Genomic DNA, 44,896 nt, shown 5'->3' on the forward strand with positions numbered 1-44,896 from the left:
CCCGTCGTAGACGCCTTCGTCGCTGGTCTTGGTCAGGATCGTCAGTTCAACTGAGTTGATCTTTTGCGCGGCCTCGTGCTCACGATAGATGTTCAGCCGCAATTCCTTGCCGTCGAGCCAGTACTGCGTCAGGTTGGAATCCTCGAACACGGTCTTGCGCAGGCTGTCGCCGGCAGGCCGGCTCAGAATTTCGAGGTTGCCGCGAAAGTTGAAGGTCGGCCCGCCCATGCCTCTGGTGACGCCTGCCTCGACCTCGAATATCGCCGCCGTGTCCTCGGTGGAGCACCAGATGCCACCCGACGCGAAGGCAGCGCCAGCCGACGACAGAAGCATTGCCACACACATGATCGTTCTCATTTTGCCCCTCCACCTCAAATCCCGCTCATATTGGCGCTGACTTCGGCAGCACGGTCAAGCGCCGCTGCCAAAGGCTGAGCCAACGCAGGACAGATGCGCGGCCAATTGCGGATGCGGACACGGATTGGCTAAGAGGGATCGACCAGAGGGGTTTTCATGCACAGCGATATGTCCAAGACGTCCATCGGCGGCATCGGCCGCGACCGCATTGCCGATTTGCGCGAAACCGAGGGGGCAGCCTTCCGCAAGGCGCGGCCAAAATCGCAAGCCAAGATCGGCAACGGCCTGCCCGGCTTCTTCGGCGGCGTGCCTATGCACTGGATGAACGATTGGCCGACGCCGTTCCCGATCCTGGTCGACAGCGCCAGGGGTGCCACGATCACCGATATCGACGGAAACAAGCTCGACGATTTCTGCCTTGGAGACACCGGCTCGATGTTCGGCCATTCGCCGCCACCGGTGGCACGCGCCATCCGCCGCCAGGCTGGACGCGGCCTGACCTATATGCTGCCTTCGGAAGATGCGCTGGCCATAGGGTCGCTGCTGCAGCAGCGCTTCGGCATGCCGTTCTGGCAGATCGCGACGACGGCGACCGACGCCAACCGCTTTGCATTGCGCGTCGCCCGCGCAATCACCGGCCGCGAAAAAATCCTGGTCTTCAACGGTTGCTATCATGGCTCGGTCGACGAGACGATGGTGCGGCTGATCGACGGCAAGCCCGTCAACCGGCCGGGATTGGCCGGCGAGTTCCGCGACCTGACCCGCACGGCCAAGGTCATCGAGTTCAACGATGTTTCAGCACTCGAAGCCGCGCTCAGGGATAAGGATGTGGCCTGCGTCATTGCCGAACCGGTGCTGACCAACTCCTGTATGGTGCTGGCCGATCCGGGTTACCATGACGCCCTGCGCAAACTGACACGCCAAGCCGGCACGCTGCTTCTGATCGACGAGACGCACACGATCTCGACCGGCCCCGGCGGCTATACGAGGAAGTATGGCCTCGACCCGGACCTCTTCGTGCTGGGCAAGCCGATTGCCGGAGGTGTGCCGGCCAGTGTCTGGGGCATGAGCGACGACGTTGCCTCACGCTACGCGGATTACAACAGGACCAAGGAGCCGGGCTATTCCGGCATGGGCACGACGCTGTCGGCCAACCCGCTGCAGTTCGCGGCGATGCGCGCCACGCTCGAAGAGGTGATGACCGAGGGGAATTACGACCGGATGGATCATCTGGCGCGGCGGCTCGATGCCGGGCTGATCGGCGTGATCGATCGCTATCGTCTGCCCTGGCATGTTTCCCGCGTCGGCGCCCGCGTCGAGTTCATCTGTGCGCCCGGTCCGCTGCGCAATGGCGCCGAGGCGGAAATGGCGCATGCACCGGAACTGGAGGCCGCCATCCATGTCGCGCTGGTCAATCGCGGCGTGCTGATCGCACCCTTCCACAACATGATGCTGATCTCGCCGGCGACCTCGGCTGCCCAGGTCAACCGGCTGATCACCGCCTTCGGCGCGGTTGCGGCGAAGCTTGCGGCATGAGACAAGCGGCGATGGACCACCCCAATGCCATGATAACCTCACCTTCGGGCTCGACACCTGCCGAGGCGCAAGCCTTTCTCGACGCCCATCCCGAGATCGAGGCCTTCGATATCGTCCTGACCGATGCCAATGGCGTCGGCCGTGGCAAGATCGTGCGCCGGCATGAGCTGAAGAGCATCTTCGAGGGCGGCCGCCACATGCCGATCTCGATCCTCGGCCTCGATATCACAGGCGAGGATGTACACGAGACCGGGCTGATCTGGACCACCGGCGACGGCGACCTCAGGGCCTGGCCGATCCCCGGCACGCTGGTGCCGCTCTATGGCACGAGCCCGCCGCGCGGCCAGTTGCTGATGGCGATGTACATGCTCGACGGCCGGCCGATGTCGTCGGATCCGCGGCTGGCGCTGGCTCGGCAGGTGGAGATCCTGGCGGCCAAGGGTCTCTATCCGGCCGGCGCCTTCGAACTTGAATTCTTCCTGCTGGCCAACGAACGCGACGCCGACGGCAAGGTGCAGCCCGCGCGCGCCGTGCTCGACGGCCGCGTCTCGGGCAAGACTGAAGTCTATTCGGTCGATCATCTGCACGGCATGGAGCCGCTGTTCTCCGACATCTATGCCGCGGCCAAGGCGCAAGGCATTCCGGCCGAGACGGTGATTTCCGAATATGCGCCCGGCCAGTACGAACTGACGCTGAACTACCGCAAGGATGTGATGCGGGCGGCCGACGATCTGGTCATGCTGAAGCGGCTTGTGCGGGCGCAGGCGCGCCGCCATGGCGTCACCGCCTGTTTCATGGCCAAGCCGATCGAGAAATATGCCGGCTCGGGCATGCATTTCCACGTCTCGCTGCAGGACAAGGCCGGCCGAAACGTCTTTGCCGAAGCCGGCGGCGAGAGCTGGTCGCTGCCGCTGCTGCAGGGGCTTGGTGGCCTCATCCAGACGATGGCGGAATCGATGCTGGTGTTTGCGCCGCACGCCAATTCCTGGCGGCGTTTCGTCTCGCAATCCTATGCGCCGGTGGCGCCGACCTGGGGCGTCAACAACCGCTCGGTGGCGCTACGCGTGCCGGCAGGCGACGCGAAGAACCGGCGCATCGAGCACCGCCCGTCCGGCGTCGACGCCAACCCTTATCTGATCGCCGCGACCGTGCTCGCCGGCATCATCAAGGGCATGGATGAAGGCCTCGATCCGGGCCCCGAAACGACCGGCAACGGCTATGAGGCAGCGGTCACGCGCACGACCATGCCTGTCGACTGGCGCGCCGCGATAGAAGCGGCGCGGACGTCCAGCTTCCTGAAGAACGCGCTCGGCGAGGACCTGCACCGGACGTTCGTGGCGATCAAACAGTCCGAGTATCTGCGGGTGGCACGCACGGTCAGCGAACTGGATTACCACCTCTATCTGCACGAGGTTTGATGGATTCATGATGGGCGGCGATCACTTTTTCGCCGCCTCCATCAAATGAGGTAGCGGATCTCCTGTTCAGAACATATCATGAACATATGAGCGCACTTACCGTCCGTGAAAAGCTGGCGATCCTCTCCGACGCCGCCAAATACGATGCCTCCTGCGCCTCTTCCGGTGCTGCAAAAAAGGATTCCTTGAAATCCGGCGGCATCGGCTCCACCGAAGGCATGGGCATCTGTCATTCCTACGCGCCGGATGGCCGCTGCATTTCCCTTCTCAAGATCCTGCTGACCAATTTCTGCATCTACGATTGCAGCTATTGCATCAACCGCTCGTCGTCCAATGTGCGGCGCGCCCGTTTCACCATCGAAGAGGTGGTGAAACTGACCATGGATTTCTACAGGCGCAACTATATCGAAGGCCTGTTCCTGTCCTCCGGCGTCGTCCGCTCACCGGACGAGACCATGGGCGAGATGGTCGAGGTGGCACGCCGGCTGCGCTTGGAGGAGAAGTTCTCCGGCTACATCCATCTGAAGACGATCCCGGAAAGTTCGGCGGAACTGGTCGAGAAGGCAGGGCTTTATGCCGACCGGCTGTCGATCAACGTTGAACTGCCGACCGATGAGGGCGTGAAGCGGCTGGCGCCCGAGAAGAAGCCGGAGACAATCCGGCTTTCCATGGCCAGGCTGCGCCAGAAGATGGAGGAGAAGGCTGAGCCGACTTTGAAGACCAAGAAGCGCGAACGCTTTGTGCCGGGCGGTCAGTCGACGCAGATGATCATCGGCGCCGACAAGACATCCGACGACGGCATCCTTCACACCAGCGCGCGGCTCTATGGCAGCTATCATCTGCGGCGCGTCTATTACTCGGCTTTCAGCCCCATTCCGGATTCGTCATCGTCGCTGCCCTTGCTGAAACCACCGCTGATGCGCGAGCACCGGCTCTATCAGGCCGACTGGCTGATGCGGTTCTATGGGTTTTCACAGCCGGAAATCCTTGCCGGGAGCAGCGACGGCATGCTCGATCTCGCCATAGACCCGAAGCTCGCCTGGGCGCTGCGCAACCGGGGACAGTTTCCGGTCGACATCAACCGCGCCGACCGCGAAGCGCTGCTGCGGGTGCCGGGTCTCGGCACCAAGGTGGTGGCGAAGATTTTGGAGACGCGCCGGCACCGGCGCATGCGGCTCGAGGACGTCGGACGGATCTGCCAGTCGGTCGCCAAGCTCAGGCCCTTCATCATCGCCGAAGGCTGGTCACCTGGTGCGCTGACCGACAAGGCCGGCCTGCGCGACAGGATCGCCTACTCCTGCGAACAATTATCGTTGTTTTGATCATGCGGCCGGCGCAACTCGATCTCGCCAGATACAGAGTTCGGCTCGACAGCGAGACGGATTTTGCCGGCTGGCGTGACGCGGCACGGCGGCTCGCCCTGAATGAGGTCAGGCCCGAGGACGTCGGCTGGCATGTCGCGCCGGGCTCTGATCAGGCAGAATTGCCTGAAGTGCCTGCGGGCGCGCAGCTCGTCGTGCCGCGCGACTTCATCGGGCATGCCGAAACGGCGTTCTGCCATTCCGATTCCGGCCGGTTTGCCTTTATCTACAGAGTGCTTTGGCGATTGCGCGACGAGCCTAAACTGCTGGAAATCGCGTCGGATCCCGACACCAGGCGGCTTGAGACCATGGAAAAGGCGGTGCGGCGCGACAGCCACAAGATGCACGCCTTCGTGCGCTTCCGAAAAATCGGCGACGGTGCCGATGAGCGCTATGTCGCCTGGTTCGAGCCGGATCATTTCATCGTCGAGCGCAACGCCGATTTCTTCGTCAGGCGTTTCACCGGCATGCGCTGGACGATCCTGACGCCCTATGCCTCCGCCGATTGGGATGGCGAAAGGCTGGCGATGGGGCCGGGTGCTGCCAAGGGCGATGCGCCTGATCAAGACGACACCGAGGCGCTCTGGCGGACTTATTTCGAGAACATCTTCAACCCGGCGCGGCTGAAGGTGAAGGCGATGCAAAGGGAGATGCCAAAGAAATATTGGCGGAACCTTCCCGAGGCCTCGCTCATTCCAGACATGATCGCAGGAGCGGACAAGGCCGCCAAGGACATGATTGCGAAGATGCCGACAACACCCGCGCCGCACCACGCAAAGGTGCAGGCACGGCATTGGCCGAAGCAACAGCCTGCCGAGACGGCGGAGGACGATGCCGCAAGCACGATTTCCGAGTTGCGTGAGGTAGCGAAAGGCTGCCGTCGCTGCCCGCTTTGGCGCGACGCGACGCAGACCGTCTTCGGTGAGGGCCCCGACAATGCCAAAGTGATCTTCGTCGGCGAACAGCCGGGGGATCAGGAGGATCTCGCCGGCAAACCTTTCGTTGGTCCGGCCGGCAAGGTGTTCGATGCGATCCTGGACGATGCCGGTGTCGATCGGCAAAAGGTCTATGTCACCAACGCAGTCAAGCACTTCAAGTTCGAGCCGCGCGGCAAGCGCCGCATCCACTCCAAGCCGAATTCCGGTGAGATTCAGGCCTGCCGCTGGTGGATCGACCAAGAATTCGAGCTGATCAAGCCTAACCTCGCCGTGGCACTCGGCGCGACAGCGGCGATGTCGCTGCTCGGCAAGGCGATCCCGGTGACAAAGATGCGCGGACAAGTGATCGAGCGCGAGGACGGATTGCGCGTGTTCATCACCATCCATCCCTCCTTCATCCTGCGCATCCACGATCGGGCGGACAAGGAAGCCGAACGCGAACGGTTCCTGCAGGATATGAAGCTGGTGAAGCGGCTGATGGCCGCCTGATCAGTTTTGTTTTTGCGCGATTCCAGACGGAAAACCGCTTCACACTTCCTGGAATTGCTTCAGCTACCTGATCAGAATTGCCCTGAGATCGTTGACATTCGTACCGGTCGGGCCGGGTACGAAAAGATCGCCAACCGCGTTGAAGGCCGTCCAGGCATTGTTGCCGGCAAGCATAGCCTTGGCGTCCACCCCGGCTGCGCGCATGCGCGATACGGTCGAGCCATCGGCGAAGGCGCCGGCATTGTCTTCCGAACCGTCGATGCCGTCGGTGTCGGCGGCCAGCGCGTGAATGCCGTCGACGCCATTGATGCCGATGGCGAAGGCCAGCAGGAATTCCGAATTGCGGCCGCCCTTGCCTTTTGCGCGCAGCGTCACGGTTGTCTCGCCGCCCGACAGGATCAGCACCGGCTTTTGAAATGGCCGGTTGCGCGTCGCCACTTCGCGCGCGATCGCGGCATGGACGCCGCCGACTTCGCGCGCTTCGCCCTCGATCGCATCGGAGAGGATGATGGCTTCAACGCCTTGCCGTTTCGCTTCCGCAACAGCCGCTTCGAGCGACACCCCGGCCGAAGCGATCAAATGCACCTCGTTGCGCGAAAAGCGCTCGTCATCCGGGCTTGGCGCATCGGCGGCCGGCGAATTGATATGCGCCATCACCGAGGCCGGCAGTTTCATGCCATAGGCCGATATCGAGGCCAGCGCGTCTGCGCGGCTGCCTGTATCCGGTACGGTTGGGCCGGAGGCGACCATTGCCGGATTGTCGCCGGGAATATCGGAGACGATCAGCGACACCACCCTGGCCGGCCATGCGGCCGCTGCCAGCCTGCCGCCCTTGATGGTGGAAAGGTGCTTGCGGATGGTGTTCATCGCCGCGATCGGCGCACCCGAGGCGAGCAGCGCCTCATTGACGGCGATCTCGTCGGCCAGCGTCAAGCCGCCGGCGGGCGACGGCAACAGCGCCGATCCGCCGCCGGAAATCAGCGCCACCACTAGGTCATCCTCAGTCAGCCCCTGGACCTTGGCGAGCAGGCGCCGCGAGGCTTCCAGACCGGCAGCGTCCGGCACCGGATGAGCCGCCTCGATGATCTCGATGCGCTCGCAGGTCGCGCCATAGCCATAGCGGGTGACGACCAGCCCTTCGATCGGGCCGGCCCACACTTTCTCGAACGCTGCCGCCATCTGCGCCGAGCCTTTGCCCGCGCCGATGACGATGGTACGGCCCTTTGGCTTGGCCGGCAGATGATCCCGGATGGTTCGTTCCGGATCGGCGGCGGCAACGGCGGCGTTGAAGATGGAGGTCAGGAAGGCCTTGGGATCGAGCACGGTCATTCGGCGTCCCGAGGCAATGCCAGCCCGCGCTTGTCGACGCCCAAATGATCGCACAGCGCATCGACGACGACGCCATGATCCTCCCGCTCCGGCAGTCCGGAGACGGCGATCACACCAATGACGCCGGCGCATTTGACGGTCACCGGAAAGCCACCGCCGGCCAGCACGTAGTCGGCAATATCCAGCCCTTCGCCGATCTTGAAGCTGCGGTCCGGGCGCTGCTGTTCCAGCACCATGCGGTAGGTGCTTCTCAGGAACCGCTTGACCACATTGGTCTTGCGCCGCGCCCAGTCGGGGTTCGAGGCGTTCGAACCCGGCATCGCGGCGTAGAACAGCGGCCGGTCCCACAGCCTGATGTCGACTATGATGGGCAGGTTCTCGGCAATTGCACGATCGCGAATGGCGGAGCCGATTTTGAAAGCGACGGCCTCGTCGAAGGTGGCGAAGACAAGGGTCTCTTCCTGTCTCTTGATCAGAGCGATGTCGTCAGCAACGGCCATTTTCTTTCTCCGAAATCGTCACACGTCGTGTGTACGACAAGCTCCGCTCGGTCAAGCTTCCGTGGAGCGGCCCCTCATCCGGCCGCTTCGCGGCCACCTTCTCCCCGGTGGGGAGAAGAGGAAAGCGTCGGCACTGGCGATCTCCTCTCCCCTCGGGGAGAGGTCGGATTGCCCCGAATTGCCCTTGCAATTTGGTTGGCAATCCGGGTGAGGGTTCTTACCCCGCGATCATATCCGCCTTGGCTGGCCGCCCCGCCACATAAACCTCGCGGACAGTGCGGTCGTCACCCAGCGTTTGCAGGAGAAACAGTTCCTGCGCCAGCGTCTCGACCGTTTCCATCCTGAGCCGCATCGCCGGCGTTGCCCTGGCGTCCAGCACGACGATGTCGGCATCGCTGCCTTCATCCAGCGTGCCGATCTTGTCAGCCACCGACAGCGCCTCGGCATTGCCGCGCGTCATCTGCCAGAAGGACTGGAGCGGGTTGAGCTTCTCTCCGTTCAGCGCGATCACCTTGTAGCCCTCGTCCATGGTGCGCAGCATGGAGTAGTTGGTGCCGCCGCCGACATCGGTGGCAGCGGCGATCCGGACCGGCTTGTCGCGGCGCCGGAAGCGCTGGTAGTCGAACAGGCCGGAACCGAGGAACAGGTTGGAGGTCGGGCAGAACACCGCTACCGAGCCCGAGTCCGAAAGCGCATCCGCTTCGCGCTCCGACAGATGGATGCAATGTCCAAACAGGCTCTTTTTGCCCAACAGCCCGTAGTGCTCGTAAACGTCGGTATAGTCGCGCGACCACGGGTAGAGTTCCTGCGTGAAAGCGATTTCGGCGTGGTTTTCCGACAGATGCGTCTGCATGTGCAGGTCGGGATATTCCCGACACAGCGCGCCCGCCATCTCCATCTGCTCCGGCGACGAGGTGATGGCGAAGCGCGGCGTGATGGCGTAGTGCTGCCGTCCCTTGCCATGCCATTCCTTGATCAGCGCCTTCGTGTCGTCGTAACCCGATTGCGGTGTGTCGAGCACGCCGTCGGGCGCATTGCGATCCATCATCACCTTGCCGGCAATGTTGAGCATGTTGCGGTCATGCGACTCGGCGAAAAAGGCTTCGGCTGAAGCCTTGTGCACCGAGCAGTAGGCGGCGACCGTCGTTGTACCGTGGCGCACCATTTCGTCGAGGAACAGCCGCACGATGCGGCGGCCGTGCTGGGCGTTGGCGAACTTCGTTTCCTCCGGAAAGGTGTAGGTTTTCAACCAGTCGAGCAGTTCTGCGCCATAGGAGGCGATGACCTGCATCTGCGGAAAATGCACATGGGCATCTATAAAGCCGGGCAGCAGCAGATGCGGCCGGTGGTCGATTTTCTTCGCCGTCTCGCCGGCCTGCTTTTCAACATCGGCATAGGTGCCCGCAGCGACGATCCGGCGGTCGCGGATCAGCAGGCCGCCATCCTCCTCGTAGCGCCAGGCGGAATGATCGTCGATGGTCTGCGGCCAGCGCACGAAGGACAGCGTGCGGCCGCGCAGAAGTGTCGAGTTCATGCTATCTCCCTGCGCCTTCGAACCAAGCCACCAGCAGTGCCCTTTCCTTGTCGGTAATCTGGCTGACGTTGGCGGGCGGCATGGCGTGGCTGCGACCGGCCTGCAGATAGATCTCGCGGGCGTGGTTGGCGATATCCGCATCGGTGTCGAGCATCACGCCCTTCGGTGCATGATAGATGCCCTCATAGACCGGCTCCGCCGCATGGCACATCGAGCAGCGGCCGAGCACGGTGTCGCGCACGGCCGGGAAATGCGCTGAAGCGACATAGATTTGCGCCGACGCGGATTCCTTGGGTTCGCCGGTCAGCACTTTCGGCGCAGTCGACAGCCAGATGATGACGATGAACAGGACGAGTGCCGCCATCCAGGTCCAGGTCGGATTGCCTTTGCGGGCATGGATCGAGTTGAAATAGTGCCGGATCAGCACGCCGATGATGAACACCAGCGAGGCGATGACCCAGTTGAACTCAGTGCCGAACGCCAGGGGATAATGGTTCGACAGCATCAGAAACAGCACCGGCAGCGTCAAATAGTTGTTGTGCAGCGAGCGCTGCTTGGCGATCTTGCCGTATTTCGGATCGGGCTTGCGGCCAGCGATGAGGTCGGCGACAACGATCTTCTGGTTGGGGATGATAACCATGAAGACGTTGGCCGACATGATCGTGGCGGTGATGGCGCCCAGATGCAGGAAGGCGGCGCGGCCGGTGAAGAGATGCGTCAGCCCCCAGGCGATGAACACCAGCACACAGTAGAGCACCAGCATCAGGCCGGTGTCGCTTTTGCCGAGCGGCGAGCGGCACAGCAGATCATAGACCACCCAGCCGACGCCGATCGTTGCCAACGACAGCAGGATGCCGACCGGGACGGACATTGGGAGCACGTTGGGATCGATCAGGAACAGATCGGCCCCGGCATAATAGACGACGCACAGCATGGCGAAGCCGGACAGCCAGGTGGCGTAGGATTCCCATTTGAACCAGGTCAGATGCTCGGGCATTTCGGCCGGCGCCACCAGATATTTCTGGATGTGGTAAAAGCCGCCGCCATGCACCTGCCATTCCTCGCCGAAGGCGCCGACGGGCATGCCGGGACGCTGGCGCAGGCCGAGGTCGAGCGCGACGAAGTAGAAGGACGAGCCGATCCAGGCGATGCCGGTGATGACGTGCAGCCAGCGCACGGCAAAACTTAGCCAGTCCCAGAAAATCGCGAAATCCATCATTGAAATCGTCCCTGCCGATTGGGCGACTTTACGGGTTGGAGCGCAAACGGAAAGAGGCGAGGCGCACGATGACTTTCAAAAAAAAATGGAAAATACTAGGGTAGTCACACGCAGCAGGATGGGAGCCGCCCGAAGGCGGCCTCAGGAAAGCCACGAAACCGCATGGCCTATCTGGACAACATTGCCGTCTTCGTTCGCGTGGTCGAACTCGGCAATCTGTCGGCGGCCGGTCGCGACATGCGGATTTCGCCGGCGGTCGCCTCCAACCGCATCAAGGAGTTGGAGAAGCACCTGGGCGTGCGTCTGTTCAACCGCACGACGCGGCAATTGATGCCGACCGAGCATGGCACGGTTTTTTACGGGGGCGCCAAGCAGGTCTTGGAGGCGATCACCGAGGCGGAAGCCGCGGTCTCGGCGCTTTCCGGCCAGCCGCGCGGCACCATCCGCGTTACGGCACCCTTGGGCCTCGGCCGCCGGCTGGTCGCCTCGGGCATTCCCGATTTTCACGACAAATACCCAGACATCGAGGTGAGGCTGAGGCTTTCGGACCACAATGTCGACATCATGAAGGAAGGCATCGATGTCGCCTTCCGGCTCGGCATCATCGAAGATTCCAGCCTCAGGATGCGCGGCATCATGGAATGCGAGCGCGTGCTGGTGGCGGCGCCGAAATATCTCGAGGCCCGCGGCGAACCGTTGGAGCCGCAGGAGCTGATCGGCAAGAAGCACGACTGCCTGATGCTGCGTTATTCCGGCGCGCGCGAATATGTGTGGACGCTGCAGACCCCCACAGGCCCGCAGAAATTCGAGGTGCACGGGCCCTACGACACCGACGATGGCGACGTGCTGACCGGCTGGGCGCTTTCGGGGCGCGGCATCATCAACAAGCCGCGCTTCGAGGTCGAGCCATTCATCCGCGACCGGCGGCTGAAGGTGATCCTGAGCAGCACGCCACCGACACCGGTGCAGTTCGCCGCCGTCTATCCGCACAAGAAGCTGCAGGATCCAAAAGTACGGCTGCTGCTCGACTTCATGGCCGAGCGCTGCCAGCGACTGATCAACGATCTGCTAGCTGGGAAATAATGCTGGCCGGCACGTGACCGGCGCTTGGCCCAGCGCCAGCGGTTGCCATCCCTGGATGTGGCGAACATAGTTCGGGTGGTATTTCGTCTCGCAGGGACCATCGATGGACAACGGCGCCACAATGCATCTTGCCGTTTCGCTGTTTCCGGGAACCATCGATCCATCACCGGGGCGGGAATTCAGCCGCCTGGCCGGTTTAGTGCAAAAGGCCGAAGCGGCGGGCCTGGACATGGTGCTGCTTGCCGATTCAGCGCCGGCTTCCGGCGGCGGTGCCGCGAACAGTCCGATGCCCTTCGAAGCGACCACTTTGCTGGCCGCATTGGCAACTGTCACAAGCAGGATCGGCCTGGTTGCCGCTGCCTCGACAATTGCCCACCAACCCTACAATCTGGCGCGCCGTTTCGCTTCGCTCGACATCATCAGCCATGGCCGCAGTGGCTGGAACGCGACCATGGCGCAGGCGCCACGGGAAACAGCCAATTTCAGCCGGCCCGAAGGATTTTCGCCTGACGATTTCCGCCGTCGCAGTGAGGAATATATCGGCATCGTGCAAGGTCTGTGGCAGGGCTGGGATGCGGACGCGCTGCTGTTCGACCAGAGCGGCGGCCGCTTCCACGACCCCGAAAAAATGCACCTGCTCGAGCACAAGGGCGCGTCCTTTTCCGTGCGCGGACCGCTGAACGTCGCCCGGTCGCCGCAGGATACGCCAGTGCTCGTCTTGTCGGGCCTGCAGGAATCCGACTTCGATATTGCCGCTCGCACCGCCGATATCATCCTGCTGGACGGCGGACCGGTGGAGGGCACGACAGAACGCTATGACGATATCCGGCGCCGTGTCACGGCGTGCGGACGCGATCCGGACGCTGTGAAAGTGCTGACGAACGTCGCGCCTACCGCCGATAGTAAGCCGGCTGCCCTCGCCGAGAGGCTGGAAAAGGAATTCCGGGCGAGAGGCTGCGACGGGTTCAACATCCTGATGCCGGCACAGCTTTCAGCGCTCGACGATTTCGTCGATCTGGTTTTGCCGGAACTGAGGCAGCGCGGCCTGTTTCGAGAGAACTATCGCGGCACGACGTTGCGCTCGCATCTCGGGCTTGCCGGCGGAGGTGACCGATGACCGCTCGCCAGATGAAACTCGGCGCCTTCCTGTGGGCGACAGGCCACCACATCGCCGCCTGGCGCCATGCCAAGGCGCACGTCACCGCCGGCACTGACATCGACCACTACATCGCGCTGGCGCGCACGGCAGAGGCGGCGAAATTCGACATGATCTTCTGCGAAGATGCCGCGGGCCTGCGGGAAGCCAATGTCGGCATTGCCAGCCAGACCTCGCGCTCGATCGGCTTCGAGCCGATCAGCCTGCTTTCGGCGCTTGCCGTCCAGACCAGCCGCATCGGCCTCGTCTCAACAGCCTCGACGAGCTACAACGAGCCCTATGGGCTGGCACGAACCTTCCTGTCGCTCGACCATCTGAGCGGCGGCCGCGCCGGCTGGAACCTGGTCACCTCGGCCAGCCCCATCGAGGCCGCCAATTTCGGCTCGACCGGCCTCAAGCCCCATGCCGATCGCTATGAGCGCGCGCGTGAATTCGCCGAAGTCGTCACCGGGCTCTGGAACGGCAAGCTCGGCGCCTCCGGTCACGACGGCCAGAGCTTTTCGGTTCGCGACCCGCTCGATCTGCCACGCTCGCCGCAGGGCGCCCCGGTCATGGTTCAGGCCGGCGCCTCGGATGTCGGCCGCGACCTTGCCGCCCGCACCGCCAATGTGGTGTTCACCGCGGCGCAGACCTTCGAGGAAGCGAAGGCCTTTTACGACGATCTCAAGGGACGTCTGGCGGCCTATGGGCGCGAGCCTGACGACATCAAGATCATGCCCGGCGTCGCGCCGGTGTGGCGGAGACCGAAGCGGAGGCCCTTGAAAAATATGAGGAATTGCAGGCGCTGATCCCCGACGATGTCGGCGTTGCGCTGCTGTCCAGCTATCTCAGCATCTCCGATCTGTGGTGCTACCCGATCGACGGGCCGCTGCCGGATCTGCCGGAGAGCGAGGGGATGAAAAGCCGGCAGGCGCTGGTCATCGAGCAATCGCGCCGCGACGGCCTCTCCATCCGCCAGCTTGCCCGGCATTTCGCCGGCGCGCGTGGCCATTGGCGCATCGTCGGCACTGCGGCCCAAGTCGCCGACGAACTGCAGGCTCGGTTCGAGGGTGGCGCGGCCGACGGTTTTAACGTCATGCCGTCATATTTCCCAGGCGAACTGGATGCCTTTGCCACGCTCGTCGTGCCGGAACTGCAGCGACGCGGCCTGTTCCGCAAGGAGTACGAGGGCCGCACATTGCGCGACCAACTGGGTTTGAAACAGCCGGTTAACTGCGGCGCAGCTTAGCCCGCCATCACCCTGTCATGCGGAACATGGCGGTCGGGATTTGACACTGCGGTGTGAACGACCAGCGCCGTCATGATTTCGGCGGCCGCCAGCGCCGCAATGACTTGCGGGCGCTTGTCCTTGACGGTGTCGCCGCCGATCGGCGAGACGAGGCGGGCAAACTCAGCTTGGCTGCCGTCCGCCGATTTCAGGAACCAGGTCCTGAACGTCGCTTTCTTGGTCTTCGAGCCGATCATGCCGACATAGGCGGCATCGCCGCGCTTCAGCGCCTCGGCGACGATCAGGAAATCCAGCGCATGATCGTGGGTCAGGATGGCGAAGGCGGTGCCGGCGGGAGCGTTTCGCACCTCGGCCTCGGGCATCGGCGTCAGCCGGGTCTCGACGGTCTCCGGCATGCCTTCCAGTGCTTCGGCCCGCGTCTCGATGACGATGCCGTGCACGGGAAGAAGTGCGATCGTCGACGCCAGCGCCTGGCCGACATGGCCGCCGCCGAAGATGTAGACACGCGGCAAGTGAGCCTCCTCGGCTTCCGCAGCCGCAACCAGATCGGCGGCAAGGGCTGCATCGACGAGCCGGATCAGCACTTCGACGCGCCCGCCGCAGCATTGGCCGATCTCGGGGCCCAAAGGCACGTCGAGGGTCGCGCGAATATCCCTCCCCCTTGAGGGGAGGGTGGCGGCGAAGCCGTCGGGTGGGGTCGTCGCAGCAGTGCTCGACGCTTTAGGTCGCGCGCTGCCTCTGCCGACCCCCTCTGGCCGCTTTGCGGCCATCTCCCCCTCAAGGGGGGAGAAAAGCATCTGCCTGGCCTTGTCGATGGCCATATACTCAAGTTGCCCGCCGCCGATCGTGCCCGATATCGCCGATTGCGAGACGAGCATGAAGGCGCCCTTCTCGCGTGGCGTCGAGCCTTTTGTCCCGGCGACCTCGATCAAAGCGATACGGCCCTGCCTAGCAAGGAAGTCTTTGAGGCTTTGCATTTTCGAATTCATCATTCGCATTCCCGTGCGGGAAACATAGGGTTTTTCGGCCTGAATTGCACGCGTTGCCGACGCCGGGGACCAGACTCAGGCCTTGGCCTCTTTCTTCAGCCGCTCGATCGCCATCAGCACCCGCTCCGGCGTTGCAGGAGCATCGAGGCGCGGACAGATCTTGTGGTCGGCGACGCTGGCCACTGCATCCGACAGGGCGTGCAGCACCGACATGCCGAGCGGGAACGGCGGCTCGCCGACTGCCTTGGAGCGGTGGATGGTCGGCTCGCTCGCTTCCGGCCAGTCGGCCAAGGTGACGTTGAATATCTTCGGCCGGTCGGAGGCGAGCGGGATCTTGTAGGTCGATGGCGCGTGCGTGCGCAGCCGGCCCTTGGCGTCCCACCACAGTTCTTCCGTCGTCAGCCAGCCCATGCCTTGGATGAAGCCGCCCTCGATCTGGCCGATGTCGATGGCGCTATTCAGAGATCGGCCGCAGTCATGCAGAATATCGGTGCGCTCGACCATGTATTCGCCGGTCAGCGTGTCGACCGAGACCTCCGAGCACGACGCGCCATAGGCGAAATAATAGAAGGGGCGGCCCTCGCCCTTGTCGCGGTTCCAGTGGATTTTCGGCGTCTTGTAGAAACCCGCCGCCGACAGCTGGATGCGAGCCATATAGGCCTGCTTGATGAGGTCGGCGAAGGCGATTTCCTGGTTGCCGATGCGCACCCGGTTGGGCAGGAACAGCACCTGATCGCGCGGCACCTGATATTTTTCAGCGGCGAAATCGATCAGCCGGTCCTTGATCTGGCGAGCGCCATTTTGCGCCGCCATGCCGTTGAGATCGGAGCCGGACGACGCTGCCGTGGCCGAAGTGTTCGGCACCTTGCCGGTCGTGGTCGCGGTGATCTTGACCTGGTCGAGGTCGATCTGGAACTCTTCCGCCACCACTTGCGCAACCTTGACGTAGAGGCCCTGCCCCATCTCGGTGCCGCCATGGTTCAGATGCACCGAACCGTCGGTATAGACATGCACCAGCGCGCCGGCCTGGTTATAATGCGTGGCGGTGAACGAGATGCCGAACTTGACCGGCGTCAGCGCCAGGCCGCGCTTGATGAAACGGCTGTTGGCGTTGAAGGCCGATATCTCACGCCGGCGCCGCGCATAGCTGGCGCTTTGCTCGAGCTCGGCGACGATGCGCTGGATGATGTTATCCTCGACCGTCTGGTGGTAGGGCGTGATGTTGCGGTCTGACGTACCATAAAAATTCTTCTTGCGGATTTCGAGTGGATCCTTGCCGACGGCGAAGGCCACCTCGTCGATGACGCGCTCGGCGCCGACCATGCCTTGCGGGCCGCCGAAACCACGAAAGGCGGTGTTCGACACGGTGTTGGTGTAGAGCGGCGCCGATTGCGCATGCACCGCCGGCCAGAAATAGGTGTTGTCGCAGTGGAACAGTGCGCGATCGGTCACCGGGCCGGAAAGGTCCGACGAAAAACCGCAGCGCGCCGCGAACATGAAATCGACGCCGAGGATGTTGCCCTCGTCATCGAAGCCGACTTCGTAGTCGACGAGGAAATCGTGACGCTTGCCGGTGGCGATCATGTCGTCGTCGCGGTCGGGCCGGATCTTCACGGCGCGATGGTGTTTCTTCGCGGCGATCGCCGCCAATGCGGCAAACTGGTTGCCTTGCGTCTCCTTGCCGCCGAAGCCGCCGCCCATCCGGCGGATCTCCACCGTGATGGCATTGCTCGGCACGCCGAGTGCATGGCTCACCATGTGCTGGACTTCGCTCGGATGCTGGGTCGAGGAATAGATGGTGACGTCCTGATCCTCGCCCGGAATGGCCATGGCGATATGGCCTTCGAGATAGAAGTGTTCCTGGCCGCCGATGCGCATTTTTCCCTTTAGCCGGCGCGGCGCCTGACGGATCGCTGTAGCGGCATCGCCGCGCTTCAGCGTCAGTGGCGGCGTGACGACCTTGTCCTTCTTCGGATCGAGCGCGCCAATGTCGGTGACGAAGGGCAATTCCTTGTATTCGACCTTGGCCAATCTGGTGGCGCGACGCGCCTGCTCGCGCGTCTGCGCAATGACGCAAAAGATTGGCTGGCCATAGAATTGCACCTTGCCGTCGGCCAGCACCGGCTCGTCGTGGCGGCCTGTCGGCGAAATGTCGTTCTCGCCCGGCACATCCTTGGCCGTCAGCACGTCGACAACACCGGGCGCTGTACGCACCGCCGAGAGATCCATGCTGGTAATCGTGGCATGCGTGGCGGCAGAAAGCCCGAGGCAGCCATGCAGCGTGCCGGCCGGTTCCGGCATGTCGTCGATATAGACGGCCGTGCCGCTGACATGCTTGTGGGCGGAGTCATGGCGTTGATCGGTGGCAACGCCGCCGGCGATCTTTTCAGCCTTCAGATTGGGGGGAGCGTGCTTGTTCATCATGCCGCCTCGTGCCTCGAAACCTGGATCGGCTCCCTGGTACCGCTGGTCTCGGCGAAGAAGCGCAGCAAGAGATTGCGCGCCGCGAGCGCACGATACTCGGCCGAGGCCCGCATGTCGGTGAGCGGGGTGAAATCCCTGGCATATTCGACCATCGCCGCGTCAACCGTGGTCTCCGTCCATGGCTTGCCGAGCAGCGCTTTTTCGACAGAAGACGCCCGCTTCGGCGTCGCCGCCATGCCGCCATAGGCAATGCGCACCTCCGCCACCGTGCCATCGCTGGCCAGCGTCAGGAAGAAGGCGCCGAGGGCCGCGGTGATGTCCTCATCGCGGCGCTTGGTGATTTTGTGGACGGCGAATTTCGTGCCCTTGACCGGAACCGGAACGTGCACGGCCTCGACGAATTCGCCCGGCTGCCGGTCCTGTTTGCCATAGGCAATGAAGAAGGTTTCCAGTGGAATCGAGCGCCGCTTCTTGCCCTTGCGCAGGGTGAGACTTGCGCCAAGAGCGATCAAGGGCGGCGGCGTGTCGCCGATCGGCGAGCCGTTGGCGATATTGCCGCCGATGGTCCCCATGTTGCGCACCTGTTCGCCGCCGATGCGATCGAACAACGGCCCCAGCGCCGGGATACGCTTCGCCAATATCGCGAAGGCATCAGTGTAGGTGACGCCCGCGCCGATCGAAATGATGCCGTTGTCTTCCGAGATGGTGCAAAGTCCGTCGAGATTGCCGATGAAAATGGCCGGCGAAATATCGCGCATGTGCTTGGTCACCCAGAGGCCGACATCGGTTGAGCCGGCAACGATGGTGGCGTTGGGGTCCCTGTCCAGCACAGCGGCGAAATCGTCGACATTGCCCGGTACGACCAGCCGCGTCTTGGCCGAACCGATCTCAATCCGGGCGCCGTCATGCATGGCCTCGAGCCTGGCGGTGATCGCCTTGCGCTCCGCCGCCAGCGGATCTTTTGCCGCTTTGCCGTAGCTCGAGATGGCCTGGGCCGCGCGCATGATCGCCTCGTAGCCGGTGCAGCGGCAGAGATTGCCTTGCAAGGCCTTTTCGATATCCGCGTTCGACGGATTCGACGACTTCATCCACAGGCCATAGAGCGACATGACGAAGCCCGGCGTGCAGAAGCCGCATTGCGAGCCGTGGAAATCGACCATCGCCTGCTGCACCGGATGCAGTTGGCCTGATACGCCGCGCAGATGCTCGACGGTCACGACATGGGTGGCGTCCAACGAGCCGAGGAAACGGATGCAGGCATTGACGCTTTCATAGACCAGCCCGCCGGCCGAGAGCTTGCCGACCAACACGGTGCAGGCGCCGCAATCGCCCTCGGCGCAGCCTTCCTTGGTGCCGCGCAGCGACCGGTCGAGCCGCAGCCAGTCGAGCAGGGTCGCGTCGGGTGCCACCGACGAAAGCGCGACGTCCCTGCCGTTGAGGATGAAGCGGATTTCATTGCGGATGCTAATTTTGGCCATGCCTCAGCTCCCCCTGTAGGTCGAATAGCCATAGGGCGAGACGAGCAGCGGCACATGGTAGTGCAGCGGTTCGGCCATGCCGAAGCGGATCGGTATCACATCGAGAAAGGCGGGGTTCGGCAGGCTCGACCCCTGCTGGCGCAAATAGTCGCCTGCGGCGAAGACCAGTTCGTATTCTCCGGGGCGGAACTCCGCGCCGGCGAGCAGCGGCTTGTCACAACGGCCGTCGGCATTGGTGACAACGGTCTTCAAATGTGTCCGCGCCTTGCCCTCGAGGTGATAAAGCGCGATCGACAATCCCGCCGCCGGCTTGCCTGTCGCCGTGTCGAGGACATGGGTCGTCAGACGCCCGCCATCGGCATTCGACGTTTCTGCCATTGGCCGCCTCCCATTTCCGGTACGAGCGAATTGGCCCGGTACGATCAAGTATCAACAGTGAATTGTGCGCCAATTAAAGGCGATGCATAAGTCCCGGTCGAGCGGAGTGCGACAAAAACACTTTCAAAAATTTTCGGGGGAATGCGAGAAGCACCCTTTCGATATTCTGATCATACTTCGGGCCATGCCCGGCGGGAGGGACGATGCGTTACAGCAGAGACATGCGCGGCTACGGAGTCAATCCGCCGGACCCGAAATGGCCTGGCGGCGCGCATGTCGCCGTGCAGTTCGTCGTCAACTACGAGGAAGGCGGCGAGAACTGCGTGCTGCATGGCGACAAGGCGTCCGAAGCCTTCCTGTCGGAAATCGTCGGCGCGGCACCCTGGGTGGGCCAGCGCCACTGGAACATGGAATCCATCTACGAATACGGTGCCCGCGCCGGTTTCTGGCGGTTGCTGCGGCTGTTCAGCGAGGCCGAGGTGCCGATCACCTGCTATGGCGTCGCCACCGCGCTCGCCCGTTCGCCGGATCAAGTCACGGCCATGCAGGAAGCCGGCTGGGAGATCGCCTCGCACGGGTTGAGATGGATCGACTACCGCGACCACAGCGCCGAGGATGAGCGCCGCGACCTCGAGGCGGCGATCAAGCTGCACTACGAAGTGACCGGCGCGCGCCCGACCGGCTGGTATACGGGTCGCACATCGATCAACACAGTGCGGATTGTGGCGGAAGAAGGCGGTTTCGACTATGTGTCGGACACCTATGACGACGAGCTGCCCTACTGGTTCGAGCATGATGGCGGCGCGCAGCTCATCATTCCCTATACGCTCGACGCCAACGACATGCGGTTCGCAACGCCGCAGGGCTTCAACTCCGGCGACCAGTTCTTTGCCTATTTGAAGGACAGCTTCGACACGCTCTATGCCGAGGGCAAGGCAGGCCGGCCACGCATGATGAACATCGGCCTGCACTGCCGCCTCGTCGGGCGGCCGGGCCGGGTGGCGGCGCTGAAGCGCTTCGTCGACTATGTGAAGTCGCACGACAGGGTCTGGCTGGCGCGGCGCATCGACATCGCCCGCCACTGGCAAGAGGTCAATCCTTATCAACCGGCGGCACTCCGCCCCTCGAAGATGGAATTCGAGACCTTCGTCCCCACTTTCGGCGGCGTGTTCGAGCATTCGCCCTGGATCGCCGAACGCGCCTACGAACTGGAACTGGGCCCGGCGCATGACACTTCAGGCGGCCTGCACAATGCGCTTTGCCGTGTCTTCCGGTCCGCCAGCGAAACCGAGCGGCTTTCCGTGCTCAACGCTCATCCCGACCTTGCCGGCAAACTTGCCAAGGCCAAACGGCTGACGGCGGAATCGACCAGGGAACAGGCTTCGGCCGGCCTCGACGCGCTGACCGACAAGGAGCGCGAACTGTTTTCCAAGCTCAACGCCGCCTACGTCACCACTTTCGGTTTCCCCTTCATCATCGCGGTGAAGGGCAAGACGAGGCAAGAGATTCTGGCGGAATTCGAGGCGCGCATCGGCAACAGCCGCGGCGTCGAATTCGAAACCGCCTGCAAACAGGTCGAGCGCATCGCGCTGCTCCGCCTCAAAGACATGCTTCCGCAATAGGTTTGAACCCATGGATACGATCAGGATGCCCGAGCGAACCTATTACGCACCACATGGCGGCCACCCCGGCCAGAGCGAGCTTCTGACCGGCCGCGCCGTCTTCACCGAGGCCTATGCCGTCATTCCCCGGGGTGTGATGCAGGACATCGTGACCAGTGCGTTGCCGTTCTGGGACAAGACCCGCGCCTGGATCTTGTCGCGACCGCTATCCGGTTTTGCCGAGACGTTCTCGCAATACATTGTCGAGGTCGCGCCGAGCGGCGGCAGCGAGCGGCCGGAACCCGATGCCGGCGCCGAGGGCGCCCTGTTCGTGGTCGAGGGCGAGTTGACGGTTCTGCTTGCCGGCAAGAAGCATGTCTTGCGGCCCGGCGGCTTTGCCTTCCTGCCGCCGGCCAGCGGCTGGACGGTTCGCAACGAAAGCAAGGCCGACGTGCGCTTCCACTGGATTCGCAAGGCTTACGAGGTGGTTGACGGTCTCGATGTGCCGGAAGCCTTCTTCACCAACGAGCAGGAGATCGCGCCAACCCCTATGCCCGGCACCGAAGGCCGCTGGGCGACGACGCGGTTCGTCGATCCGGCCGATTTGCGCCACGACATGCACATGACCATTGTCACGCTGGAACCCGGCGCGGTCATTCCCTTCGCTGAGACCCATGTCATGGAGCATGGGCTCTATGTGCTGGAGGGCAAAGCGGTCTATCGCCTCAACCAGGACTGGGTCGAGGTCGAGGCCGGCGACTATATGTGGCTGCGCGCCTTCTGTCCGCAGGCCTGCTACGCGGGCGGCCCGGGAAAATTCCGCTATCTGCTCTACAAGGACGTGAACCGGCACGCCAAGCTCGGCGGCGCCGGTGTCCCCGGGCGGACGCCGTGACGCGGATCATTGCGCGGCCACTGACCCGCGAGAGCTTTGCTCCGTTCGGCGACGTCATCGATATGGGCGGCGACAACCACTACCCGATCAATGGCGGCCGCGCGGAACGCTATCACGATCTGGCGACCGCCGAGGCGATCGGACCGAATGCCCGCGTGCTGATCTCGATGGTGCGCGGCACGCCTTACGAACTGCCGCTGAAGTTGAGCATGGTCGAGCGCCACCCCTTCGGCAGCCAGGCCTTCATCCCGCTGTCGCCGCGCCCATTCCTGGTCGTCGTCTGCCATGATGGCGATGAGGGGCCGGGCGAGCCGCATGCCTTCACCACCGCACCCGGACAAGGTATCAACTATTCCCGCAATCTCTGGCATGGCGTGCTGACGCCGCTCGGCGAGCCTCAGGACTTCCTGATCGTCGACCGGGGCGGCGACGGCTCCAATCTCGAAGAATTCCATTTCTCGCATGCTTACGAGATCCATCTCCCTTAATTTTTTGTGCATGTCGTTACCCCAAAACCGGGGCACTTTTGGGCGACATGCAGCAGGAGAGCCTGAAATGACCGACATTTCTTTGATCGACCGCCTGCTCGACGTGATCGAACACGACATCGTGCCGAAGACGGCCGACGGTGTTGTCCATGGCAACAAGCTGTTCGGCGCGGCGATCCTGCGCAAGGACGACCGTTCGCTGGTGCTGGCCGAGACCAACAACGAGAGGGAAAACCCGCTCTGGCATGGCGAGGTGCACTGCCTGAAACGTTTCTACGAAATGCCGAAGGCGGAGCGCGTCGATACAAGAGACGCCATTTTCCTCGCCACGCATGAGCCCTGCTCGCTCTGCCTGTCGGCGATCACCTGGACTGGCTTCGACAATTTCTACTATCTGTTCAGCCACGAGGATTCGCGCGACAGTTTTGCCATCCCGCACGATCTGAAGATCCTGAAAGAGGTCTTCACCCTCGACCCCGGCGGCTACAATGCCGAGAATGCCTACTGGAAGAGCTTTTCTATCCGCAGGCTGGTGCGAGCGTTGCCCGAGGTAGAGCGGCAACGGCTGGAAATACGCATCGGCGCGATTTCGGCGCGCTACGATGATCTGTCCGGCGTCTATCAGGCGAACAAGGACGATAACGACATCCCGCTGAATTAGGGCTCTCGGCCTACCGGGGGGCACCCTTGAATTGCCACCTTTATGGTGGCATATTGCGTCATGGAGAAAGGCCCACCTCCGATCTTGATGCCATCAAGACGACGTTCGGGTCTGTCGATACGCTGGCGATCACGACGTCCGCTCTGCGGGATGCCACAGGCCTTGGCTTCGACCGTGCCGGCGCCGTCGAGGTAATCGGCGGCATGACGAGGAAAATGTTCGTGAAATCCATGACGACCTTTGCGGATCACCGGGTCTGGCAGGATGCCTATCACGTGCCCGTGCGCGACCTGATCCTCTACGTGAAATTCCAAGCGGATGTCGTGACCGAGTTCACGGTCATGTCGTTCAAGGAGAAATGACCATGGCGACAAGAGAAGAAAATCGGACCATGATTTCCCCCGAAACCGGCGAAACGCTCACGCGTGACGTGCGTCCATTCACAGTGGCGTACAAGGGCGAGAGCATAATTGTCGACCTTCCGGGTTACTATCCAGCATCCGGTGACGAGGGTGTGCATATCGGAGGCGACATGGCTGCCGTCGATGCCGCACTACGCGCCCTCAAGGAGAGGATCGATGGCGTGCCGGCCCCGGCAACCATCCGCCGCATGCGCACAAAGCTCAATCTGTCGCAGCGCGAGGCAGGATCCCTGTTCAAGGTCGGCGAGAATGCTTTCGACAAGTATGAAAGGGGCCTGATCGAGCCGAGTGGCCCGACCATTCAATTGATGACGCTGCTGGAAAAACATCCTGAACTGCTGGATGAATTGCGGTAGCGGCACAGGTCGCATTTTTCGCTGCTCCAGTCGCGAATGGTGATTGAAAGTCGTCGCGCCGCGGGGCGTTATGCGGGCCATGAAAACAGTCACCGAATTTCCCCGCAAGGTCGTCGAGTTCCCGGATATGGGCATCGTCATGCCGGATGGCTGCCGGCTGTCGGCGCGGGTCTGGATGCCGGAAGATGCCGGCGATGATCCGGTGCCGGCGATCCTCGAGCATCTGCCCTACCGCAAGCGCGACGGCACCATCTTTCGCGATCAGCTGACGCATCCCTATTTCGCCGGCCACGGCTATGCCTCTATCCGCGTCGATATGCGCGGCAATGGCGATTCCGAAGGGCTGATGGACGACGAATATTCCGAGCAGGAATTGCAGGACGCCTGCGACGTCATCGCCTGGGCGGCAAGCCAGCCCTGGTGCAACGGCAATGTCGGCATGATGGGCATTTCCTGGGGCGGCTTCAACTGCCTGCAGGTGGCGGCCAAGCAGCCGCCGGCGCTCAAAGCGGTGATCAGCCTGTGCTCGACCGTCGACCGCTACGCCGACGACATTCACTACAAGGGCGGCTGCCTGCTGATCGAGAACTTCGGCTGGGCCTCGACCATGCTGTCCTACTCGTCGCGGCCGCCGGACCCGCTGCTGGCCGGCGACAACAGATGGCGCGATCTGTGGCTGACCCGGCTGGAGAACCAATCCTTCCTGGCGCCGCTGTGGCTGAAGCACCAGCACCGTGATGCCTACTGGAAGCGCGGCTCGATCTGTGAGGATTTTTCCGCCGTCAAAGCCGCGGTGCTGTCGATCGGCGGCTGGCATGACGGCTACCGCAACACGGTCTCGCATCTGGCCAGCAACATCGAAGCCCCGGTCAAGGGCATTATCGGGCCATGGATCCACAAATACCCGCATTACGCAGGACCAAAACCCGCCATCGGCTTCCTGCAGGAGGCCTTGCGCTGGTGGGACCGCTGGCTCAAGAGTGTCGAAACCGGTGTCGAGTCCGACCCGGCCTACCGCGCCTATGTCATGGACAGCGTGCGTCCGGCGCGCTGGCACCCCGAGCGTCCCGGCCGCTGGATTGCCGAGCAGCAATGGCCCTCGCCAACCATCAAGACGCAGACGGTCGATCTGATCCCCGCAACGGAAAAACCCGCCATCGTTGCCTCGCCGCAAAGCTGCGGCTTGGCTGGCGGCGAGTATTTTCCCTTCACCTTCGGCCCCGAACTGCCAGGCGATCAGCGCCCCGACGATGCGCTGTCGGTGTGTTTCGACCAGCCGGAACTCAGTCAGGCCATCGACATCGTCGGCGCCCCGGAAGTCGAATTGCGGCTGTCCTCCGACCGTCCGCAGGCCAACATTGCGATCCGGCTGTGCGACGTGCATCCCGATGGCGCGTCGGAGCTGATTTCCTACGGCGTGCTCAATCTGACGCATCGCAATTCGCATGAATTTCCCGAAGCGCTGGTGCCGGGCGAAACCGTGTTCGTGCGCGTCGTGCTCGATCAATGCGGCTATCGCGTTCCGCCCGGCCACCACCTGCGTGTTGCCGTTTCGAACGCCTATTGGCCTGCCATCTGGCCGTCGCCGGAGCCGGTCCGGCTGACCTTGTCGGCGGCGACGCTCCGCTTGCCGCTGCGGCCGCTGGCGACAGACGACGAAGCGGCGTTCGCCGAACCGGAAGGTGCCACTCCCTGGGCAACGGAGACGATCCGCGCCAGCAATTCCGAGCGCCATATCGATCGTGACGAAAAGACGGGAATCGTGACGCTTTTCATCATTGATGATTTCGGTGAGGTCCGCGATCTCGATCACGGTCTTGCCAATGGCAGCATTGCCCGCGAGACCTGGACGATCCATCCCGACGATCCGCTGTCGGCCTCGGGCAAGACGCACTGGACACAGACCCTGTCGCGAAACGGATGGTCGGTACGCACCGAAACGACAGCCGAAATGCGATCGGACGCGCAAAACTTCATCGTCAGCGCCAGAATCGAGGCCTATGAGGACGAAACGCTCGTCTTCGAGCGCAATTTCGAGGAGAAGGTGCCGCGCGCGCTTCTTTGAGCGCCGATTTCATTGGTCCAATTGCGACGTACGATTTACGCCACGGCATGTCGCATTCGGTCTTGCTTACCGCTTTCCCTTGCGGTCATTATTCTCCTCACAAGAAACAAGAAAAACGACCGCAGAGTCGAACCAACAGAGTGAGGAACTCAAAATGTCGAACGAACTGGAATTTCTTAGCCGGCGTGTCGCGTCGGGCAAACTGAGCCGTCGTGATTTTCTCGGCCGGGCGGCGGCGCTCGGTATCTCCGCACCCTTCGCTAATTCGCTGCTTTCAAGCGCTGCACGCGCGGCAGGTCCGGTCAAGGGCGGCACACTGAAGGCCGGACTTGTCGGCGGCGAGTCCACCAACAGCCTTGATCCGGCACTGTTCATGACTCAGGTGCCGTTCGCCTTCGGCAAGATGTGGGGCGAATTGATTGTCGAGCTTTCGCCGGAAGGCAAGCTCGAGAACCGCATCGCCGAGGAGATCGGCTCGTCGGACGACGCCAAGGTGTGGACGCTGAAGATCCGCGACGGCGTCGAATTCCACAACGGCAAGACGGTGACCGCCGAGGACGTGGCCGCCACACTTGAGCGCCATTCCGACGAGAAGTCGAAATCCGGCGCGCTCGGCTACATGAAGGGCATCGAGACCATCAAGGCCAGCGGCAAGGAAGTCGTGCTGACCCTGAAGGAAGCCAATGCCGATCTGCCCTATTTGCTCAGCGACTATCACCTGATCGTCCAACCGAATGGCGGCAAGGACAAGGCCGACGCAGGCATCTCGGCCGGTCCTTACAAGGTCACGACCAATGAGCCCGGCGTGCGCCATGGCGGCGAGCGTTTCGCCAATTACTGGCAGGGCGACAAGATGGGCCATGCCGACCAGATCGAGATCATCGTCATCAACGATGCGACGGCGCGCACGGCCGCCCTGCAGGGCGGCCAGGTCAATATGGTCAACCGCGTCGAGCCGAAGATCGTCGACCTGATCAAGCGCCTGCCGGGCGTCACCATCCGCAACCACGCGGGTCCAGGCCACTACGTGTTCATCATGCATTGCAACACGGCGCCGTTCGACAACGCCGATTTGCGCATGGCACTGAAGCTGGCTATCGACCGCGAGGAAATGCTGGACAAGATCCTGCGCGGCTACGGCTCGCTCGGCAACGACTTCCCGATCAATGCGTCCTATCCGCTGTTTACCGAGATCGAGCAGCGTAAGTACGATCCCGACAAGGCCAAGTTCCACTTCAAGAAGTCGGGCCACGATGGCGCCGTCCTGCTGCGGACCTCGGACGTCGCTTTCCCGGGCGCTGTCGATGCATCGCAGTTGTTCCAGCAGAGCGCGGCCAAGGCCGGCATCCAGATCGAGTTGAAGCGTGAGCCCGGCGACGGCTATTGGAACGAGGTCTGGAACAAGCAGCCCTTCTGCGCTTCCTACTGGGGCGGCCGCTCGACCCAGGACCAGATGTACTCCACCGCTTATCTGTCGACCGCCGACTGGAACGACACGCGTTTCAAGCGCCCGGACTTCGACAAAATGGTGCTGGCCGCGCGCGCCGAGCTCGACGAGACCAAGCGCAAGCAGATGTACCATGACATGGCTGTCCTGGTACGAGACGAGGGCGGCCTGATCCTGCCGATGTTCAACCAGTTCATCGACGCTACCGGCGCCAAGGTCGGCGGCTGGGTCGACGATCCGCATCAGGAGCTGATGAACGGTTACGCGCTGGCGAAGTGCTGGCTCGAAGCCTGAGCTTGGCCTTGCGGATATGTCCTCACCCATCTTGAAACTGGTGGCCCAGCGCGTTGCGCTGGGCATTCTCCTCTTGTTGGCCGTTTCGGTCCTGATCTTCGCCGGCACCCAGATCCTGCCCGGCGATGTCGCGCAAGCCATTCTCGGGCAATCGGCGACACCGGAGTCGCTCGCCAATCTGCGCGAGCAGCTCGGCCTCAACGATCCGGCCTATATCAGGTATTTCCGCTGGCTCGGCGGTGTGCTGACCGGCGATCTCGGCACGGCCATGTCGAGCGGGCAGGATATCGCCACGTCGATCAAGGGGCGGCTGTGGAACACGCTGTTCCTCGCCTTCTGGGCGGCGATCGTCGCCGTGCCGCTGGCGATCATTCTCGGCCTGATCGCGGTGCGCTACCGCAATGGCTGGGTCGACAAGCTGATCTCCGGGCTGGCGCTGGCCTCGACCTCGTTTCCCGAGTTCTTCATCGGCTATGTGCTGGTCTATTTCTTCGCCGTGAAATGGCAAATCTTCCCGGGCATCTCGACCGTCTATGACGGCATGCCTTTTGGCGAGCGCATGCAGGCGATCGCCCTGCCGGCGGCAGCGCTGACGCTGGTCGTGCTCGCCCACATGATGCGCATGACACGCGCGGCGATCCTCAATGTCATGCAGTCGGCCTATGTCGAGACAGCGGAACTGAAGGGCCTGTCGGCCTTCAACGTCATCCGCAAGCACGCCTTCCCCAACGCGATCGCGCCGATCATCAACGTCGTCATGCTCAACCTCGCTTACCTCATCGTCGGCGTCGTCGTGGTCGAGGTGATCTTCGTCTACCCAGGCATGGGACAGTATCTGGTCGACCACGTCACCAAGCGAGACGTGCCGGTGGTGCAGGCGGTCGGCCTGATCTTCGCCGCCGTCTATATCAGCCTGAACATCATTGCGGACATAGCGGCCATCGTCGCCAATCCGCGTCTCAGACACCCGAAATAGGGGGCGGATATGCTCGATATCAAACGCATCCCCATCCCGGCTCTGATCGGCATCGTGCTGACGGCATTGTTCGTCCTGGCGGCGGTCTTCGCCCCCTGGATCGCGCCGCACGGCAATGGCGAAATCGTCGGCGATGTCTGGGAACCGATGTCGGCTGCTCATTTGCTAGGCACCGACAATCTCGGCCGCGACCTGCTTTCGCGCATGATCTACGGCGCCCGCATCACTTTGTTCATCGCGGTGCTGGCCACCGCGCTGTCATTCTCGCTCGGCGCCATCCTCGGCTTCTCGGCGGCCGTCTTCGGCGGCTGGTTCGATACGCTGCTGTCGCGCCTCGTCGATCTCTTGATGTCTATCCCGACGCTGATCATGGGTCTCGTCGTGCTGTCCGTGCTACCGACCAACCTGGTGACGCTGATCCTGGTGATGGGCATTCTGGATTCGACCCGCGTCTATCGCCTGTCGCGCGCGGTCGCCGTCGACATCAACGTCATGGACTATGTCGAGGCGGCGAAACTGCGTGGTGAGGGCAGCGGCTGGATCATCTTCCGTGAGATCCTGCCCAACGCACTGTCACCGCTGGTTTCGGAACTCGGCCTGCGCTTCATCTATGCCGTGCTGTTCCTGTCGACGCTGTCGTTCCTCGGCCTTGGCGTGCAGCCACCGGACGCCGACTGGGGCGGCATGGTCAAGGAAAACAAGGACGGCATCGTCTTCGGCATCGCGGCCGCGCTTATCCCGGCGGCGGCGATCGCACTGTTGGCGATTTCCGTCAACCTGGTTGCCGACTGGGTGCTCAACCGGACGACCAGCCTCAAGGGAGGACGCGGGTGATGGCCGACACCAAAGCGAAATCAGGCCTGCTGCTCGACATCCGCAATCTGCGTATCGAAGCCACCGTCTTCCCGCCCGGCGAGCCGCCAAAGAACATCGTGTTGGTGCACGATGTCTCGCTGACGCTTGAAAAAGGCAAGGTGCTCGGCCTGATCGGCGAGTCCGGCGCCGGCAAGTCGACCATCGGCCTGTCGTCGATGGGCTATGGCCGCGGTGGCGTGCGCATCACCGGCGGCGAGGTGATCCTGAACGGCCGCGACATCCTCAAGGGCGGCAAGGACGGCTTCCGCAAATTACGCGGCCGCGAGGTCTGCTATGTCGCGCAATCGGCGGCAGCCGCCTTCAACCCGGCGCACCGGCTGATGGACCAGGTGGTGGAAGCCACGCTGCTGCACGGTACGGCGACACGTGCCGAGGCCGAGAAGCGCGCGGTTGCGCTGTTCAAGAAGCTCAGCCTGCCGAACCCCGAAACCATCGGCGAGCGCTTTCCGCACCAGGTGTCGGGCGGCCAGTTGCAGCGCGTGATGACAGCGATGGCGCTGTGCTCGGAGCCGGACCTGATCGTCTTCGACGAGCCGACCACGGCGCTCGACGTGACGACGCAGATCGACGTGCTGGCGGCGATCAAGGACGCCATCCGCGACACCCATGTCGCGGCGCTCTACATCACGCACGACCTTGCCGTCGTCGCCCAGGTCTCAGACGAGATCATGGTGCTGCGCCATGGAAGGCTGGTCGAATGGGGCGGCACAAGGCAGATCATCAAGGAGCCGCGCCAGGAATACACCAATGCGTTGGTCTCGGTGCATGAGATCGAACACCAGGAGCAGAAACCCGGCACGACGCCGTTCCTGTCGGTGAAGAACGTCACCGCCGCCTATGGCCGCAGCGACATCAAGGTGCTGAAGAACGTCTCGGTCGACATCTATCCGGGCCAGACACTGGCCGTGGTCGGCGAGTCCGGCTCCGGCAAATCGACGCTGGCACGCGCCATCACCGGGCTTTTGCCACCCGAAGCGGGTACGGTGACCTTCGACGGACGTCCGCTGGCCAACCGGCTGGCCGACCGGCCGAAGGAGGATCTGCGCCAGTTGCAGATGATCTACCAGATGGCCGATGTGGCGATGAACCCGCGCCAGACCGTCGCCACCATCATCGGCCGGCCGCTCGAATTCTATTTCGGCATGCGCGGCCGCGAGCGCGACAGGCGCGTTACCGAACTGCTCGACAAGATCGAGATGGGCAAGGGCTTTTCCGATCGCTACCCGGCCGAGCTTTCCGGCGGCCAGAAGCAACGCGTCTGCATCGCCCGGTCACTTGCCGCCAAGCCCAAGTTGATTATCTGCGACGAGGTCACCTCGGCACTCGATCCGCTGGTGGCACACGGCATTCTCGAGCTGCTGCTCGAGCTGCAGAAGGAAGAGAACGTCGCCTATCTGTTCATCACGCATGACCTCGCGACGGTGAAGTCTATCGCCGATTCGATCGCGGTGATGTATCGCGGCGAAGTGGTGCGCTATGGCCCCAAGAGCAAGGTGCTGAGCCCGCCCTTCGACGCCTATACCGACCTCCTGCTCTCCTCGGTTCCAGAGATGGAAATCGGCTGGCTGGAAAAGGCAATCAAGGGACGGCGCATGGCCAGCGCGGGGAACTAAAGCAATTCCGGGAAAACTGGAGACCAGTACTCCCGGAAGAAATGCAGGGCGCTTCCCTGGAAATCGCGTCAGATCAAGCCGCCACATCGGGGCGCCGGCGACCGTCATCCGGATGCAACACTAGAACGCCACACGTCCTTCGGGACAAGCGCCGCTCGCACGACTTTTAAACAGGGGTAGGACATGAAGACTGAACTCGATTATCTCGCTGAACTCGCCGGTCAAGGCCGGATATCGCGTCGCGCCTTTCTCGGGCGCGCCGCCGCGCTCGGCGTATCGGCGGCCCTGATGCCGGCGCTGGCCGGCAAGGCATTTGCCCAGACGGCGGTGAAGGGCGGTATCATCAAGGCCGGCCTGCAGGGCGGTGAATCCACCAACAGTCTCGATCCGGCGTTGAACCTCAGCCAGGTTACCTTCAGCTTCGGCAAGCTTTGGGGCGAGTATCTCGTGCGCCTCACACCGGACAACAAGCTGGTCAACCTGATTGCCGAGGAGATTGGCGCCTCGGCCGACGCCAAGACATGGACAATCAAGATCCGCGACGGCATCGAGTTCCACAATGGCAAGACGGTCGGCGCGGAGGATGTTGCCGCCACCATCGAGCGACATGCGGATGAGAAGTCCAAGTCCGGAGCACTCGGCATCCTCAAGAACATCAAGGGGATCAAGGCGAGCGGCAAGGAGGTCATCGTCACGCTCGGCGACGCCGATGCCGACTTCCCCTATCTGATGGCCGACTATCATCTCACCATCCAGCCGAATGGCGGCAAGGACGATCCGAACGCCGGCATCAGCGCCGGTCCCTATAAAGTTAGCGTCAACCAGCCCGGCGTGCGCCATGGCGGCGAGCGTTTCGCCAATTACTGGCTGCGCGACAAGGCCGGCCATGCCGACCAGGTCGAGATCATCGTCATCAATGATGCGACGGCACGGCTTGCAGCCTTGCAGGGCGGCCAGGTGCACATGATCAACCGCGTCGAACCCAAGGTCGTCGATCTCGTCAAGCGCATCGCCGGCGTTTCCATCGAGAACGTCTCGGGCAAGGGTTACTACCCGTTCAATATGTTCTGCGACACCGCCCCCTTCGACAGCAACGATCTGCGCATGGCGCTGAAGCTAGCCATGGACCGCGACGAGATGCTGGAAAAGATCCTGCGCGGCTATGGCTCGGTGGGTAACGACTTCCCGATCAACGAGGCCTATCCGCTGTTTTCCGCCGACATCGAGCAGCGCAAGTTCGATCCGGACAAGGCGGCGGCAGCCTACAAGAAATCAGGCCACAGCGGCTCGATCGTGCTGCGCACCTCGGACGTCGCCTTCCCGGGCGCCGTCGATGCCGCACAGCTCTATCAGCAGTCCTGCGCCAAAGCCGGCATCAAGATCGAGATCAAGCGCGAACCCGGCGACGGCTATTGGTCGGAGGTCTGGAACAAGCAGCCTTTCTCGCTCTCCTACTGGGGCGGACGCGCCACGCAGGACCAGATGTATTCCACCGGCTATGTCTCGACCGCCGACTGGAACGACACGCGCTTCAAGCGGCCGGAATTCGACAAGATGCTGTTTACCGCGCGCGGCGAGCTCGACCAGGCCAAGCGCCAGGCGATCTACCACGATATGGCAGTGATGATGCGTGACGAAGGCGGGCTGATCGTGCCCTTCTTCAACCAGTTCATCGACGCGGCCGCCACCAACAAGATCGGCGGCTATGCCAAGAGCCCTATCGGCGAAATGATGGACGGCTACGCGCTTGCCGAGTGCTGGCTCAACGCTTGAGCGGACTCTGATCGTCCGATTTCATCTATCAAGAACGCCGTGTGCCCAAGACGGCACACGGCGTTCCGTTTCAACTGCCAAGCCGCAAGGAGCCGCCCATGGCGCTCAAATCCAAGCTTTTGCTGATCATCCTCGACGGCGTGCCTTACCGGAACTGGCGCCGGCTGATGGGCAATCTCGAAGGCTGGGTGCAATCGGGCGAGGCGCGCGTCTGGAAAATGCGCTCGGTGCTGCCGTCGACCTCGGCCTGCTGCTATGCGTCGATCCACACCGGGGTTTCACCGCAGGTGCACGGGATTCTCTCCAACGAGAACCGGTTCCGCGTCGAGCAGCCCGATATCTTCTCCGAGGTCAGCAAGGCAGGCGGCAAGACGGGGGCGGTGACCCATTCCTACTGGTCGGAATTCTTCCGCGCCTATCCGTTCGACCTGGTCGAGGATATGGAATTCGACGAGCCAAGCGGGCCGATCACGCATGGCCGCTTCCACACCATGACTGGTTACAATCTCCGCAACCAGATGACGCCGAGCGATGTCGACCTGTTCGCCACGCTGACGATGCTGACGAAACGCCATGGCATCGACTATGGCATCCTGCACACCTGCACGCTGGACTCGATGGGACACCGCTTCGGCCACGACTGCCACGAGATGGACCATGCCGTCTATGCGATGGACGGCATGCTGGCGGCCTTCCTGCCGCGCTGGATCGAAGCCGGCTATGAGGTGATCGTCACCGCCGATCACGGCCAGACCGATCGTGGCCATCATGGCGGCCATGACGACGAGATGCAGGATTTCGCGCTGTACTATTTTGGACAAGATAAGGGTCCGCAGGCCGACACGCTGCTCGACCAGCTGCAGCTGGCGCCGACAGTGCTGAGCCGGCTGGGTGTGGCAATACCGGAGACGATGAAGGCGAAGCCGTTTTTGGGGTGACAAGCGCTCCGTTGGCGTCCCCTCTCCCCGTCCTTTACGGGAAGAGGGTAAGGATGAGGGCAGCGCCAACATGGCATATGAACAGCGAACGCCGGCGCCGCCCCTCATCCGCCTGCCGGCACCTTCTCCCCGTATAGTGACGGGGGAGAAGGGATGCTCTGGCAACCGCCCCGCTCTTCGGTTAGCCTCCTAAAAATTCCTTGGCGGAGGATGAACCTTTTTGGACCGATCAGCGACAGAGCAGACAGGAGCCAGGCGGCTCGACCGGCCATGACGGCAGCGACGGAGACCGATCGCGCTCTCGTCGACCGGGTCGCGAAGGGCGACCGTGCCGCCGTGCGGCTCCTGTTCATGCGTCACCATGCGCGGGTCTACCGCTTCGTGACGCGCCAGACGGGATCGGAAATGATGGCCGACGATATCGCCAACGAAGTCTTCCTCGAGCTGTGGCGCCAGGCGCCGGGCTTCGAAGGGCGCTCCGAAGTCTCGACATGGCTGCTCGGCATCGCCCGTTTCAAGGCGCTGTCCTTTCTGCGCAAGAAGAAGGAAGACTGGATCGACGACGAGGCCGCCGCCGCGGTGCCCGACGGCGCCGACACGCCGGAAGTCGTCACCATGAAGGAAGACAAGGCCGCCGCCCTGCGGCGCTTCGTCGAAACCTTGCCCGAAGAGCATCGCGTCGTCATCGATCTTGCCTATTATCACGGACAGTCGGTGAGCGAGATCGGCGAGGTGCTCGACATTCCGGTCGCCACCGTCAAGACCCGGATGTTCTACGCCCGCAAGAAACTCGGAGAGGCCCTCAAGGCCGCCGGTTACGACAGGGGGTGGCCATGAGCGCCGCTGAAAAGATGTCGCGCCGCGACGAAATGGAAACGCTGCTGCCGTTCTACCTGAACGGCTCGCTGGAAGGTTCCGATCTGGAAGCGGTCGAGGAATGGCTGGCCAGCGATCCGGCCGCACTTGCCGCCCTTGGTGAGGCTGAAGCCGAATTCTCCGGCGCCACGGCCGCCAACGAAGCAATCCGGCCGCCGGCCGATGCGCTCAGCCGCTTTGCCAAGGCACTCGACGCCGAGGCCGGGCCTGCGCGCAAGCCGGCAGGATCGTCCTGGCTGGCGCAGGCCTGGGGCCGCTTCATGGCGGTGCCGGTCGGTGTCGCCTGGGCGGCAGCCGCGGTTCTGCTGGCCCTGGTCATGGTGCAGTCGTTTGTCGAACCAGGCGGCAAAGGCAATGATTTCGAGATTGCCGGCGCGGAAAACGATCCGGCGAAAATGCCGTTCGCCCTGGTCAAGTTCAAGCCGGATGCCAACATGTCGGACATATCCGCCTTCCTCGGCAGCAACGGGCTGAAGATCATCGGCGGACCGACCGCCGACGGCGTGTTCCGGCTTGGCATTCCGGCCCCGACCGCTGCCGACTACAACAAGCAAATCGGCCTTGTTGCCGCCCAGGCTTTCACGGAAACTGTGATCGAGGGAAGGAAACCCGTTGATGGCGGCTGAGGCAGTCATTCGATTTGCGGCAATCCTTGCGGCGGCGATGACAATCGTCGCCGTGCCCGCGTCGGCGCAGACCAACGACCCCAATCCAGACCAGACCAAAATCGACTGCCGCGACGGGACCAATGCGGCGGGAGCCGACTGCGCCAAGAACGGCAATGACACAAAGGGCGGATCGGACGCAGGCCAATCCGGCGCCGTCTTCCTGCCGGCGCTGATCGTCGACCTGTTTCCCAACCCGGAGGCGCCTCCGACCCCTGTGCCGACGCCACGGCCGGCACCCGCGACGCTGCCTGCCGATACTCAAGCCGGCCCCCCGCCTGGCGGCCCGATCGTCTCGCCGACCGATCTCATCGCCGTTCAGCCGCGGCGCGCCGTGGTCGGCGATTTCGTGCCCGACGAGGTGCTGGTGACCGTCGACGGCGATGCCGGTGCCGTGCAGCAGATCGCCGCCTCCTTCGGCCTGCAGGTGCGCTCGCAGCGCCAGTCGCGGCTGCTTGGCACCACGCTGGTGCGCTTCGGCATTCCCGACGGCCGGCCCGTCGGCGTCGTGCTGGCGCAACTGGCCGCCGACGGCCGCACACAGCGGCGCGAGCCCAATCATGTGTATTCGCTGCAGCAGGCCGCCGGCATCGTCAACTATGCGTTCGATCATATCGCGCTCGATTCCAAACAGGCCAGCGGCGAAAACGTTCGCATCGCGGTGATCGACACCGGCATCGACGACACCAACCCGGCGCTGTCGGGCGTCATTGCCGGGCAGTTCGACGCCATGCCCGACGTGCCGATCGAAAAGCGCGATCACGGCACGTCGATCGACGGGCTGATCGCCGGCGTCGGCGTGCTGGAAGGCATGGCGCCGGGCGCAAAAATCTATCACGCCCGCGCCTTCGAGGGCGGCAAGTCGACCATGGACGTCATCCTGTCGGCGCTCGACTGGGCGGCGGAACAGGACGTGCGCATCATCAATATGAGCTTCGTCGGGCCGAAGAACGATTTGCTCGGCGTCGCCTGCCGCAATGCCCGCGCACTCGGCATGGTGCTGGTCGCCGCAGCCGGCAACAACGGGCCGAAGGCGCCCTATGGCTATCCGGCGGCCTTCGATGGTGTCATCGCAGTCACCGCCACCGACGCCAAGGATGGGCTGATGCCGCAGGCCAATCGCGGCGCCTATGTCTTCATCTCGGCGCCCGGCGTCGAGATGGTGGCGCCGAGCGGCGGCGGTTCGGACGTGGTCACAGGCACCTCGTTTGCGGCGGCGATCGTGAGTGGCGCCATCGCCAATCTCATCCATGCCGCGCCTGATCGTTCGGCCGACGACATCGAGAAAGCGCTCGCGGCGACGGCCAGGGATCTCGGCCCAAAGGGACGCGACAATGATTTCGGCTACGGGCTGCTGGACATCAAGGCGGCAGGGGCTGCGAAGGAGTAAGGTCGGCGCTTGCAGCGCTTCGGGAGACAGTTCTAAACAGGCGCCCCCGCCACCGATCCCCTAACCACCAGGTCGACCGGCCAGACCTCTCCGCGGGCACCCTCCTCCAGGCCGGAAATCCGTGCCGCCAGCCGCTCGGCGACACGGGCGCCGGCCAGACGGATCGATGAACGCGTCGTTGACAGCGGCACCGAAAAATTCTCCGGCCTCAGCCAGGGGAAGACATCGTCATGAGCGATCAGCGACACGTCGCCCGGAATGCTCAGGCCGAGGTCGCGCACCGCACGCACGACGCCCAGCGCCATGATCAGGCTGGAGCAGGCGATCGCGGTCGGCGCGTCGTCCTCTTCCAGCAAGCGCCTGGTGGCGCGATAGCCGTTCTCCTCGGTCATATCGACCGAGCAGACATGGCGTTCGCTCAATGTCAGTCCGCTCGCGGCAAGCGCCCGGCGCACGCCGCGTTCTCGATGGATGGCGAAGGTCTCGCGGTCGTCACCATTGATCAGCGCCAGCCGCCGATGACCGAGCTGGATCAGCAGCCTGGCCGCTTCGTGGAAGGCGCCCTCATTGTCGATGTCGGTAAAAGCATAGTCGAAGTCGAAGCCCTCACTGCGGCCATGGACGATGAAGGGAATGCCGAGCGTGTTGACCAGCGCCACGCGCCGGTCAACGGGCCGCGGCGAGGAGATGTAGACGGCGTCGACCTGCCGGTTGGCGACGATGCGCCGGTAGGTGGTTTCCTGGTCGTCGGCGTCGGCCGGCGACAGCACAAGATCGAGCTCGTGCGAGCGGGCATAGTCGCCAAGACCGGACAGGAACTCGACGAAATGCGGATCGATGTCGACGGACGCACCGGTCGGCAGGACATAGCCGATCATGCCGGTCTTGCCGGTCGCCAGCCGGCGCGCGCTCGGGTTGGGACGGTAGCCATGGCGCTTGGCGGCATCCATGACACGCCTGCGCGTTTCCTCGTTGACCTCGGGATAGCCGTTCAGAGCGCGGCTTACCGTGGTTTGCGAAAGTGCCAGCATGTGGGCGAGCTGCTTGAGGTTCACGAAAGTCTCCATTCCCTCAAAGCGCTTTTAAATTGAATCGACCCAAGTGCCACCGAGGCCGAGCCATACAAGCCGAACCATAGACGCGGTTTGGGCGTGTTTGAAACAAAAATTGCTGCTGCATCGCCATAATAGTATGCTGCAGCGCACTTTCAGGAGTTAAGATGCGCGAACCTAAATCGATTAATTCGCCAGCCTCTTGACTTCCTGGCAATTCAATGGCGTGATCGAAAAAGCCAAAGCGCTTTGGAAGACTCTTCGAAAGGTTGCGGTTCCTTTCCGACTGAGTCACAGTCCTGCGGCGTCGGCGGGCGGAATGGAGGTTCCGTCCGGTGTGTGAGACCCACTGGGAGGAATACCGATGAAGAAAATGCTTTTGCTGGGTGCTGCGTTTGCCACGTTCGCCCTGAACGCGCCCGCGCAGGCCGAACTGAAGTTCAAGCCCGGCGAAGACAAGCGCTTCAACTGGGCGAACTACGAAGAACTCAAGAAAGTCGACCTCAAGGGTGAGACACTGTCGATCTTCGGGCCGTGGCGCGGCGAGGACGAAGGCCTGGTGCGCGGCGTTCTCGACTATTTCTCGGAAGCCACCGGCGTCGAGATCAAATACTCCTCCTCGGAGAATTACGAGCAGCAGATCGTCATCGACACACAGGCCGGCAGCCCGCCCAACATCGCCGTGCTGCCCCAGCCGGGCCTGATCCAGGATCTGGCATCGAAGGGCCTTTTGACGCCACTCGGTGACGACACCGCCAAATGGGTCAAGGACAATTATGGCGCCGGCCAGTCATGGGTCGATCTCGGCACCTTCAAGGACAAAGACGGCAAGCCGGGCTTCTTCGCCTTCCCTTACAAGGCCGACGTGAAGTCGCTGGTCTGGTACTCGCCGGATAATTTCGAGGAAGCCGGCTACAAGGTGCCGAAGACCCAGGAAGAACTCGCCGATCTCGAAAAGAAGATCATCGCCGATGGCGGCAAGCCATGGTGCATCGGCCTCGGCTCCGGCGGCGCCACCGGCTGGCCGGCGACCGACTGGGTCGAAGACCTGATGCTGCGCACCCAGCCTCCGGAGGTCTACGACAAATGGGTGAAGAACGAGATTCCGTTCAACGATCCGGCGGTGGTCAACGCCATCGACATATTCGGCAAGATCGCGACCGACGACAAGATGGTCGACGGCGGCGCCAAGGCGGTTGCGGCGACCGATTTCCGCGACAGTCCGAAGGGTCTCTTTTCGGTGCCGCCGAAATGCTACCTGCACCACCAGGCATCGTTCATCCCGACCTTCTTCCCGGAAGGCACCAAGGTCGGCCAGGACGCGGACTTCTTCTACTTCCCGCCCTATGCCTCCAAGCCTGAACTGGGCACGCCCGTGCTCGGCGCCGGTACGCTGGCGATGATCACCAAGGACAGCAAGAGTGCGCGCGCGTTCATCGAATTCCTGAAGATGCCGCTCGCCCACGAGATCTGGATGGCCGAAGGCGGCTTCGTGACGCCGCTCAAGTCGGTCAACAAGGATGCCTATGCCAGCGACGCGCTGAAGAAGCAGGGCGAAATCCTCGCCAATGCCTCGACTTTCCGCTTCGACGGTTCCGACCTGATGCCGGGCAAGATCGGCGCCGGCGCCTTCTGGACCGGCATGATCGACCTGGTCGGCGGCAAGTCGGCGCAGGACGTCGCCACCGACATCCAGAAGAGCTGGGACGCGATCAAGTAGCGGCCGGCACGTAAGCGACCAACCATTCTCGCACTGGGTCCGGGCCCTACTGGCCCGGATCCGACGGCGGCCCGTGCCGCAGCCTTTCGTCATGAGCGCATTGACATGAAGCGCGATCGGCAATGTGCGCAAACCGCCGATGACGTGCTCCAAACAACTGAATCGGCGCCTGGTCCCCGTCACCAAGGTCATTCCTTGTCGGATCATGCGCAGGGGGAGAGGGACCCATGGCGGCTCAGATTTTCTCGGCCATAACTGTCATCATCATCGGGGTCGGCGGTTGCGTCGCCTATTTCTGGGGCGCCAACAGGCTGGTCGACCTGATATTCCCGTCACGCGGCGTCGCCGGTGCCGCGGCCATCGACAATCTGCGCCGGCAAGGGCTGGTCCGGCCATGGCTGTTCGTCGGTCCGGCGATGATCATCCTCACCATTTACCTGATCTATCCGGTGGTCGAGACGCTGCGGCTGTCGTTCCTCGATCGCAGCGGCATCAATTTCGTCGGCCTGGCGAACTATGAATGGGCGTTCGGCGATCGCGAGTTCCGCAACTCGATCCTCAACAACATCATCTGGCTCGCGGTGGTGCCGGCAGCTTGCACCTTCCTCGGGCTGATCATCGCCGTGCTCACCGACAAGATCTGGTGGGGCACGATCGCCAAGAGCCTGATCTTCCTGCCGCTGGCGATCTCCTTCGTCGGCGCCAGCGTCATCTGGAAATTCATCTACGAGTATCGGGGCGAAGGCCAGACGCAGATCGGCATCCTCAACGCCATCATCCAGCATTTCGGCGGCCAACCGCAGGTCTGGATATCGCTGCCGTTCTGGAACAATTTCTTCCTGATGATCATCCTGATCTGGATCCAGACCGGCTTTGCCATGGTCATCCTGTCTTCCGCCCTGCGCGGCATCCCCGAGGAAACGCTGGAAGCCGCTGTCATCGACGGCGCCAATCCGTTCCAGATCTTCTGGAAGATCATGGTGCCGCAGATCTGGGGCACCATCGCCGTGGTCTGGACCACGATCACCATTCTGGTGCTCAAAGTGTTCGACATCGTGCTGACCATGACCAACGGCCAGTGGAACAGCCAGGTGCTGGCCAATCTGATGTTCGACTGGATGTTCCGCGGCGGCGGCGATTTCGGCCGCGGCGCCACCATTGCCATCATCATCATGATCGCGGTCATTCCGATCATGGTCTGGAACATCCGCCAGGCGAACAAAGAGACGGGAGGACATTGAGATGGCCGTCGCGACCGGAAATTCCTTCGCCAGCCGCTTTGGCGTCCACATCGCCGTGCTCATCTTCGTCGCGATCTGGACCATACCGACGCTCGGCATCCTGGTCTCGTCGCTGCGCGACAAGAACCAGATCATCGCCTCGGGATGGTGGAACTCGTTCGCCAGTTCCACCCAGACGGAAGCCGGCCGGCTGCCGCCCGCCTCGGCGCAAGCCGAGAAGGACGGCAAGTTCGTCCTCGAAGGCAATATCTTCGGCGACGGCGCCAAGCGCGACATCAGCGCCTTCGGCGTCAAATCGGCGGCGCCGACGCAGTATACCTCCGGCACGACAGCCGATCTCGGCGACGGCGTGACCTTGCAACTCAATGCCGACGGCAGCTTCGTCATGCAGTCCCCGAAAGCGTTCGAAGGCGATCGCGGCCAGCGCATCTACTATGCCTCATCGGCGCCGCCGAAATTCACCACCGACAATTACAGAACCGTGCTGTTCTCCGAGGGCATCGGACGGTCATTCATGAATTCGCTGACCGTCACTATCCCAGCGACAATCATCCCGATCCTGATCGCCGCCTTTGCCGCCTATGCGCTGGCCTGGATGCGGTTTCCCGGCCGGGCGCTGCTGATCGCGGTTATCATCGGCCTGCTGGTGGTGCCATTGCAGATGTCGCTGATCCCGTTGTTGAAACTCTATAATGGCGTCGGCGCTTTCTTCGGCATGCCGTCGAAGACCTATCTCGGCATCTGGCTGGCGCATACCGGCTTCGGCCTGCCCTTCGCCATCTACCTGCTGCGCAGCTACATTGCCGGCTTGCCGCGCGAAATCATGGAATCGGCGCGCATCGACGGCGCCAGCGATTTCGAGATCTTCGTCAAGATCGTCTTGCCGCTGTCGTTCCCGGTGCTGGCTTCGTTTGCCATCTTCCAGTTCCTGTGGGTATGGAACGATCTGCTGGTGGCGATGGTTTTCCTCGGTACAGAGGCAGACCAGATCGTGCTGACCGCCAAGCTCAACGCGCTGTTGGGCTCGCGCGGCGGCGACTGGGAGATTCTGACGACATCGGCTTTCGTGACCATCATTGTGCCGCTGATCGTGTTCTTCTCGCTGCAGCGCTATTTTGTCCGCGGGCTGCTTGCCGGCTCGGTGAAAGGAGGCTGAGACGATGCAATCCGCTTTGAAGGCCAGCTCGAAGCCTGACCTCGCCATCGATCGCGACTGGTGGCGGGGCGCGGTGATCTACCAGATCTATCCGCGCAGCTATCAGGACTCGAATGGCGACGGCATCGGTGATCTCAAGGGCATCATAGGCCGCCTCCCCTACATCGCCGCACTCGGCGCGGACGCCATCTGGATTTCGCCGTTCTTCAAGTCGCCTATGAAGGATTTCGGCTACGACGTGTCAGACTATTGCGATGTCGATCCGATGTTCGGCACGCTGGCCGATTTCGACGCGCTGACCGCCGAGGCACACAGGCTGGGCTTGAAGGTGATGATCGACGAGGTGCTGTCGCACACCGCCGACAACCACCCATGGTTCAAGGAAAGCCGGTCGAGCCGCAGCAACCCGAAAGCCGACTGGTACGTCTGGGCGGACGCCAGGCCGGACGGCACGCCGCCCAACAACTGGCTGTCGATCTTCGGCGGCTCGGCCTGGCAATGGGACACCAGTCGCCAGCAATATTACATGCACAATTTCCTGGCCGAACAGCCCGACCTCAACTTTCACAACCGCGAAGTCCAGGACGCATTGCTCGACGTCACCCGCTTCTGGCTGGAACGCGGCGTCGATGGTTTCCGGCTCGATACCATCAATTTCTACTTCCACAGCCAGGGTCTGGAAAACAATCCGCCGCTGCCGCCGGAAGAGCGCAACGACCAGACCGCGCCGGCGGTCAACCCCTACAACTACCAGGACCATCTCTACGACAAGAGCCGGCCCGAGAACCTCGGCTTCCTCGAACGGTTCCGTACCCTGCTCGATGAATATCCGGCAACCGCAGCGGTCGGCGAGGTCGGCGATTCGCAGCGCGGGCTTGAAGTGGTTGCCGCCTACACCGCCGGCGGCAAGCGCGTGCACATGTGCTACTCCTTCGATTTCCTGGCGCCGGAAAAGATCCGCGCGGGCAAGGTCCGCTCGGTGCTGGAATCCTTCGGCAAGGTCGCCAGCGATGGCTGGTCGTGCTGGGCCTTTTCTAACCATGATGTGATGCGTCCGGCCTCGCGCTGGGCGGCCAATGAGGCCGACCCGACCGCCTATCTCAAGGTCATCTCGGCGCTGCTGATGTCCCTGCGCGGTTCGGTCTGCATCTATCAGGGCGAGGAGCTTGGGCTCGGTGAAGCAGAGCTGCGATTCGAGGATTTGCAGGATCCCTATGGCATCCGCTTCTGGCCGGAATTCAAGGGCCGCGACGGCTGCCGCACACCGATGGTGTGGGATGGCGGCGCCAAGAATGGCGGCTTCTCCCCAGCAAAGCCCTGGCTGCCGGTGCCGGCCAAGCATCTAGCGCAAGCGGTCAATGTCCAACAGGGCGACGAGGCTTCGCTGCTTGAGCACTACCGACGCTTTCTCACCTTCCGGCGTGCCCATCCGGCGCTCGCCAAGGGCGACATCACCTTCATCGAAAGTGAGGGAGATACCGTCGCCTTCACGCGCCGCGCAGGCAACGAGCAGATCGTCTGCGTCTTCAATCTGGGAGCAGGGCCGGCCAAGGTTGACCTTGGCGGCCGATCGCTGCAACCTCTGCCCGGGCACGGATTTTCGGGGCAGGCGAACAGCGGTTCCATCGAGCTTGGCGGCTACGGCGCCTGGTTCGGGCGTCTCGACTGAATTTCCAATCACTGGAGGAAACCAATGGCCGATGTCACGCTAAGACAAGTGAAGAAGTCCTACGGCAATCTGAACATTCTCCACGGCATCGACCTCGATATTAAGTCGGGCGAGTTCATCGTCTTCGTCGGCCCGTCGGGCTGCGGCAAGTCGACATTGCTGAGATCGATCGCCGGGCTCGAGGAAATCACCTCCGGCGAGCTTAGAATAGCCGGCGAAGTGGTGAACGACGTGCCGCCGTCGAAGCGCGGCATCGCCATGGTGTTCCAGTCCTACGCGCTCTACCCGCACATGACCGTCTACGACAACATGGCGTTCTCGATGAAGATCGGCAAAGAGAACAAGGCCGAGATCGACCGCCGTGTGCGTCAGGCCGCCCAGATCCTGCAATTGACCAAATATCTCGACCGCCTGCCCAAGGCGATGTCAGGCGGCCAGCGCCAGCGCGTCGCCATCGGCCGCGCCATCGTGCGCAATCCGAAGGTGTTCCTGTTCGACGAGCCGCTTTCAAACCTTGATGCGGCGCTGCGCGTCGCCACCCGCATCGAAATCGCCAAGCTCAAGGAATCGATGCCCAACACGACCATGATCTACGTCACCCACGATCAGGTCGAGGCGATGACGCTCGCCGACCGCATCGTGGTGCTCAAGGACGGCCATATCGAGCAGGTCGGCACGCCGATGGACCTCTACAAGAAGCCCGGCAATCTGTTCGTTGCCCAGTTCATTGGCTCGCCGGCCATGAACATCCTGCCCGCGACCATCGAAAAGACCGGCAATCCGACCGTCGTCAGCCATGTCGGCGGACGCAAGGCAACCGTGCCGATCGCAACGCCTGCTTCGGCGAAGGGTGCTGCGGTGAGCTTTGGCGTGCGGCCGGAGGACCTGATCATCGCCAGCGGCGCGGACTATCTGTTCGAGGGGACGGTCGACTATCTCGAGCAGCTCGGCGAGGTTCAGCTGGTCTATGTCGACATCGGTCGCGCCGACCTGCCGCTGGTGACCAAGCTGCCCGGCAATGTCGAGGTCAAGCGTGGTTCGACATTGCGGCTGAGCGCCAATGGCGAGGACCTGCATATCTTCGACGCTGACGGACGGTCGTTTGCCCTTCATGAGGCTGAAGCGAAGGCGGCCTGAGGCAGGAACGCGTCTTGGACGCAAAAGAGGGGGGGGGGGGGGGCGGCGCGGGGTTTTTTTTTGTGAGGGTTGGGGGGGTTTGGGGGGGGGGGGGGGGGGGGGGGGGCGGGGGGGGGGGGGGGGGCCCCGGGGCCGGCCCGATTGTGGGGGGGGGGGGGGGGGGGGGGT

General features: G+C 62.9%; 37 protein-coding genes and 1 pseudogene (1 of these 38 running past the window's edge). 28 read left to right on the forward strand and 10 right to left on the reverse strand.

Features of this window, described 5'->3' with window-relative positions:
* Positions 1-357, reverse strand: the 5' portion of a protein-coding gene (locus tag NKJ11_RS26165) for a hypothetical protein (protein ID WP_352611598.1). It extends 96 nt beyond the left edge of the window; 357 of the gene's 453 nt are visible here — the first part of the coding sequence; it begins with the start codon at positions 355-357; its stop codon lies off the left edge, out of view.
* Between the two features lie 156 nt (positions 358-513).
* On the opposite strand from NKJ11_RS26165, the gene NKJ11_RS26170 reads away from it, so the two are divergent.
* The 4 genes from NKJ11_RS26170 (at position 514) to NKJ11_RS26185 (ending at position 6,099) form a co-directional block, all read left to right on the forward strand.
* Complete coding sequence (locus NKJ11_RS26170) at positions 514-1,893, forward strand: aspartate aminotransferase family protein (RefSeq protein ID WP_352611599.1); 1,380 nt, start codon at positions 514-516, stop codon at positions 1,891-1,893.
* Entirely contained in the window at positions 1,890-3,311 is a 1,422-nt protein-coding gene (locus NKJ11_RS26175) for a glutamine synthetase family protein (RefSeq protein WP_502895369.1), read from the forward strand. The genes NKJ11_RS26170 and NKJ11_RS26175 overlap by 4 nt, the downstream gene beginning before the upstream one ends.
* An 86-nt stretch (positions 3,312-3,397) precedes the next feature.
* Entirely contained in the window at positions 3,398-4,633 is a 1,236-nt protein-coding gene (locus NKJ11_RS26180) for a putative DNA modification/repair radical SAM protein (protein ID WP_023813618.1), read from the forward strand.
* A 2-nt stretch (positions 4,634-4,635) separates the two neighbouring features.
* On the forward strand, positions 4,636-6,099 hold the full coding sequence (locus tag NKJ11_RS26185) for a UdgX family uracil-DNA binding protein (RefSeq protein WP_352442655.1): 1,464 nt from the start codon (positions 4,636-4,638) through the stop codon (positions 6,097-6,099).
* Between the two features lie 63 nt (positions 6,100-6,162).
* On the opposite strand, the gene NKJ11_RS26190 is transcribed toward NKJ11_RS26185, so the two are convergent.
* The 4 genes from NKJ11_RS26190 to NKJ11_RS26205 form a co-directional block, all read right to left on the reverse strand.
* Positions 6,163-7,428 (reverse strand): glycerate kinase type-2 family protein, encoded by a 1,266-nt coding sequence (locus tag NKJ11_RS26190; protein ID WP_352442654.1) that lies wholly within the window; start codon positions 7,426-7,428, stop codon positions 6,163-6,165.
* Complete coding sequence (locus NKJ11_RS26195) at positions 7,425-7,928, reverse strand: heme-degrading domain-containing protein (RefSeq protein ID WP_352794637.1); 504 nt, start codon at positions 7,926-7,928, stop codon at positions 7,425-7,427. Before NKJ11_RS26195 ends, NKJ11_RS26190 begins: the two co-directional genes overlap by 4 nt.
* A gap of 217 nt (positions 7,929-8,145) precedes the next feature.
* The gene (gene guaD, locus NKJ11_RS26200) at positions 8,146-9,462 is read right to left on the reverse strand and encodes a guanine deaminase (protein ID WP_352551288.1); all 1,317 of its coding nucleotides are present in this window, start codon (positions 9,460-9,462) and stop codon (positions 8,146-8,148) included.
* Between the two features lies 1 nt (position 9,463).
* Positions 9,464-10,681: a urate hydroxylase PuuD gene (locus NKJ11_RS26205; protein WP_352551289.1), complete on the reverse strand. Its 1,218-nt coding sequence runs from the start codon at positions 10,679-10,681 to the stop codon at positions 9,464-9,466.
* Between the two features lie 162 nt (positions 10,682-10,843).
* Here NKJ11_RS26205 and NKJ11_RS26210 point away from each other — a divergent pair, with 162 nt between their 5' ends.
* The 3 genes and pseudogenes from NKJ11_RS26210 (at position 10,844) to NKJ11_RS26220 (ending at position 14,148) form a co-directional block, all read left to right on the forward strand.
* A complete protein-coding gene (locus tag NKJ11_RS26210) occupies positions 10,844-11,764 on the forward strand; it encodes a LysR family transcriptional regulator (RefSeq protein WP_128302775.1) in 921 nt (306 codons plus the stop codon).
* 103 nt (positions 11,765-11,867) lie between these two features.
* Positions 11,868-12,881 (forward strand): LLM class flavin-dependent oxidoreductase, encoded by a 1,014-nt coding sequence (locus tag NKJ11_RS26215; RefSeq protein ID WP_128302774.1) that lies wholly within the window; start codon positions 11,868-11,870, stop codon positions 12,879-12,881.
* Positions 12,878-14,148: pseudogene (locus NKJ11_RS26220) on the forward strand (LLM class flavin-dependent oxidoreductase). Before NKJ11_RS26215 ends, NKJ11_RS26220 begins: the two are co-directional and overlap by 4 nt.
* On the opposite strand, the gene xdhC reads toward NKJ11_RS26220, so the two are convergent.
* From xdhC to uraH, 4 genes are all read right to left on the reverse strand, one after another.
* On the reverse strand, positions 14,145-15,137 hold the full coding sequence (gene xdhC, locus NKJ11_RS26225; RefSeq protein WP_352794654.1) for a xanthine dehydrogenase accessory protein XdhC: 993 nt from the start codon (positions 15,135-15,137) through the stop codon (positions 14,145-14,147). The pseudogene NKJ11_RS26220 and the gene xdhC sit on opposite strands and share 4 nt — an antisense overlap.
* Before the next feature lie 75 nt (positions 15,138-15,212).
* On the reverse strand, positions 15,213-17,558 hold the full coding sequence (gene xdhB, locus NKJ11_RS26230; protein WP_352794655.1) for a xanthine dehydrogenase molybdopterin binding subunit: 2,346 nt from the start codon (positions 17,556-17,558) through the stop codon (positions 15,213-15,215).
* A complete protein-coding gene (gene xdhA, locus NKJ11_RS26235; RefSeq protein WP_352794639.1) occupies positions 17,558-19,039 on the reverse strand; it encodes a xanthine dehydrogenase small subunit in 1,482 nt (493 codons plus the stop codon). Before xdhA ends, xdhB begins: the two co-directional genes overlap by 1 nt.
* A 3-nt stretch (positions 19,040-19,042) precedes the next feature.
* Positions 19,043-19,417: a hydroxyisourate hydrolase gene (gene uraH / locus NKJ11_RS26240; protein ID WP_023813630.1), complete on the reverse strand. Its 375-nt coding sequence runs from the start codon at positions 19,415-19,417 to the stop codon at positions 19,043-19,045.
* 203 nt (positions 19,418-19,620) lie between these two features.
* On the opposite strand from uraH, the gene puuE reads away from it, so the two are divergent.
* The 16 genes from puuE to NKJ11_RS26320 all read left to right on the forward strand — a co-directional run bounded on the left by puuE (position 19,621) and on the right by NKJ11_RS26320 (position 36,753).
* A complete protein-coding gene (gene puuE / locus NKJ11_RS26245; RefSeq protein ID WP_352794641.1) occupies positions 19,621-21,039 on the forward strand; it encodes an allantoinase PuuE in 1,419 nt (472 codons plus the stop codon).
* A 10-nt stretch (positions 21,040-21,049) separates the two neighbouring features.
* The gene (locus NKJ11_RS26250; protein ID WP_128302771.1) at positions 21,050-21,913 is read left to right on the forward strand and encodes a bifunctional allantoicase/(S)-ureidoglycine aminohydrolase; all 864 of its coding nucleotides are present in this window, start codon (positions 21,050-21,052) and stop codon (positions 21,911-21,913) included.
* The gene (locus tag NKJ11_RS26255) at positions 21,910-22,401 is read left to right on the forward strand and encodes an ureidoglycolate lyase (RefSeq protein WP_128302770.1); all 492 of its coding nucleotides are present in this window, start codon (positions 21,910-21,912) and stop codon (positions 22,399-22,401) included. Before NKJ11_RS26250 ends, NKJ11_RS26255 begins: the two co-directional genes overlap by 4 nt.
* A gap of 67 nt (positions 22,402-22,468) precedes the next feature.
* Entirely contained in the window at positions 22,469-23,062 is a 594-nt protein-coding gene (locus tag NKJ11_RS26260; protein ID WP_128302769.1) for a nucleoside deaminase, read from the forward strand.
* 53 nt (positions 23,063-23,115) lie between these two features.
* On the forward strand, positions 23,116-23,424 hold the full coding sequence (locus NKJ11_RS26265) for a type II toxin-antitoxin system MqsR family toxin (RefSeq protein WP_352794642.1): 309 nt from the start codon (positions 23,116-23,118) through the stop codon (positions 23,422-23,424).
* Complete coding sequence (locus NKJ11_RS26270) at positions 23,421-23,840, forward strand: type II toxin-antitoxin system MqsA family antitoxin (protein WP_050592750.1); 420 nt, start codon at positions 23,421-23,423, stop codon at positions 23,838-23,840. Before NKJ11_RS26265 ends, NKJ11_RS26270 begins: the two co-directional genes overlap by 4 nt.
* Before the next feature lie 79 nt (positions 23,841-23,919).
* On the forward strand, positions 23,920-25,905 hold the full coding sequence (locus NKJ11_RS26275; RefSeq protein ID WP_352794643.1) for a CocE/NonD family hydrolase: 1,986 nt from the start codon (positions 23,920-23,922) through the stop codon (positions 25,903-25,905).
* A gap of 154 nt (positions 25,906-26,059) precedes the next feature.
* Positions 26,060-27,646 (forward strand): ABC transporter substrate-binding protein, encoded by a 1,587-nt coding sequence (locus NKJ11_RS26280; RefSeq protein ID WP_352794644.1) that lies wholly within the window; start codon positions 26,060-26,062, stop codon positions 27,644-27,646.
* 16 nt (positions 27,647-27,662) lie between these two features.
* Entirely contained in the window at positions 27,663-28,622 is a 960-nt protein-coding gene (locus NKJ11_RS26285) for an ABC transporter permease (protein ID WP_127289704.1), read from the forward strand.
* A gap of 9 nt (positions 28,623-28,631) precedes the next feature.
* Complete coding sequence (locus tag NKJ11_RS26290) at positions 28,632-29,456, forward strand: ABC transporter permease (protein ID WP_023813640.1); 825 nt, start codon at positions 28,632-28,634, stop codon at positions 29,454-29,456.
* Complete coding sequence (locus NKJ11_RS26295) at positions 29,456-31,111, forward strand: ABC transporter ATP-binding protein (protein WP_023813641.1); 1,656 nt, start codon at positions 29,456-29,458, stop codon at positions 31,109-31,111. The genes NKJ11_RS26290 and NKJ11_RS26295 overlap by 1 nt, the downstream gene beginning before the upstream one ends.
* A 183-nt stretch (positions 31,112-31,294) precedes the next feature.
* The gene (locus tag NKJ11_RS26300; RefSeq protein ID WP_128302766.1) at positions 31,295-32,884 is read left to right on the forward strand and encodes an ABC transporter substrate-binding protein; all 1,590 of its coding nucleotides are present in this window, start codon (positions 31,295-31,297) and stop codon (positions 32,882-32,884) included.
* Positions 32,885-32,982: 98 nt separating this feature from the next.
* Entirely contained in the window at positions 32,983-33,822 is an 840-nt protein-coding gene (locus NKJ11_RS26305) for an alkaline phosphatase family protein (protein WP_023813643.1), read from the forward strand.
* Between the two features lie 270 nt (positions 33,823-34,092).
* Complete coding sequence (locus tag NKJ11_RS26310; protein WP_023813644.1) at positions 34,093-34,659, forward strand: sigma-70 family RNA polymerase sigma factor; 567 nt, start codon at positions 34,093-34,095, stop codon at positions 34,657-34,659.
* The gene (locus tag NKJ11_RS26315; RefSeq protein ID WP_023813645.1) at positions 34,656-35,324 is read left to right on the forward strand and encodes a hypothetical protein; all 669 of its coding nucleotides are present in this window, start codon (positions 34,656-34,658) and stop codon (positions 35,322-35,324) included. Before NKJ11_RS26310 ends, NKJ11_RS26315 begins: the two co-directional genes overlap by 4 nt.
* Positions 35,314-36,753 carry a S8 family serine peptidase gene (locus tag NKJ11_RS26320; protein WP_023813646.1) on the forward strand — a complete coding sequence of 480 codons (1,440 nt, stop codon included), beginning with the start codon at positions 35,314-35,316 and terminating at the stop codon, positions 36,751-36,753. Before NKJ11_RS26315 ends, NKJ11_RS26320 begins: the two co-directional genes overlap by 11 nt.
* A gap of 32 nt (positions 36,754-36,785) precedes the next feature.
* On the opposite strand, the gene NKJ11_RS26325 is transcribed toward NKJ11_RS26320, so the two are convergent.
* Entirely contained in the window at positions 36,786-37,808 is a 1,023-nt protein-coding gene (locus tag NKJ11_RS26325; protein WP_023813647.1) for a substrate-binding domain-containing protein, read from the reverse strand.
* A gap of 361 nt (positions 37,809-38,169) precedes the next feature.
* On the opposite strand from NKJ11_RS26325, the gene NKJ11_RS26330 reads away from it, so the two are divergent.
* The 5 genes from NKJ11_RS26330 (at position 38,170) to NKJ11_RS26350 (ending at position 44,728) form a co-directional block, all read left to right on the forward strand.
* On the forward strand, positions 38,170-39,525 hold the full coding sequence (locus tag NKJ11_RS26330) for an ABC transporter substrate-binding protein (RefSeq protein WP_127267791.1): 1,356 nt from the start codon (positions 38,170-38,172) through the stop codon (positions 39,523-39,525).
* Between the two features lie 227 nt (positions 39,526-39,752).
* The gene (locus tag NKJ11_RS26335; RefSeq protein ID WP_023813648.1) at positions 39,753-40,766 is read left to right on the forward strand and encodes a carbohydrate ABC transporter permease; all 1,014 of its coding nucleotides are present in this window, start codon (positions 39,753-39,755) and stop codon (positions 40,764-40,766) included.
* Position 40,767: 1 nt separating this feature from the next.
* Positions 40,768-41,922: a carbohydrate ABC transporter permease gene (locus tag NKJ11_RS26340; RefSeq protein ID WP_352794646.1), complete on the forward strand. Its 1,155-nt coding sequence runs from the start codon at positions 40,768-40,770 to the stop codon at positions 41,920-41,922.
* A 4-nt stretch (positions 41,923-41,926) separates the two neighbouring features.
* Positions 41,927-43,591: a beta-galactosidase BglA gene (gene bglA, locus NKJ11_RS26345; protein ID WP_352794647.1), complete on the forward strand. Its 1,665-nt coding sequence runs from the start codon at positions 41,927-41,929 to the stop codon at positions 43,589-43,591.
* A gap of 24 nt (positions 43,592-43,615) precedes the next feature.
* On the forward strand, positions 43,616-44,728 hold the full coding sequence (locus NKJ11_RS26350) for an ABC transporter ATP-binding protein (RefSeq protein WP_352794649.1): 1,113 nt from the start codon (positions 43,616-43,618) through the stop codon (positions 44,726-44,728).
* Positions 44,729-44,896: the final 168 nt, after the last annotated feature.

The sequence above is a fragment of the Mesorhizobium sp. M0243 genome (genome assembly GCF_040321775.1).
In the GTDB taxonomy this organism is placed as follows: Bacteria; Pseudomonadota; Alphaproteobacteria; order Rhizobiales; family Rhizobiaceae; genus Mesorhizobium.

Coding starts and splice junctions, on each gene's coding strand:
- NKJ11_RS26320 (WP_023813646.1), top strand. CDS start 35,314: ATGGCGGCTGAGGCAGTCATTCGATTTGCGGCAATCCTTGCGGCGGCG.
- xdhA (WP_352794639.1), bottom strand. CDS start 19,039: ATGGCCAAAATTAGCATCCGCAATGAAATCCGCTTCATCCTCAACGGC.
- bglA (WP_352794647.1), top strand. CDS start 41,927: ATGCAATCCGCTTTGAAGGCCAGCTCGAAGCCTGACCTCGCCATCGAT.
- NKJ11_RS26275 (WP_352794643.1), top strand. CDS start 23,920: ATGAAAACAGTCACCGAATTTCCCCGCAAGGTCGTCGAGTTCCCGGAT.
- puuE (WP_352794641.1), top strand. CDS start 19,621: ATGCGTTACAGCAGAGACATGCGCGGCTACGGAGTCAATCCGCCGGAC.
- NKJ11_RS26290 (WP_023813640.1), top strand. CDS start 28,632: ATGCTCGATATCAAACGCATCCCCATCCCGGCTCTGATCGGCATCGTG.
- NKJ11_RS26310 (WP_023813644.1), top strand. CDS start 34,093: ATGACGGCAGCGACGGAGACCGATCGCGCTCTCGTCGACCGGGTCGCG.
- NKJ11_RS26280 (WP_352794644.1), top strand. CDS start 26,060: ATGTCGAACGAACTGGAATTTCTTAGCCGGCGTGTCGCGTCGGGCAAA.
- uraH (WP_023813630.1), bottom strand. CDS start 19,417: ATGGCAGAAACGTCGAATGCCGATGGCGGGCGTCTGACGACCCATGTC.
- NKJ11_RS26170 (WP_352611599.1), top strand. CDS start 514: ATGCACAGCGATATGTCCAAGACGTCCATCGGCGGCATCGGCCGCGAC.
- NKJ11_RS26195 (WP_352794637.1), bottom strand. CDS start 7,928: ATGGCCGTTGCTGACGACATCGCTCTGATCAAGAGACAGGAAGAGACC.
- NKJ11_RS26335 (WP_023813648.1), top strand. CDS start 39,753: ATGGCGGCTCAGATTTTCTCGGCCATAACTGTCATCATCATCGGGGTC.
- NKJ11_RS26205 (WP_352551289.1), bottom strand. CDS start 10,681: ATGATGGATTTCGCGATTTTCTGGGACTGGCTAAGTTTTGCCGTGCGC.
- NKJ11_RS26350 (WP_352794649.1), top strand. CDS start 43,616: ATGGCCGATGTCACGCTAAGACAAGTGAAGAAGTCCTACGGCAATCTG.
- guaD (WP_352551288.1), bottom strand. CDS start 9,462: ATGAACTCGACACTTCTGCGCGGCCGCACGCTGTCCTTCGTGCGCTGG.
- NKJ11_RS26250 (WP_128302771.1), top strand. CDS start 21,050: ATGGATACGATCAGGATGCCCGAGCGAACCTATTACGCACCACATGGC.
- NKJ11_RS26270 (WP_050592750.1), top strand. CDS start 23,421: ATGACCATGGCGACAAGAGAAGAAAATCGGACCATGATTTCCCCCGAA.
- NKJ11_RS26315 (WP_023813645.1), top strand. CDS start 34,656: ATGAGCGCCGCTGAAAAGATGTCGCGCCGCGACGAAATGGAAACGCTG.
- NKJ11_RS26305 (WP_023813643.1), top strand. CDS start 32,983: ATGGCGCTCAAATCCAAGCTTTTGCTGATCATCCTCGACGGCGTGCCT.
- NKJ11_RS26295 (WP_023813641.1), top strand. CDS start 29,456: ATGGCCGACACCAAAGCGAAATCAGGCCTGCTGCTCGACATCCGCAAT.
- xdhB (WP_352794655.1), bottom strand. CDS start 17,558: ATGAACAAGCACGCTCCCCCCAATCTGAAGGCTGAAAAGATCGCCGGC.
- NKJ11_RS26260 (WP_128302769.1), top strand. CDS start 22,469: ATGACCGACATTTCTTTGATCGACCGCCTGCTCGACGTGATCGAACAC.
- NKJ11_RS26210 (WP_128302775.1), top strand. CDS start 10,844: ATGGCCTATCTGGACAACATTGCCGTCTTCGTTCGCGTGGTCGAACTC.
- NKJ11_RS26330 (WP_127267791.1), top strand. CDS start 38,170: ATGAAGAAAATGCTTTTGCTGGGTGCTGCGTTTGCCACGTTCGCCCTG.
- NKJ11_RS26340 (WP_352794646.1), top strand. CDS start 40,768: ATGGCCGTCGCGACCGGAAATTCCTTCGCCAGCCGCTTTGGCGTCCAC.
- NKJ11_RS26300 (WP_128302766.1), top strand. CDS start 31,295: ATGAAGACTGAACTCGATTATCTCGCTGAACTCGCCGGTCAAGGCCGG.
- NKJ11_RS26190 (WP_352442654.1), bottom strand. CDS start 7,428: ATGACCGTGCTCGATCCCAAGGCCTTCCTGACCTCCATCTTCAACGCC.
- NKJ11_RS26215 (WP_128302774.1), top strand. CDS start 11,868: ATGGACAACGGCGCCACAATGCATCTTGCCGTTTCGCTGTTTCCGGGA.
- NKJ11_RS26285 (WP_127289704.1), top strand. CDS start 27,663: ATGTCCTCACCCATCTTGAAACTGGTGGCCCAGCGCGTTGCGCTGGGC.
- NKJ11_RS26175 (WP_502895369.1), top strand. CDS start 1,890: ATGAGACAAGCGGCGATGGACCACCCCAATGCCATGATAACCTCACCT.
- NKJ11_RS26185 (WP_352442655.1), top strand. CDS start 4,636: ATGCGGCCGGCGCAACTCGATCTCGCCAGATACAGAGTTCGGCTCGAC.
- NKJ11_RS26180 (WP_023813618.1), top strand. CDS start 3,398: ATGAGCGCACTTACCGTCCGTGAAAAGCTGGCGATCCTCTCCGACGCC.
- xdhC (WP_352794654.1), bottom strand. CDS start 15,137: ATGAATTCGAAAATGCAAAGCCTCAAAGACTTCCTTGCTAGGCAGGGC.